The 57,671-nt window shown below is 69.3% G+C and carries 45 protein-coding genes (2 of these 45 cut by a window edge); 16 read left to right on the plus strand and 29 right to left on the minus strand.

The features are described 5' to 3' along the window. The 5 genes from K343_RS0119855 to K343_RS0119875 all read right to left on the minus strand — a co-directional run. Positions 1–232, minus strand: partial view of a UDP-2,3-diacylglucosamine diphosphatase gene (locus K343_RS0119855; protein ID WP_028009548.1) — the start only. The gene continues 614 nt to the left of window position 1, outside the view; the window shows 232 of its 846 coding nt (coding positions 1–232); it begins with the start codon at positions 230–232; its stop codon lies off the left edge, out of view. A gap of 130 nt (positions 233–362) precedes the next feature. Beyond that, positions 363–1,163 carry a hypothetical protein gene (locus K343_RS0119860; RefSeq protein ID WP_028009549.1) on the minus strand — a complete coding sequence of 267 codons (801 nt, stop codon included), beginning with the start codon at positions 1,161–1,163 and terminating at the stop codon, positions 363–365. 20 nt (positions 1,164–1,183) lie between these two features. Next, the gene (locus tag K343_RS25120) at positions 1,184–2,317 is read right to left on the minus strand and encodes an OmpA family protein (protein ID WP_161628931.1); all 1,134 of its coding nucleotides are present in this window, start codon (positions 2,315–2,317) and stop codon (positions 1,184–1,186) included. Positions 2,318–2,698: 381 nt separating this feature from the next. Beyond that, positions 2,699–5,215, minus strand: a complete 2,517-nt coding sequence (locus K343_RS0119870; RefSeq protein WP_028009550.1) for a DUF1302 domain-containing protein — start codon at positions 5,213–5,215, stop codon at positions 2,699–2,701. A 163-nt stretch (positions 5,216–5,378) separates the two neighbouring features. Next, entirely contained in the window at positions 5,379–6,266 is an 888-nt protein-coding gene (locus K343_RS0119875) for an alpha/beta fold hydrolase (protein ID WP_051278749.1), read from the minus strand. Between the two features lie 145 nt (positions 6,267–6,411). On the opposite strand from K343_RS0119875, the gene K343_RS0119880 reads away from it, so the two are divergent. Continuing rightward, positions 6,412–7,032, plus strand: a complete 621-nt coding sequence (locus K343_RS0119880) for a phosphoadenosine phosphosulfate reductase domain-containing protein (RefSeq protein ID WP_028009552.1) — start codon at positions 6,412–6,414, stop codon at positions 7,030–7,032. Between the two features lie 178 nt (positions 7,033–7,210). Here K343_RS0119880 and K343_RS0119885 read toward each other — a convergent pair whose 3' ends face one another. Continuing rightward, positions 7,211–8,074: an alpha/beta fold hydrolase gene (locus K343_RS0119885; protein WP_028009553.1), complete on the minus strand. Its 864-nt coding sequence runs from the start codon at positions 8,072–8,074 to the stop codon at positions 7,211–7,213. 104 nt (positions 8,075–8,178) lie between these two features. Between K343_RS0119885 and K343_RS0119890 the strand changes: the two genes are divergently transcribed. Further along, positions 8,179–11,496 (plus strand): transglutaminase family protein, encoded by a 3,318-nt coding sequence (locus K343_RS0119890; RefSeq protein WP_028009554.1) that lies wholly within the window; start codon positions 8,179–8,181, stop codon positions 11,494–11,496. Positions 11,497–11,529: 33 nt separating this feature from the next. Here K343_RS0119890 and K343_RS0119895 read toward each other — a convergent pair whose 3' ends face one another. After that, positions 11,530–12,039: a nuclear transport factor 2 family protein gene (locus K343_RS0119895; protein WP_028009555.1), complete on the minus strand. Its 510-nt coding sequence runs from the start codon at positions 12,037–12,039 to the stop codon at positions 11,530–11,532. 592 nt (positions 12,040–12,631) lie between these two features. On the opposite strand from K343_RS0119895, the gene K343_RS23025 reads away from it, so the two are divergent. The 4 genes from K343_RS23025 to K343_RS0119915 all read left to right on the plus strand — a co-directional run bounded on the left by K343_RS23025 (position 12,632) and on the right by K343_RS0119915 (position 16,361). Then, the gene (locus K343_RS23025) at positions 12,632–12,955 is read left to right on the plus strand and encodes a hypothetical protein (RefSeq protein WP_245585257.1); all 324 of its coding nucleotides are present in this window, start codon (positions 12,632–12,634) and stop codon (positions 12,953–12,955) included. Positions 12,956–12,958: 3 nt separating this feature from the next. Then, a complete protein-coding gene (locus tag K343_RS23030; protein ID WP_051278750.1) occupies positions 12,959–14,566 on the plus strand; it encodes a PepSY-associated TM helix domain-containing protein in 1,608 nt (535 codons plus the stop codon). Next, a complete protein-coding gene (locus K343_RS0119910) occupies positions 14,563–14,853 on the plus strand; it encodes a hypothetical protein (protein ID WP_028009556.1) in 291 nt (96 codons plus the stop codon). Before K343_RS23030 ends, K343_RS0119910 begins: the two co-directional genes overlap by 4 nt. Before the next feature lie 77 nt (positions 14,854–14,930). Then, entirely contained in the window at positions 14,931–16,361 is a 1,431-nt protein-coding gene (locus K343_RS0119915; RefSeq protein ID WP_028009557.1) for an aldehyde dehydrogenase family protein, read from the plus strand. Between the two features lie 36 nt (positions 16,362–16,397). Here K343_RS0119915 and K343_RS0119920 read toward each other — a convergent pair whose 3' ends face one another. The 5 genes from K343_RS0119920 to K343_RS0119940 all read right to left on the minus strand — a co-directional run bounded on the left by K343_RS0119920 (position 16,398) and on the right by K343_RS0119940 (position 22,966). Beyond that, the gene (locus tag K343_RS0119920) at positions 16,398–19,190 is read right to left on the minus strand and encodes an AAA family ATPase (RefSeq protein WP_028009558.1); all 2,793 of its coding nucleotides are present in this window, start codon (positions 19,188–19,190) and stop codon (positions 16,398–16,400) included. Positions 19,191–19,201: 11 nt separating this feature from the next. Continuing rightward, positions 19,202–20,020: a hypothetical protein gene (locus K343_RS0119925; protein WP_028009559.1), complete on the minus strand. Its 819-nt coding sequence runs from the start codon at positions 20,018–20,020 to the stop codon at positions 19,202–19,204. Next, positions 20,010–21,284, minus strand: a complete 1,275-nt coding sequence (locus K343_RS0119930) for a hypothetical protein (protein WP_028009560.1) — start codon at positions 21,282–21,284, stop codon at positions 20,010–20,012. Before K343_RS0119930 ends, K343_RS0119925 begins: the two co-directional genes overlap by 11 nt. An 87-nt stretch (positions 21,285–21,371) precedes the next feature. Continuing rightward, positions 21,372–22,511, minus strand: a complete 1,140-nt coding sequence (locus K343_RS0119935) for a zinc-dependent alcohol dehydrogenase family protein (RefSeq protein WP_028009561.1) — start codon at positions 22,509–22,511, stop codon at positions 21,372–21,374. Continuing rightward, entirely contained in the window at positions 22,508–22,966 is a 459-nt protein-coding gene (locus tag K343_RS0119940) for an acyl-CoA thioesterase (RefSeq protein WP_028009562.1), read from the minus strand. Before K343_RS0119940 ends, K343_RS0119935 begins: the two co-directional genes overlap by 4 nt. Positions 22,967–23,098: 132 nt before the next feature. Here K343_RS0119940 and K343_RS0119945 point away from each other — a divergent pair, with 132 nt between their 5' ends. The 3 genes from K343_RS0119945 (at position 23,099) to K343_RS0119960 (ending at position 27,386) form a co-directional block, all read left to right on the plus strand. After that, entirely contained in the window at positions 23,099–24,763 is a 1,665-nt protein-coding gene (locus tag K343_RS0119945; RefSeq protein WP_084616020.1) for a 3-(methylthio)propionyl-CoA ligase, read from the plus strand. 93 nt (positions 24,764–24,856) lie between these two features. Beyond that, entirely contained in the window at positions 24,857–26,383 is a 1,527-nt protein-coding gene (locus K343_RS0119950) for a M28 family metallopeptidase (RefSeq protein WP_028009564.1), read from the plus strand. A 205-nt stretch (positions 26,384–26,588) separates the two neighbouring features. After that, entirely contained in the window at positions 26,589–27,386 is a 798-nt protein-coding gene (locus K343_RS0119960; RefSeq protein ID WP_051278751.1) for a sterol desaturase family protein, read from the plus strand. Here K343_RS0119960 and K343_RS0119965 read toward each other — a convergent pair whose 3' ends face one another. Together K343_RS0119965 and K343_RS0119970 are read right to left on the minus strand one after the other, a co-directional pair. Beyond that, positions 27,387–28,001: a 2-hydroxychromene-2-carboxylate isomerase gene (locus tag K343_RS0119965; RefSeq protein WP_028009566.1), complete on the minus strand. Its 615-nt coding sequence runs from the start codon at positions 27,999–28,001 to the stop codon at positions 27,387–27,389. Next, a complete protein-coding gene (locus K343_RS0119970) occupies positions 27,998–28,843 on the minus strand; it encodes a D-hexose-6-phosphate mutarotase (protein WP_028009567.1) in 846 nt (281 codons plus the stop codon). Before K343_RS0119970 ends, K343_RS0119965 begins: the two co-directional genes overlap by 4 nt. Positions 28,844–29,247: 404 nt before the next feature. Here K343_RS0119970 and K343_RS0119975 point away from each other — a divergent pair, with 404 nt between their 5' ends. Then, positions 29,248–30,990 (plus strand): astroprincin family protein, encoded by a 1,743-nt coding sequence (locus tag K343_RS0119975; protein ID WP_161628932.1) that lies wholly within the window; start codon positions 29,248–29,250, stop codon positions 30,988–30,990. A gap of 118 nt (positions 30,991–31,108) precedes the next feature. Next, positions 31,109–33,280: a YjbH domain-containing protein gene (locus K343_RS0119980; protein WP_161628933.1), complete on the plus strand. Its 2,172-nt coding sequence runs from the start codon at positions 31,109–31,111 to the stop codon at positions 33,278–33,280. An 81-nt stretch (positions 33,281–33,361) separates the two neighbouring features. Here K343_RS0119980 and K343_RS0119985 read toward each other — a convergent pair whose 3' ends face one another. Beyond that, on the minus strand, positions 33,362–33,772 hold the full coding sequence (locus K343_RS0119985; protein WP_028009570.1) for a DUF488 domain-containing protein: 411 nt from the start codon (positions 33,770–33,772) through the stop codon (positions 33,362–33,364). A 199-nt stretch (positions 33,773–33,971) separates the two neighbouring features. Here K343_RS0119985 and K343_RS0119990 point away from each other — a divergent pair, with 199 nt between their 5' ends. Further along, positions 33,972–35,789: an acyl-CoA dehydrogenase C-terminal domain-containing protein gene (locus K343_RS0119990; RefSeq protein ID WP_028009571.1), complete on the plus strand. Its 1,818-nt coding sequence runs from the start codon at positions 33,972–33,974 to the stop codon at positions 35,787–35,789. A gap of 200 nt (positions 35,790–35,989) precedes the next feature. Here K343_RS0119990 and K343_RS0119995 read toward each other — a convergent pair whose 3' ends face one another. From K343_RS0119995 to K343_RS0120020, 6 genes are all read right to left on the minus strand, one after another. Beyond that, positions 35,990–37,090, minus strand: coding sequence for a hypothetical protein (locus K343_RS0119995; RefSeq protein ID WP_154662666.1), 1,101 nt, complete (start codon positions 37,088–37,090; stop codon positions 35,990–35,992). A gap of 217 nt (positions 37,091–37,307) precedes the next feature. Then, the gene (locus K343_RS23035) at positions 37,308–39,413 is read right to left on the minus strand and encodes an amidohydrolase family protein (protein ID WP_043113191.1); all 2,106 of its coding nucleotides are present in this window, start codon (positions 39,411–39,413) and stop codon (positions 37,308–37,310) included. Positions 39,414–39,607: 194 nt separating this feature from the next. Then, positions 39,608–41,560: a S9 family peptidase gene (locus K343_RS0120005; RefSeq protein ID WP_028009573.1), complete on the minus strand. Its 1,953-nt coding sequence runs from the start codon at positions 41,558–41,560 to the stop codon at positions 39,608–39,610. Positions 41,561–41,622: 62 nt separating this feature from the next. Beyond that, the gene (locus K343_RS0120010) at positions 41,623–42,474 is read right to left on the minus strand and encodes a class I SAM-dependent methyltransferase (RefSeq protein WP_028009574.1); all 852 of its coding nucleotides are present in this window, start codon (positions 42,472–42,474) and stop codon (positions 41,623–41,625) included. A 241-nt stretch (positions 42,475–42,715) separates the two neighbouring features. Next, complete coding sequence (locus K343_RS0120015; protein WP_028009575.1) at positions 42,716–44,764, minus strand: NADPH-dependent 2,4-dienoyl-CoA reductase; 2,049 nt, start codon at positions 44,762–44,764, stop codon at positions 42,716–42,718. Positions 44,765–44,842: 78 nt separating this feature from the next. Then, a complete protein-coding gene (locus K343_RS0120020) occupies positions 44,843–45,406 on the minus strand; it encodes a thioesterase family protein (RefSeq protein ID WP_028009576.1) in 564 nt (187 codons plus the stop codon). 193 nt (positions 45,407–45,599) lie between these two features. Here K343_RS0120020 and K343_RS23040 point away from each other — a divergent pair, with 193 nt between their 5' ends. Next, a complete protein-coding gene (locus K343_RS23040) occupies positions 45,600–46,658 on the plus strand; it encodes an alpha/beta fold hydrolase (protein WP_051278752.1) in 1,059 nt (352 codons plus the stop codon). 22 nt (positions 46,659–46,680) lie between these two features. Here the strand turns inward: K343_RS23040 and K343_RS0120030 are convergent, their stop codons facing one another. The 5 genes from K343_RS0120030 to K343_RS23760 all read right to left on the minus strand — a co-directional run bounded on the left by K343_RS0120030 (position 46,681) and on the right by K343_RS23760 (position 49,622). Further along, a complete protein-coding gene (locus K343_RS0120030; RefSeq protein ID WP_028009577.1) occupies positions 46,681–47,124 on the minus strand; it encodes a thioesterase family protein in 444 nt (147 codons plus the stop codon). A gap of 203 nt (positions 47,125–47,327) precedes the next feature. Then, entirely contained in the window at positions 47,328–48,074 is a 747-nt protein-coding gene (map, locus tag K343_RS0120035) for a type I methionyl aminopeptidase (protein ID WP_028009578.1), read from the minus strand. A gap of 128 nt (positions 48,075–48,202) precedes the next feature. Next, positions 48,203–48,532 carry a YnfA family protein gene (locus K343_RS0120040; protein ID WP_028009579.1) on the minus strand — a complete coding sequence of 110 codons (330 nt, stop codon included), beginning with the start codon at positions 48,530–48,532 and terminating at the stop codon, positions 48,203–48,205. Continuing rightward, complete coding sequence (locus tag K343_RS0120045) at positions 48,529–48,987, minus strand: DUF4442 domain-containing protein (RefSeq protein ID WP_028009580.1); 459 nt, start codon at positions 48,985–48,987, stop codon at positions 48,529–48,531. Before K343_RS0120045 ends, K343_RS0120040 begins: the two co-directional genes overlap by 4 nt. Beyond that, entirely contained in the window at positions 48,984–49,622 is a 639-nt protein-coding gene (locus tag K343_RS23760; protein ID WP_028009581.1) for a TetR/AcrR family transcriptional regulator, read from the minus strand. Before K343_RS23760 ends, K343_RS0120045 begins: the two co-directional genes overlap by 4 nt. Positions 49,623–49,858: 236 nt before the next feature. On the opposite strand from K343_RS23760, the gene K343_RS0120055 reads away from it, so the two are divergent. After that, a complete protein-coding gene (locus K343_RS0120055) occupies positions 49,859–51,655 on the plus strand; it encodes an N-acyl-D-amino-acid deacylase family protein (RefSeq protein ID WP_028009582.1) in 1,797 nt (598 codons plus the stop codon). Here K343_RS0120055 and K343_RS0120060 read toward each other — a convergent pair. Next, entirely contained in the window at positions 51,633–52,289 is a 657-nt protein-coding gene (locus K343_RS0120060; protein ID WP_051278753.1) for a hypothetical protein, read from the minus strand. The genes K343_RS0120055 and K343_RS0120060 overlap by 23 nt on opposite strands. A gap of 48 nt (positions 52,290–52,337) precedes the next feature. Between K343_RS0120060 and K343_RS0120065 the strand changes: the two genes are divergently transcribed. After that, entirely contained in the window at positions 52,338–54,383 is a 2,046-nt protein-coding gene (locus K343_RS0120065; RefSeq protein ID WP_028009584.1) for a S46 family peptidase, read from the plus strand. A gap of 108 nt (positions 54,384–54,491) precedes the next feature. On the opposite strand, the gene K343_RS0120070 is transcribed toward K343_RS0120065, so the two are convergent. Then, the gene (locus K343_RS0120070; RefSeq protein WP_028009585.1) at positions 54,492–55,490 is read right to left on the minus strand and encodes an SMP-30/gluconolactonase/LRE family protein; all 999 of its coding nucleotides are present in this window, start codon (positions 55,488–55,490) and stop codon (positions 54,492–54,494) included. Positions 55,491–55,538: 48 nt separating this feature from the next. Beyond that, positions 55,539–56,729, minus strand: coding sequence for an acetyl-CoA C-acyltransferase (locus K343_RS0120075; protein WP_028009586.1), 1,191 nt, complete (start codon positions 56,727–56,729; stop codon positions 55,539–55,541). Between the two features lie 167 nt (positions 56,730–56,896). Between K343_RS0120075 and K343_RS0120080 the strand changes: the two genes are divergently transcribed. Beyond that, positions 56,897–57,671, plus strand: the 5' end (the start) of a protein-coding gene (locus K343_RS0120080) for an N-acyl-D-amino-acid deacylase family protein (RefSeq protein ID WP_028009587.1). The gene runs 935 nt beyond the window's last position; the window shows 775 of its 1,710 coding nt (coding positions 1–775); its start codon is at positions 56,897–56,899; the stop codon falls past the right edge of the window.

The following is a 57,671-nucleotide window of genomic DNA, read 5'->3' on the forward strand; positions in this document are numbered from 1 at the left end:
CGTTGGTGTGCTCCTGCGGCCAGAACCAGCCGGAACGCAGCTTCCAGCCGTCGATGATGTCGCCGACCAGATACAGCTTCTCGCAGCTGTTGTGCTTGAGGAAGTCGGCGAGATGCTCGGCCTTGCAGCCCGGCGTGCCGAGGTGGACGTCGGAGATCCAGAGCGTGCGGTAGCGGTGCTTGCCGTCGTCGGCAGGCTTGCGGGACTTGGCTTTGCGCGGAGCGTCTTTCATGGCGCGTGCGACTGTCGCGCCGCGCAATGATCCGCAGATTACGACGCGATGAAGCTTTGGTGACGCGGCCGGATGACGGACAAAAAAAGGGCGCGGCGTCGCCGCCGCGCCCCAGGGGAAAAGCGCTGCCTCAGGTGCTCGGCGCCGTCACGAACTTGCCGCCCGTGCACAGCTCGTGCACGTGCATGGCATCGCCGACGTCGACGCTGAGCAGTCCCGGCGTCAGGCCGATCGTGACGCGATCGAAAGCCTTGTGCGACTTCAGGCCGATGAACGCCGGCTGGTCGGCGGTCAGGCCGAGCAGGTCGAGATCGGACTGCGAGTAGGTCGTCGTTTCCTGCTCGGTGTCGCCGAGGTAGGTCGTCACCGAGATCTGGTTGAACAGGCTCAGATCGACGGTCGCGGTCGGGAACGAGACGCCGAACACGGCGAAGGTTCCGGCCGGCACCTGCGACGGGAACACCACCGATTCGTCGACCGAACTGAGCAGGCCGCCGAGCAGGCCGAGCGTGAGGCTGAACGTCGAATAGGTGGCCAGATGGCCGTCGACCGCGTAATCCTTCTCGGTGACGCTGTTCAGCAGCGTCGTCACCGTGTTGCCGCCGAGCAGGTTCAGCAGCGTGCTGAGCAGGCCGCCGACCAGACCGTTCGCGCCGACTTCGGTCGTGACATCGCCGTAGGCCTTGGCGCCCTGCAGGCAGACGAAGTTGCCGCTGATGGTGGTGTCGGTCTGGCCGTCGCCGTCGGTGTCCTCGCCGACCGTGGTCGGCGTGGAACCGTCGTTGGAGCCGAAGCCGCCGTTGTCGCCGCCGTCGTCGACGATGCCGCCGCTCTCGACGCCATCGCCGTCGGCCGAGCAGGCGGCCAGGCCGAAGCTCGTCGCGACCATCGCGGCAAGCAGGGTTTTCTTCAGAAGATCAAACGTGTTCATTACGGGGGACTCCATCGTCCTTAGTTCAGGATGCGCAGTTCGACGCGGCGGTTGAGTTCACGGCCTTCGTCGGTCTTGTTATCGGCGATCGGCTGCGACTCTCCATAGCCCTTGGCCGTCAGCTGCGATTCCGGCACGCCGTGCTCGACGAAGTACTGCATCACGGACTGCGCGCGGCCTTCCGAGAGCTTCTGGTTGTACTCGTCCGAGCCGATGCTGTCGGTGTGGCCGGCGATCTCGACCTGCATGTCCGGATACTTCTTCAGCACGCCGACCGCCCAGTCGAGGATGGTCTGCGCGTCCGGACGCAGGCGCGTCTTGTTGAACTCGAAGGTCACGCCCTTGAGATTGATGACCTTCTCGAACGGGCAGCCGTCGCCGTCGACGCGCGAACCGGCCGGGGTATCCGGGCACTTGTCCTTCTCGTCGACCACGCCGTCGCCGTCGCTGTCGGTCAGGCCGGTCGGCACTTCGACGATCTTGGTCGTCTCGGTCGCCGCCGCCATCTCGATCGCTTTTTCCTTGAACAGCGGGATTTCGATGCCGAGCGCGTAGCGGATGTCGCCGTAGCCGTCGGCGAAGCCGTCGTACACGTAGCGGACTTCACCGCGCAGACGCAGCTGGCCGACCTTGGTGAACGGTCCGGTCACGAAACCGACGCCGCCGTTGGCGAACCAGTCGTAACCGTCGTCTTCGGCGCCGTTCGGGTAGATGTCGTTATAGGTCGCGCCGCCGCCGATCAGGATGAACGGCGTGAAGTGCGAGCGGTCGCCGAAGGCGTAGAACAGGTCCGCGCCGAGGCCGTAGTGGTAGAAATCGGTGCGCAGGGTGTCGCCGGTCTCGAAGGTCTGCGCCCAGCCGTGCAGTTCGTAGCCCCAGCGCTTCTGGCTCTGCCAGCCATAGAGCAGGTCGATGCCGACGCCGCGGTTGATGTCGGCGAGGCCGAAGCTGCGGTCGCTGTCCGGATCGGTGTACAGACCCTGGATGCCGATGTAGCTCGGCGCGACCAGCTCGGTCGTTTCGACCGTCGTCGTGCTGGTGTCGGTGCTTTCGGCGCCGCTTTCCGCGAGCGGGTCGGTGGCGGCGTCCTGCGCGTAAGCCGACGCGGCCGCCAGAACCGCCGCCGCACCCAACAAGCCATATGCAGTCTTCATGAGAACTCCACTGTTCCTTGGGGGATTCCCCCGTTTGCCGGCGGACATCACTGTCCCCGGGCGAACCCGATGCCGGCGTGTGACTTCGTTTGTTGCAACTCCCTGAGCCGAGGGCGTCCCGAATGTTCAGCTGCAAAGAACTCGATGCGCTTCACCGCGGGGCGCTAAAGAAATTCGCACCAATGAGGAGCAAATCTCCCTGGCTTTCGGCCCATTTATGGCCGCTATGTAAATTTTAGATGAAAAGAAGAGCGGCTCAGGTAGGAAAAAGCTGACATTAATGCTGGGAATGCGCCGATAAACATGTTGCAGTGCGATACGGCGCACAAAAGAAAAACCCGCCGCGCGTATCGCGCGGCGGGTTGCTCTCGAACCGCTGGTCTAGAACTGGACGCGGAAGAAAGCTTGGGCGAAATCGCGGTCGCGCAGCAGGTTGTTGTCGCCGCCGCCGAAGAACCAGGTGTAGCCGAGCGTCAGCGACAGGAAGTCCTTGTAGCGGGTTTCGACGTTGGCGATCATCGACTTGCGGCCTTCGACGAAGTTCTCCGCCGGGCCGGGCGAGGTGCCCTTGACGTCCTGCGACCAGACCAGGAACGGCTGCAGGCTGATGCCCGGCAGCACGCTCTCGTACTTGATGATGTTGATCAGGCGATAACCCCACGAGAACTTGTCGACGAAGGCGTCGAGATCGGCCTGGTGCGGGTTGAAGCGCAGGCCGTCGCCGCCGATCGCGCAATACTGGTTGGTCGAGCAGGCCTGGCGCGAGCCGTCGGCGCCGCTGCCGTCGGCGCCGGCCGAGGCATGCAGGTAGACGCCCGGCGCGTCGATCTGCAGGCGATCGAGGCTCGGCAGACCCGGAATCCAGGTCGCGCCGAATTCGCCGACCATCTGGATCTGGTCGGCACCGATGAAGTTGTCGGTGGCGCCGAGCACGCGCGTGAAGCCGAGGTTGAACTGGTAGACCTCGAACTCCTCGAAGCCGCGGATATAGCCCGGGTTCTTGCGGTTCAGCGGCTTGCTGTAGTCGGTGCCCGGATTCTCGCCGACCGTGCCGCCACGGTAAGGGATGATGAAGCTCGGGTACGAGCGAGCCGAGCCGGGCAAATGGCCGACCAGCAGGTTGATCGTATCCGGATGGGACGGATCGACGTCGCTGCTGCCGTAGTACGTGCGCGTTCCGTCCTCCGCCCAGCCGTAGCCGGCGGTCGTGCCGCGGCAGTTGCCCGTGTTGCCGCAGCTGTTGAGCGTCGGGGCGAGCGCCGCGAAGCCGAGGTCGGCGATCGACACCTGCAGCGGCAGGTTCGGGCGATAGGCGACTTCACCCTGGATCGAGTAGTCGCCGATCGAGGTATTGAAGCTCAGGCCGAACAGGTGGATGTTTTCCGGATACTCGAAAAAGACGCGCGGATTGTCGAGTTCGGCGCTGTCCGAGAACGTGGCATTGGGATCGCCGCCGAGCAGCAGGCCCTTGAGCGTTTCGAGGCCGGCGATCGGGTTGCTCAGGGCGCCGAGGTCGCCGAGCACGCCGGGGCGGTTGGCGATCAGCGTCAGGGTGTCGACCGTCAGCTGCTGGCGGGCGTTGGCGTCGGCGACCGCCGGGATATTGCCGCAGGACTGGAAGAAGGTGACGGTGTTCCTGACGCCCGCCTGGTGACTGCACGAGGTCGGCGCCGAGAAGAAGCTGACGTACGGCAGCTTCGAGTGGTAATTCATGAAGTACGCGCCGAACTCGGTGCCGCTGCCGAGGTTCTCCGCGTAGTACTTGAACGCAGCGCCCCACTGGCCCTGATTGCTGGCATCCATGTCGCGCTCGCGCAGCAGCGTGCCGGTGGTCGGCGTGATCAGCGTCAGCGGGTTGTCGAGATAGCCCTTGCGGCTGTTCGCGGTATCGCCGTCGAACGCGCGATACGGATCGTCGGCGGTGGCGCCGAAGCTGAAGTTCACCGAGCGGCCGGCGTTCTTGGTGCCGAGGTCGTTGGTCGCGAAATAGCTGCCCGGCGGCGGCGCGTCGAGCGGCTGCCATTCGAACTGGTAGAAGGCTTCGATCGTCGCGTTGCTGAACGGCTCGATGCTCGCGAAGGCCATGCCGACCGGCGTGAACACTTCCTCGACCTGCGTGCCGACGCGGTACAGGTTGTTGGCGTTGACCGGATTGGCCTGGTTGATGCTGTTGATCGCCAGCAGCGTCGACTCGCCCCAGTTCACCGTCTGGCGGCCGATCTTGAAGCTCAGCTCGTGGTCTTCCCAGCCCGGGATCGGCACGCGGCCGAAGACGTTGATGTCGAGCAGCTGGAAGTCGGTGCCGATCTGGCGCAGCGTCTCGCCGTCGTTGCGCTTGATGCGCTCGCGGGCGCCGGGCCCGTAGACGTGCGTGAAGTAGCGGTTGGCGATCGGATCGCCGGTGCGGCCGACGCGGTCGACGTTTTCCGGCGTGATGATATTCGGATGCGTCTCGGTGAAATCGTTGTTGACGAAGTCATAGAAGTACAGCCACTTCGCGAAGAAGCCGTAGTCCTGCCAGTTCAGCGTGAGGTCCTGGGTGACCTTGGCGACGGCCTGCGTGAGGTCGTGCTTGTCGTAGTTCAGGTTGCCGTCGTCGGCTCGCATCGAGTACTGGCCGCGCATGCGTGCCAGCTGTTCCGCCGGATAGGTCTGCTCGGCGAACAGACCCTGACAGGTCTGGAACTGGCGGCCGCAACCGTTGGGGTCGAGGCTTGCCTTGCCGATGAGATCCTTCGACTGCTTCTCCATGCGCATCGCGGCGCCGAAGCTGGCCGTGGTGTTCAAGGTGCCGGTAACGTCACCGTCGAACAGGTCGAAGCCGAGTGCGAACGCCGGCGCGCTGGCACAGGCCAGGATCAGGCCCGAGCAGCGGACGGTCGCTTTCCATGCGTCCATCAAGTTTTCTCCCCAATTTTGTCCCAGGATTCTGCGCGCCGCGGGCGAGGGACTGCACCGCGGTAATGTTCTGAACGTAGCATGGACGACGGTCAAAAAAAATGGCCGTACGCGTGCGTGCGCGTGGCGCCGCGGCAGTCGCGACGCCACGCGCCGTGTCTGCCTACAGTCCGTGCCGGCGCAGGAAACGCAGGACGGTGTCGGCGGTGCTGCGCGGGTCTTCCTGCATGAAGCAGTGGCCGCCGGGCTGTGTGTGCACTTCGATCGACGGCAGTCGGCGACGCGCGAGACGGGCCGCTCCGGCGACGAACGGATAGGTCTGCTCGCCGTGCAGGAACAGCACCGGGCAGCGCAGTTCGCGCAGGCCGGACCACGGATAGGCCGGGTGATCGAAGATTTCGGCCTCGAGCCATTTCGGGCACGACAGCGCGCGCTCGCCGCCTTCGTCGTGCGTCGCATAGTCAATGAAGCAGTCGAACGCGGCGTCGAGCCAGTCGTGATAGATGCCGCGATCGTGCAAGCGGTCCCAGGCGGCCTGGCGCGACGGCCAGCGGTCGCGCCGGCGGCGCGCGCCGCGCGACAGCGGATTGCGCCGCGTCAGCGCGAGCAGGCGCGTCAGCGCGTACATCGGCCCCGGCATCAGGATCGGGTCGAGCAACACCAGCGCGCGGAACAGGTCCGGCCGGGCGATCGCGGCCAGCACCGTCAGGGCCGCGCCGTAGCTGTGGCCGACGCCGATCAGCGCGCCCGACGGCAGACGCTGTTCGGCGATCACCTGCGGGATGCGCGCGGCCAGCGCCGCAGGGCCGGCGAAACGCTCGGGCGCGGCGCTGTTGCCGTGACCTTCGAAATCGTGGCAGAACAGCCCGTACTCGGCGGCGAGCGGGCGCAGCAGCGGCCAGTAGACGCCGCCGCAGAAGCCGTTGCCGTGCACGAAGTGCAGGGTCGTCGGCGGGCCGTCGTGGCGGCGGCCGCGCAGGATCGGGCCTGCGCCGGCCGATGATTGCCAGGCGCTCAGTTCGTGGAAATGCTCGGGAACGGGGTGGTTCATGGCGGGCCATCGACAGGGGCGCGCAGCCTAGCAAATCGCTGCCGGCTTATGCCGCCCGGCGCTATGCTTAGAGCGCTTATGGCGAGAACGGGAAAATGCCCGGTTCGTCCCCATACTGCAGAGGTCGTTTTCGCCGGAGCTTACGATGTCGTCCGATCTCTTCGCCCTGAATACACAGCGTCCTGCCGAGGCCCTGGCGCTGATCGGCGACTGCCTGCGTAGCGGCGAGCCGGCGATCGTGACCAGCAACTTCCGGCCGTTTGCCGCCGTCATGCTGCATCTGGTGACGCGGGTTGCCCCGGACATTCCGGTGGTCTGGATGGACAGCGGCTACAACAGCGCCGAGACCTACCGGCATGCCGAGGCGCTGCGCCGGCAACTGGGCCTCAAGCTGCACGTCTATACGCCGCGCCGTACGCGTGCGCGGCGCGAAGCGCTCGAAGGGCCGCCGCCGGGCGCCGACGATCCGCGCTTCGACGCGTTCGTGCACGAGGTCAAGCTGGAGCCGTTCGAGCGTGCGCTCGCCGAGTTCAGGCCGAAGATCTGGTTCAACGGCGTGCGGGCCTCGGATACCGCGCAGCGCGCGGCGATGGAGCAGGTCGCGCGCAATGCCGACGGCATTCTCAAGGTGGCGCCGCTGCTGCACTGGACCTCGCGCGAGCTGCACCATTATCTGCAGCAGAACGGCTTGCCGAACAACTGGGACTACGTCGACCCGACCAAGCCCGATCCGGCGCAGGAGTGCGGGCTGCACGTCGCCCATTAGGGAAGGCCTGCATCCCGACGTTATCGCGAGGCCGCGCAACGGCCGTGGCGATCCGGAGGCGCCATCCGGCGTCGTGCGCCGCCGGATGGCTTCGTCGCCCGCGGCGCCTCGCCCTGACGATGGATGCGCTTTTGCAGGGGCTTCCCCGGCGGCGGGGGCGGTGCGCCGCCGCGGCGCTTCAGCGGCGCAGGAAGTCCGCCATCAGCTCACCGGTGCGTTGCGGCGCGTCGAAGTGCAGCATGTGGCCGGCGCCATCGACGAACACCTCCTCGCGTTGCGCGAAGCAGGCACGGCGGGCCTGGCGCTCCTCGGCGCTGATCAAGGCGTGCAGGTTCGAGGCGCCGCCGTCGATGAACAGCGTCGGGGCGCGAATCTGGCGCCAGATCGACATCGACTCGGCGGCGCGGTACAGCGTCGGCATATTGAGGCGATGCCGCGGGTCGGCGAGCAGGCGTACGCGGCCACGGCCGTCGGCGGCGGCCCAGCCGCGGGCGACGAACAGGGCCTGGGGCGGGCTGAGCTGTGGATGCTGGATGCGGATGCGCTCGGCGAGCGCTTCGAAGGAGGCGTAGGTCTTGGCGCGCATCGGCAGGCGCAGCTGCCGCAGCCAGCGGCGATAGCGGTCGGCGGCCAGCGCCGGCGGCATGTCCGGCGTGAACAGGCCGTCGAGCAGGATCAGCCGGTCGACGCGTTCCGGGCGCAGTCCGGCATAGAGGCTGGCCACTTGCGCGCCCATGCTGTGTCCGGCCAGCCAGATCGCTGCCGATTCGCCGGCGTAGTGCTCGACCAGCGCGTCGAGGTCGGCGACGTAATCGGCGAACCAGTAGCCGTCGGCGGGCCACTGCGTGTAGCCGAGGCCGCGCCAGTCGGGCATCAGTACCTGGCAGACCTCGAGCAGCGGCGGCACCAGCGGCGCGAACGTCGCCGAGGCGTCGAGGAAGCCGTGGCCGAGGATCAGCAGCGGACGGTGCGGCTCGCCCCAGCGGCGGACGTGGTAACGGAGGCCGCGGATGCGGATGAACTCGGAGCGACTGGCGGGCACGGCGCGGTGGTCATGGTCATCGGCGAGGCGACAGTATAGAAGGCGTGCGGTGCCGGACCATGGCATCGCTTTTGCCAGCAGATTCGCCGAAACCGAAGAGAGCCATGTCGATCCACGCCGCGTTGCACCACAAGACGATCTATCGCTATGACCGGCGGGTCTCGCTCTCGCCGCAGCTGATCCGTCTGCGCCCGGCGCCGCATACGCGCACCGAGGTGCTGAGCTACTCGCTGAAGGTGCAGCCCGATCCGCACTTCCTGAACTGGCAGCAGGACCCGTTCGGCAACTGGCAGGCGCGCGTCGTCTTCCCCGAGCAGGTGACCGAATTCGAGGTCACGGTCGATCTGGTCGCCAATCTCGCCGTCATCAATCCGTTCGATTTCTTCGTCGAGAAATACGCCGAGACGTATCCGTTCGAGTACGAGCCCGGCCTGAAGACGGAGCTCAAGCCCTACCTGCGTCCGGACCCGGCTGGTCCGCTGCTGGCGCAGTACATGGCCGCGGTGCCGCGCGAGGCGACGTCGATCGTCGACTTCATCGTCGAGCTCAACCGCAAGCTGCAGCAGCACATCGGCTACCTGATCCGCATGGAGCCCGGCGTGCAGACGCCGGAGGAAACGCTGGAAAAGCAGTCCGGTTCGTGTCGCGACTCGTCGTGGCTGCTCGTGCAGATACTGCGCCAGCTCGGCCTGGCGGCGCGCTTCGTGTCCGGCTATCTCATCCAGCTCAAGCCCGACGTCAAGCCGCTCGAAGGCCCGGCCGGTGCCGAGGAGGATTTCACCGATCTGCACGCCTGGGCCGAGGTCTACATCCCGGGCGCCGGCTGGCTCGGGCTCGATCCGACCTCCGGCCTGTTCGCCGGCGAGGGGCACATTCCGCTGTCGGCGACGCCGGAGCCGTCGTCGGCCGCGCCGATCACCGGCCTCGTCGACGAGTGCGAGGTCGAGTTCGGCCACGAGATGGGCGTGACGCGCATCTTCGAGACGCCGCGTGTCACCAAGCCGTACAGCGATGGCCAGTGGCAGGCGATCGATGCGCTCGGCGATCGCGTCGACCATCAGCTGCGTGTCGACGACGTGCGCCTGACGATGGGTGGCGAGCCGACCTTCGTCGCGGCCGACGACCCGCAGGGCGAGGAGTGGAACACCTCGGCCGTCGGTCCGACCAAGTCGAACCGCGCGCTCGATCTGGCCTTGCGCCTGCGCAATCATTACGCGCCGCAGGGCCTGCTGACCTATGGCCAGGGCAAGTGGTATCCGGGCGAGTCGCTGCCGCGCTGGGTCTACACGCTGTACTGGCGACGCGACGGCCAGCCGCTGTGGCGCGCACCGGTCGTCCGGCCCGACGCGGCGCACCCGCCGACCTTGCTGCAGGCCAACCAGTTCACGCTGAGCCTCGCCGAACGTCTCGAAGTCGATCCGCGCAACGTGGTCGAGGCCTACGAGGACGCGCTGCATTACATGGTCCGGGAGCGCAAGCTGCCGATCAATCTCGATCCGACCGACAGCCGCCTGAAGGACCCCGAGGAGCGTGCGCGCCTGACGCAGGTTTTCGAACGCGGTCTCGGCACGCCGCGCGGCTACGCGCTGCCGGTCCAGCGCTGGCAGGCGGCCGCGCGCTGGATGAGCGAGCGCTGGCTGCTGCGCACCGGCAAGCTGTTCCTGATTCCGGGCGACTCGCCGATCGGCCTGCGCCTGCCGCTCGAATCGCTGCCGGCCACGTCGAGCGGCGGCGTGCCGGTGACGTACCCGGCCGATCCGTACTCGGTGCCGGAGTTGCTGCCGGCAACCGATCCGCGCCGCCAGCCGTTCCTGCAGCTGCAGGGTCGCGAGGAGCCGCCAGCGCTGGCCGGCGGCCAGCGCTGGCGGCCGGAGCAGCCGCCGCAGCGCGCGAGCGGCATGTTCCTCAACGGCACCAATGTGCGCACCGCGCTCGCGGTCGAGCCGCGCGAGGGCTGGATCAACGTCTTCCTGCCGCCGGTTTCGCGCACCGAGGATTTCCTCGATCTGGTCGCGGCGATCGAGGACGTCGCCGCCGAGACGCGGCTGCCGGTGCGCATCGAAGGGTATGCGCCACCGCACGATCCGCGCCTCGAGATCCTCAAGATCACGCCCGACCCTGGCGTCATCGAGGTCAACGTGCAGCCGGCCCGCTCGTGGCCGGAACTGCGCGACAACACCATCACGCTGTACGAGGCCGCGTTCCAGGCACGGCTGTCGACCGAGAAATTCCTGATCGACGGTCGTGCGGTCGGCACCGGCGGCGGCAATCACGTCGTCGTCGGCGGCGCGCGCACCGAGGATTCGCCGTTCCTGCGCCGGCCAGACGTGCTCGGCAGCATGATCCGCTACTGGCAGAACCATCCGTCGCTGTCGTATCTGTTCTCCGGCCTGTTCATCGGCCCGACCTCGCAGCACCCGCGCGTCGACGAGGCGCGCGATACGCAGCTCTACGAACTGGAGATCGCGCTGTCGCAGCTGCCGGCCAAGGGTTGGCAGGTGCCGCAGTGGATCGTCGACCGCACGCTGCGCAACCTGCTGGTCGACTTGACCGGCAACACGCACCGCGCCGAGCTCTGCATCGACAAGCTGTACTCGCCGGACAGCCCGACCGGCCGCCTCGGTCTGGTCGAGCTGCGCGGCTTCGAAATGCCACCGCATGCGCGCATGAGCCTCGTCCAGCAGCTGTTGGTGCGTGCGCTGATCGCCTGGTTCTGGCGCGAGCCGTACACGAAGCCGCTGATCCGCTGGGGTACCGCGCTACACGACCGCTGGATGCTGCCGTACGACAACTGGCGCGATCTCGGCGAGGTCGTCGCCGACCTGGGCCGTGCCGGTTTTGCCTTCGAGCACGACTGGTTCGCGCCGCACTTCGAGTTCCGTTTCCCGCGCCACGGCGTGTTCCGCTACGAGGACGTCGAGGTCGAGCTGCGCCACGCGCTCGAGCCCTGGCCGGTGCTCGGCGAGGAGCCGGGCGGCGGCGGCACGACACGCTTCGTCGATTCCTCGGTCGAGCGCCTGCAGATTCGTGCCAAGAACCTGATTCCGGGCCGCTACGTCGTGGCCTGCAACGGTCGGCCGCTGCCGATGCGCGAGACCGGCGTGCGCGGCGAGACCGTTGCCGGGCTGCGCTACCGTGCCTGGCGGCCGTATGCCTGCCTGCATCCGACGATCGGCGTGCACACGCCGCTGGTATTCGATCTGTACGATCGCTGGAGCGGCCGCGCGCTCGCCGGCTGTACCTACCACGTCGCGCATCCGGCCGGCCGCAACTACGACACCTTCCCGGTCAATGCGTTCGAGGCCGAGGCGCGCCGCATCGCGCGCTTCGAGGCGATCGGCCATACGCCGGGCCGTTACGCGCTCGGCGTCGAGAGTCCCAATCCGGACTTCCCGTGCACGCTCGACCTGCGCCGGCCGTAGGGCCGCGCGCGGGCGCGGCGTCGGGCACTGCGCTCAGCGCACCGGGATCGAGGCGACGAACGCGCCCTCCGGCAGCGGGAAGCTGAGCGTCGACATCGGCGTGACGTGGGATTTGGCGATCTTCCAGCGCCCGTCCTCGATCACGTAGGTGTCGCGGTACTCCATCGACAGCTGCGTGACGGTCTTGTCCTGGTTGTTGACCTGCATGAACCACAGTGTCCACTCGCCGGTGGCGCTGCGCTCGTCGATCAGCTCGACCGTCGGATGCTTGCCGTGATGGATGTCGTGCACCAGCCAGGTCCCCTGCGCGGTCCGGGCGGTCGCGATCTGGGCGAAGACCTGCACCAGCGGCTCGCGGTCGCTGAACTTGCCGATGACGCCGTAGTCGATGTCGGCGCCCTCGCGGACGAAGCACTCGCGGAAGGCATCCGGATCCTTGCGGTCGCAGGCACGCCAGTAGCGATACTTCAGTTGCTCGATCTCGTGGATCGCCTCGAGGCGCTGGATGCGGCGCAGCAGGTCGGCGGTTTCAGTGGCGGTCATGCGGTCTCCTCGTGTTCTGGCGCCCGATGTCCGTCCCGGACGCGGCTCGCAAGGACCTTAGCGGGCGTGCCGGATGCCGGCACAGTCCAAACGGATGACGGGGCGAGCGCGGCGATCTTGTTGTTTAGTTTTTCTAAGCATCGAGGCAAGAAAAAATCAATTGTTGCGACGCAGCAAGCGCGCTTTAATACTCCCACGCCAGCCGGATGGCACTTCGAAACGAAGCCTCCCGCTGCCAACGGTCTCCTCCAGATCCCACAAGGGGTCTCTTTAAAGCCACCTGACTCAGGTGGCTTTTTTTTATTCTCCGTCCGGATCACTCTGGATCTTCCTCCGAAGAATCAATGCTCTGCCGAAGTTCAGGCACGGGCGTCGACGGGCGTTGACGGACATCGATGCGGGCTCCGGAGCCGGTGCGCAGCGCTTTGTCCGCGAAGGAAGCCGTAGCCGCGATGGGGCCCTCCGCGCAGCGACACATGCCGGTTTGCATGCACGTTCCTGCGCACAGCTGAGGTTCAACCCAGCTAAACCTCGCTTTCATCGTTTTGTTGATATTGATAATTACTCTCAATAAACTGCGGCGCACGACTCCTTGAGCGTTTACGCCGTGACTGCCGCCGAGACCGTCCTTCCTGCCGCTTCCTTCGCGCGTCGCCGCTTCTGGCTGCGTACGCTGCTCGCCGGTCCGCTGGCTTTCGCGGCTGCGGCGCTGCTGATGCTCGGCGGCACGGCATGGCTGCCGGCCGGGCGTGCGCAGATCGACAACCTCGTGCTGCCGGTCGTGCTGTTCCCGCTGATCTGGACGGCGCTGTTCCTTTACGCCCTGCTCGATGCACGTCTGCTGCGCGCCTACGGCGTCATCGTCGCGCTGCTCGCTCTGCACGGCGCGCTGATCGCCACCCGGCTCTGGAAATAGCCCATGGTCAAGCTGCCGCAAAGCGAAACGAAGAAGCTGCTGGCGATCCACGGCTGGTCGGGCGTATTGCTCGGCCTGCTGCTGTACGCGGTGATCTGCACCGGCGTCGCGGCCGTGTTCGAAGACGAGATCAAGGATTGGTCGAGCGCCTTGCCGACCCGCGCCGCGGCCGAGTTTCCGGCCGGGCTCGACGCCGCGATGCGCCGCGTCGCCGCCGAAACCGATCCGCATTTCCTGCACGATCTGTCGATCTGGCCGGCTGGCGGCGGGCGTCTCAACCTGCTGTTCCACACGCACGAGACCGACGCGAAGGGCAGGCCGGTCGAGCGCGGCGTCGAGTACGAGCTGGACGGCAATACGATGCAGACCGTCGCGCGCCGCGAAGGTCGGCTCGACGATCTCGGCAGCGCTCGCCGTTCGAGCGCGCTCGCCGATTTTCTCGTCGAGCTGCATGTGCGTCTGCATCTGCCGAACCCGTATGGTCTGTTTCTCACCGGCGTGCTCGGGCTGGTGATGATGATCGCCGCTGTCACCGGCTTCCTGATCCACCGGCACCTGATCAAGGAGCTGTTCACGCTGCGCCGCCGGCGCGACAGGTTGCTGACGGCGCGCGACGCGCATGTCGTCGCCGGCACCTGGAACCTGCCGTTCGCGTTCATCCTGGCGTTCACCGGCAGCTTCTTCAGCTTCGCCAGCGCGTTCGCGCTGCCGGCGATGGCGATGGTCGCGTTCGGCGGCGATCGGGACCGGATGTTCGAAACCCTCATCGGCCGGACCGTCGCCGAGGATTCGCGCGCCGCCGCGCCGGCGGATCTCGACGCCGTACTGCGCGACGTGCGGCAGCGCGCCGGCGAGGAGCCGACCTTCATCAGCATCGAGCATTACGGCCGCGTCGACGCCGCGATCACGCTGTTCATGGAGCCGAAGCGCGGCGAGCTGACGCCGATCAGCTACGTCTATTCCGGCGCCAGCGGCGCGTTCCTGCAGGACAAGCCGCTGCTCGGCCTGCAGCCTTCGTTCGGCGGGCAGCTCTACGCGCTGATCGGGCCGCTGCACTTCGGCAACTTCGCCGGGCCGCTGTCGAAGGCCGTGTGGTTTGCGCTCGGCTTCGCCGGAGCGTACGTGACGCTGACCGGGCTGCTCCTGTGGACCCAGCGTCGTGCCGGGCAGCCGGCGTGGCGGCGCATGGGCATCGTCGTGCACTGGGTCGGCTACGGCCTGCCGCTGGCGCTGCTGGCCTGTCCTTACGGTTACTTCATCGCCGTGGCGAGCGGCGCCGACGCCATCACTGCGCAGGCCATCGCTTTCCTCGGCGTGGCGGCGCTGACGTTCGCCGCCGTGCTGCTGCTGCGCCGGCATGACGCGATCCAGCGCGCCGCGCTGCTGGCCAGCGGCGCGGCGATGCTCGGCATGCCGCTGCTGCGTCTGGTCTGCGGCGGGCTCGGCTGGTCCTCGGCGCTACGCGCCGGCATCGTCGTGGTGCCGGCGGTTGATCTCGCGCTGCTGAGTGCGGCGCTGATCTGTCTGCTGCTGGCTGCGCGCTCGATCCGATCCGCACGCGCGCTGCCGGTGCGCGAAGTGCGTGCCGCCGGCTGGGCCCCGGGCGCATGAGCGGCGTCACCTTGCTGGCGATCGCCTGCAGCGCGGCGGTGCTGCTGCTGATCGGGCGCCGCGATCCGAAGCGGCTGCGTGCGGCCGGCCGCTGCGATCTGGCGCCGTACAGCGCCGCGCAGCGCCGCGGACTCGCTGCCGCGGCGCTGCTGCCGGGCCTGCTGCTGGCACTGGCCGGGCAATCGGCCGGCGTCGTGATCTGGCTCGGCGCGAGCGTTGCGCTCGGCTGGCTGCTGACGCAGATGCTGGCCGCCGGCGTCGCCGGGCGCGGCAAGGTCCGGCGCTGAGGCGCCGTGGTGCGGCCATGCGCCGCGCGATTCGCTGCGCTAAGGTCGCGGTCCCCGACGTCGGCTGGAGAACGCGCGTGCTCAAGTCCCACTATCCGCTCTATCTCGCCAATCGCCCGCGTGAAAGCGGGCGGACGCTGGACGTCAGCGACAAGTACTCCGGCGCGCTGGCGACCCGCGTCGCGCTCGCCGACGCGGCGCTGCTCGACGAGGCGATCGCCGCGGCCACCGCCGCTGCGCGGCCGATGGCCGAATGGCCGGCCTACGAGCGCCAGGCGGTGCTCGAACACTGCGCGCGGCGCTTCGAGGCGCGCGCCGAGGAATTCGCGCAGGCGCTGTGCGTCGAAGCCGGCAAGCCGATCCGCGATGCGCGCGGCGAAGTCACGCGCCTGATCGAGACCTTCCGCTATGCCGCCGGCGAAGCGGTGCGCCAGCATGGCGACTATCGGCCGCTCGACATCGGGCCGCGCGCGAAAGGCTACTGGTCGCTGCTCAAGCGGGTGCCGATCGGCCCGGTTTCGTTCATCAGTCCGTTCAACTTTCCGCTGAACCTCGCCGCGCACAAGATCGCGCCGGCGATCGCCGCCGGGTGCCCGTTCGTGCTCAAGCCGGCGAGCGCGACGCCGGTCGGCGCGCTGCTGATCGGCGAGGTGCTCGCCGAAACCGCGCTGCCGGCCGGCGCGTTCTCGATCCTGCCGTGCCGGGCGGCGGACGCCGACGCGCTGGTCCGCGACGAGCGCCTCAAGCTGCTGTCGTTCACCGGCTCGCCGGCGGTCGGCTGGGACATGAAGGCGCGCGCCGGACGCAAGCCGGTGATCCTCGAACTCGGCGGCAACGCCGGCTGCATCGTCGACGAGGGCAGCGATCTCGATTTCGTCGTGTCGCGCCTCGTGTTCGGCGCCTACTACCAGTCCGGACAGTCGTGCATCAGCGTGCAGCGCATCTACGCGCACGCCTCGCTGTACACGGCGCTGCGCGAGAAGCTGACGGCCGCGGTGCGCGCGCTCAAGTGCGGCGATCCGAAGCAGGAGGACACTTTCATCGGGCCGATGATCGCCGAGTCCGAGGCGCAGCGGCTCGAGCGCTGGATCGGCGCGGCGCTGCAGCGCGGCGCGCGGCTGCTGTGCGGCGGCGAGCGGCGCGGGGCGATGCTGTCGCCGGCGCTGCTCGAAAACGTGCCGGCCGATTGCGAGCTGTCGGCGAAGGAGGCGTTCGGCCCGGTCGCGATGCTCGCCGCGTTCGACGATTTCGACGCCGCGCTCGATGCCGTCAACGCCAGCGACTACGGCCTGCAGGCCGGCGTGTTCACGCGCGACCTGGGCCGCATCGAGAAGGCCTGGAACCGCCTCGAAGTCGGCGGCGTCGTGATCGGCGACGTGCCGAGCTTCCGCGTCGATCACATGCCCTACGGCGGCGTGAAGCAGTCCGGGCTCGGTCGCGAAGGCGTGGCCTACGCGATCGAGCACCTGACCGAGCCGCGCCTGCTGGTCGTGCGCTCGCCGGACTGAGCGGCGCGCGGCCGGCTGCCCGGCGGCGCGGCTGGCTCAGTGCGCCGGCGCGGTGTCGCGGCGCAGGAAGGCGATCGGCGGTGCGTACTTCGTCGTGCCGCGCTTCTTCTGCGTGACCAGCGTCAGGCCGGACGGCTTGAAGACGTTGACGTTGTGCGTATTCGGCGTCGTCACGATGTACTGCGCGCGCGTCGCCTGCAGGAAGGCGCCGACCTTGTCGATGTTGAAGATGTCGAGGTGCGCGAACGGTTCGTCGATGAACACGAAGCCGCCGCTCTGGTCCTCGTCCATCAGCAGGCCGACGAGCAGGATCATCGACTTCATCACCTGCTGGCCGCCGGACGCCTCGCCGTCGTTGAGGCCGATCATGCCCTTCTGGTCGAAGTTGAACTGCACTTCGAGGCGTGCCTGCGACAGCGTGAGGTCGTCATTGGTCAGCTGCGGCGGCTCGACTTCGACGTCAATGCCGGCCAGCGCGCCGAGGTGGCGCAGGTTCTGCGCATAGCGGCGCACCGTCGCGCGCAGCACGCCGATGTACTGGCTGCGCGCGCGGTCGGTGCTGCTGCGCGCGCGTTCGAGATGCACGTCCTGGTCGCTGATGCGCGATTCGAGCTGGCGATGCTCGGCATCGAGCTTGTCGCGGATCGCGACGCAGTTGGCGTCGGTGTTCCAGCGGCCGTCGTCGCGGCGCCGGTGCAGGCGCTCCATCTCGCGTTCGACCGCGCCGCTGGAGTCGTAGCGGGCGCGGGCCTCCGCCATCGCCGCCGCGCTGCGCCAGTCGGCCGGCTTGCCGCGCCGCAGGCGCCGCCATTCGAGCACGTGCGCGGCGTAGGCGCGGCGCGACTGCTCGAACTCGGCCTGCAGCTGCTGCTGGCGGACGCGCGTCTTCTGCAAGGCCTCTTCGGTGCGGTCGTGGCGCGAGGTGAGGCGGTGCAAGGCCTGCGACATCTCGTAGTAGCGCGCCGCCGCTGCGGCGCGCGCCGCGCTGATGTCCTCGAGTTCCTGCGCGAGGCGCGCGGCCTCGGCTTCGGCGGCCTCGAATTCCGGCGCGCGCGCCGCGATCTCGCGCGTGGCGTCGACGCCGGCCAGCGCCGACTGCACGTCGGCGAGCTTGCGCGTGGCGAGCGCCAGCGCCTCGCGCAGGCCTTCGCGCTGGTCCTTCAGCTCTTCGAGGCGGCGGCGCGCATCGGCGACCGCATTGCGACCGAAGTGCACGTCGACGACGCTGATGTCGCGGCCGCCGCGGCGCTCGCGCTGATAGGCGCGCGGCGTGATCCACGACTGGCTCTCCGGCAGGCGCGCGCCGTCCTCGGTGCTGTCGACGCGCTGGATGCCGTCGAGCAGCTTGGCCAGCCACACCGGCGGATCGGCGTGAAAACGCACGCATTCGAGCAGCGAGCCGCGCTGCGGCAGCGGTGCCGGCGCGCGATCGGGCACGACGTAATGGCGATAGCGGTGCTGCTCGCCGAGACGCCAGGCCGCGGCGCGGTCGCCGGGCTTTTCGAGCAGCACCAGATGGCGCACGCCGGCGAGCACCGATTCGACCGCGAGCTGCCAGGTGTCGTCGGTGATCTCGACGATGTCGCCGAGCATGCAGTGCGCGATGCCGGCGTCGCGCAGCGCCTGCGAGAACGCGCTGACTTCGCGCGGCTCCGGGCGCCGGCCGCTGTCGAGCGCGGCGATGCGCGCCTGCAGCTCGCCGATCTCGCGGTCGACGCCGTCGATCTGGCCTTGCAGCTCGTAGCGGCGCCGGCCGAGCTTTTCCTGTTCGCGCAGCGCGGCTTCGGTGTCGAGGCCCTCGGCCTGTTCGGCGAGCTGGTCGAGCAGGCGCTTGCGCTGTTCGAGCACGGCCTGCGCCTTGCCGAGCGGGCGTTCGATCTGGCGCTCCTGCTTCTGCAGGCTTTCCATTTGCGCCTTGCTGTCGGCTTCGGCGGCCTCGGTGTCTTCGCGCTCGCGGACCAGCGCGCCATGCTCGTCGGCGAGGCGTGCGAGCTGGGCGCCGAGTTCGGCGACTTCGCGGCGCTTGCCGAGCAGCTGGGCGCGGCCGCCGCGCAGGCTGTCGAGCAGCTCGGCGAGCTGCAGGCGCGGCAGCCACTGGCCGGTGAGATCGGCGAGTTCGCCGAGCAGGCGCTCGTACTCGCGGTACGAGTTGACGTCGGCCTCGGCGGCCTGCAGCTGGGTGTGCAGGCGCGCGAGCTGGGTCTTGAGCTCGTCGAGTTCGCGTGCGCAGGCCAGCTGGTCCTCGCGCGCCTTCTGATAGTTGTCGAGCACTTCCTGATCGCCGAACACGTCGAACACGAGGTCGAGCAGCTGGCGCGGCGAGTATTCGCAGAGCTTGTCGGTGTGGCCCTGGTCGAGCGCCAGCACGCGCTTGATCGCGCGCGTCAGGCCGGCGTTTTCGAGCTGCGATTCATACTGGCGCACGCCGATCCAGGTCACCGCCTCGCTGCTCTCGGCGACCTCGACCGGCACGTCGCCGGCGCCGATGCCGTAGCTGCGTTCCCAGTCGCCGCCCTTCTTGCGGATGCGGCAGAACAGCGTGACGGTCTCGTCGGTGATCGGCCAGAACGCCAGCTGGCCGTTGCTGCGGCGCGGGTTCGAGACCGTCGCGCGCAGCCACGCCGACGGACGATCGGCGCGGCGCACGTAGCGCTTGTAGTCGCGACCCTGCGAGCAGTTGATCGCCAGCAGCGTGCGCAGCGCGTCGAGCAGCGTCGTCTTGCCCGAGCCGTTCGGCCCGACGACGGTGACGATGTTGGCGTCGAGCGGCAGCGTGAAGCGTTCCCACCAGTCCCAGTGGACGATTTCGATCTTGTGGAAGCTGAACATCGGGTTCTGGTCTAGTCGTCGTGGCGCGGCGCGTCGGCCGCGGCAGGGGCCGTGCCACCGGCGTCGTCGGCGCCGGGTTCGCCGGCGCTGAATTCGTCGGCGATGTCGGCGTCGGCGTCGGCGTCGAGTTCGACGCCGGGCGGCGTGTCCGCGACGTCGTCGTTGGCGGGCGGCGGTAGCTCGTCGTCGCCGTCGTTGGCGGCGCCGCCGAACAGCTCGGACAGCGTGCCGTTGAGGATGCGCTCGGCCATGCGCTTGTAGTCGAGCACGAGGTCGAGCAGCGGGCCTTCGTAGATGCGGCCGTCGCGGCGCTCGATGAAGCCGAGGCGCGACAGCACCGGCAGGCCGAAATTCTTGATGCGCGTGCGGCCGCCGAGGCGCTCGCCGAAATCGGCGAGCAGCGTCGCTTCGGCGACGTTGATGCCGAGCTCGGCGGCGGTCGGGATCGGCTTGGCCTCGGCGAACATTTCCGACTGGCGCAGCCGTTCGAGTTCGGTCTGCCGCTCGATCTGGCGCTGCCGCTTGGGCAGGATCAGCAGCGCCCACAGCACGACCAGCAGCGCGATCTGGTCGCGCTTGAGTTCGAGGTTGTTCGACAGCCAGGCGTCGTCGCTGCCGAATACCGGCTGCTCGAACTCGCGGCGGATGCGCAGGGTGACGTGGTCGGCGTACGGATGCTCGACGAATTCGAGGCCGCAGGCCGCCAGACGCTCGCTGAGCGCGTTGTAGAAGAGATCGTCGGTCAGCGCTTTGCGGACCATCGGGTCCTTGCGCGACAGCACGCGGTGCGCGGACAGGCGCGCGACCAGGGTTTGCAGCTCACGTTCCACGCGGGGAAGCCTCCAGGTGTCCGGCGCTCATTTCGGCGACGCCGTCACGTCCCACTTTGATGATGTCGTCGCGCACCTTCAGGCGCCGATCGATACGCGCCAGGTCTGCGACCGGCCCGGCCAGCGACGCCGACTCGCGGTCGCCGAGCAGCGCCAGCAGCGACAGGCGATAGCTCGACAGTTCGTAGTCGCGCAGCGGCACGGCCTCGTGCAGCGGCCAGCCGTCCGGTGCGACGCGCAGATCGCCGAGCCAGCGCTCCAGTTCGGCGTAGTCCGGCGGCTCCAGGTGCACGTCGCCCTGCGGCGCCTCGCTGGCCGGCGGCAGCGTGGCGTCGAGCTTCTCCGGGCGCAGCTTGTCGACCAGCTCGAACTCGGCGACGTCGAGCGCGATGTCGCCGAGCGCGAACGCGAAGTCCGGCACCGGGCTGATCGCGCCGTGCAGCAGGCCGGCGAGGCGTTCCTGGCCGAGGCCGCGCAGCCAGGCGTTGACGTCCGAGGACGACAGGCCGCTGGCGCCGAGATGCACCTTCTGCTTTTCCAGCTGGTTGAGCGCGCGCTGGAAGGCGCCGCTCATGCGCAGCAGCTCGCTCTGCACCTGGCCGATGCGCTGCGCGAGGCGGTGCGTCGGCCCGTCGAGCGCGTCGCCGTCGGTGATGTCGCGCAGCACGTCGCTGCCCTTGTCGACCCAGGTCCAGGCCGCGGCGAGCTTGCTTTCGGCGGCGCGGATGCGCGATTCCGACCCGGACAGGATCGCGCGCTCGAACTCGTCCTTCAGCTCCAGCAGACGCGCCAGCAGGTGCTGCAGCTCCGGTTTGGCGAGCGTGCCGAGCGCGCCGCTGCCGGCGACCTGCGCGGCCAGGTAGCCGAGATCCTCGCCCTCCTCGCCGAACTTGAGCAGCGCGGCGAGCGCGGCGACCGCCATGCGGCCGAGCGGACTGACGCCGTAGCGCGAGGTTTCCGAGTCCCAGGCCAGCAGGCCATGCACGCGCAGGCGGCCGATCAGGTGTTCGAGCTTGCCTTCGTCGAGGTACGGGAACTGCTGGCGCAGCTCGCCGGCGCTGACGAACGGCTCGGCGCGCGCCGCCAGCTCGTGCAGCACGAGCAGGCGGATCATCACGGCGGCTTCGGTGCCGGTGAACAGCGCGATCAGTGCCTGCAGGGTCGGACGGGCGCCGCCCAGCGCATGCAGGGCAGGGACGTCGGCCGGCTCGACGCCGGACTGGAACCAGTCGGCGAGGCGGTCTTCGGTAAGGTCGGGACGCATCCGGACAAGTGTAGCGATGGCTTGCCGCGACAACAGTCTTGACGCGGCGCGCGCTTCCGGGTCCGGGCGGCTCCGGCTAGCGCTGCGTCACGGAAATTCGATGACCTGGCGCACCGCCGCGCCGCGCGCCAGGCGGTCGAAGGCGGCGTTGATGTCGTCCAGCCCGAGCCGATGGGTCAGCAGGCGCTCGATCGGCAGGCGCCCGGCGCGGTGCAGCGCGAGGTAGCGCGGCAGGTCGCGGGCCGGCACTGCCGAGCCCATGTACGAGCCTTTCACCGTGCGCTCCTCGGCGACCAGGCTGACCGCCGGCACGCGGAATTCGCGCGACGGGTCCGGCAGGCCGGCAGTGATGGTGGTGCCGCCGCGCCGCGTCGCCGCGTAGGCGGCGGCCAGTGCCACCTCGCTGCCGGCGGTTTCGATCGCGTAGCGCACGCCGCCGCGCGTCAGCTCGCGCAGGCGGGCGATGGCGTCCGGCTCGGTTGCCAGGATCGTGTGCGTGGCGCCGAGGCTGCGCGCCAGTTCGAGCTTGGCCGGCAGCACGTCGACGGCGATCAGCGGCTCGGCGCCGGCGGCGACCGCGCCGAGCAGCGCCGCCAGGCCGACGCCGCCGAGCCCGAAGATCGCGACGCTGTCGCCCGGCGCGACGCGCGCGGTGTTGACGACGGCGCCGACGCCGGTCATCACCGCGCAGCCGAACAGCGCGGCGATCGCCCAGTCCGGCCGCGGCTCGCCCGGCGTGCCGATCTTCACCGCCGAGCGCGCCGAGACGACCGTCGCCTCGGCGAAGGCCGAGACGCCGAGATGATGGTGCAGCGGCGCGCCGTCGGCATGCCAGCGCTGCGCGCCGGACAGCAGCGTGCCGGCGGTATTGGCGCGCGCCCCCGGCTCGCACAGCGCGGCGCGGCCCTCGGCACAGTAGGCGCAATGGCCGCAGACCGGCACGAACGAGAAGACCACGGCGTCGCCCGGGGCGAAGTCGCGCACATCGGCGCCGATCGCCAGCACCTCGCCGGCCGCCTCGTGGCCGAGCACCATCGGCAGCACGCGCGGCCGCGAGCCGTCGATCACGGACAGGTCGGAATGGCAGAGGCCGGCGGCGCGGATCTTCACCAGCAGTTCGCCGGGGCCCGGCGGGTCGAGCTCCAGCGTCTCGATCGTCAGCGGCCGCGAGTCGGCGTACGGCGCGGCGCGGCCCATCTCGCGCAGCACCGCCGCGCGCACTTTCACGCGTGCGCCCCGTAGGCGGTGACGAGGCGCGCCAGCGCCTCGCGCAGCTGGCCGCCGGGCGCCGACGGGCGGCGCGTCACGCGGTCGACGAACACGTGCACGAACCAGCCTTCGGCGGCCGGCGCCTTGCTGCCTTCGCGGAACAGGCCGATCTCGTAGCGCACGCTCGAACTGCCGAGATGGGTGACGCGCAGGCCGGCGTCGATGGCGTCCGGGAACACCAGCGAGTCGTAGTAGCGGCAGCTCGATTCGGCGCACAGGCCCATCAGCGCGCCGCGCTGGATGTCGAGCCCGCCGGAGGTGATCAGATAGTGGTTGATGACGGTGTCGAAGTAGCTGTAATACTCGACGTTGTTGACGTGACCGTAGACGTCGTTGTCCTTCCAGCGCGTGGTGATGCGCAGGAAGTGCGGATAGGCGCTGCGCGGCGCACGACTGCTCGACGGGCTGCTCATGGCGGACTCCTTCCCCGGATTTTTGCTGCGCAGTGTACGCGCTCGGCCGCGCCGGACGGACGATTCCCATCGCCGCGGCGATCGGGAAGAATCGCGGCTGCGGCACCCAGAACAAAACGACGAGGAGAAACCATGTCCCTGACCGCCGGTCTGCCGGGGCAACTGCCCGGACAGATGATGGACCAGCCGCTGCTGGTGTCGGCGCTGCTGGCGCACGCCGAGCGCTACCACGCCGACACCGAGATCGTCTCGCGCACGATCGAGGACGGCCGCCTGCATCGCTATACCTACGCCGACGCGGCGCGCCGTGCGCGGCGCATGGCCAAGGCGCTGGCCCGGCTCGGCGTGCGGCCCGGCGAGCGGGTCGCGACGCTGGCCTGGAACGGCTATCGCCACTTCGAGCTGTACTACGCGATCTCCGGCAGCGGCGCGGTGCTGCACACCGTCAACCCGCGGCTGTTTCCCGAGCAGATCGCCTGGATCATCAACGACGCCGAGGACGGTGTCGTGTTCTTCGACCTGACGTTCGCGCCGCTGATCGAGAAGCTGGCGCCGCAGTGCCCGGCGGTGCGGCACTGGGTGGCGATGAGCGACGCCGCGCACCGCCCGCAGGCGGCGATTCCGCGGCTTGGCTGCTACGAGGATCTGCTCGCCGCCGAGGACGACGACTACGCCTGGCCGCAGTTCGACGAACGCGCGGCGAGCGCGCTGTGCTACACCTCCGGCACCACCGGCCATCCGAAGGGCGTGCTCTACTCGCACCGCTCGATGCTGCTGCACTGCTACGCGAGCTGCCTGCCGGACGTGTTCGGCTTCTCGGCGCGCGACTGCATCCTGCCGGTGGTGCCGATGTTTCACGTCAACGCCTGGACGATTCCGTACTCGGCGCCGATGGTCGGCGCCAAGCTGGTGCTGCCCGGCGCCGCGCTCGACGGGCCGAGCCTGTGTGAGCTGTTCGAGGCCGAGGGCGTGACGTTCACCGGCGGCGTGCCGACCGTCTGGCAGGGCATCCTGCAGCATCTGCAGAAGACCGGCCGCAAGCCGACGACGCTCAAGCGCGGCGTGATGGGCGGCTCGGCGGCGCCGCCGGCGCTGATGGAAACCTTCGCGCGCGACTACGGCGTCCAGATCGACCACGCCTGGGGCATGACCGAGCTGTCGCCGCTCGGCGTCTACAACCGCGAGAAGCTCAAGCACGGCGGCCTCGGCGACGAGGCCCGGCGCGCGCTCGCCGCCAAGCAGGGCCGGCCGCCGTTCGGCGTCGAGATGAAGATCGTCGACGCGGAAGGCCGCACGCTGCCGAACGACGGCGAGGCGGTCGGCGAACTGCTGGTGCGCGGCCACTGGGTGGTCGGCCAGTACTTCAACGTCGGCGCGCCGACGCTGCGCGACGGCTGGTTCCCGACCGGCGACGTCGGCAGCATCGACGCCGACGGCTATCTGTGGATCACCGACCGCGCCAAGGACGTCATCAAGTCCGGCGGCGAGTGGATCGGCTCGATCGAACTCGAAAACCTGGCCTGCGCGCATCCGGCCGTCGCGCAGGCGGCGGTGATCGGCGTCGCCCATCCGAAATGGGATGAGCGGCCGCTGCTGGTGATCGTGCCGAAGACCGGCCAGCAGCCGAGCCGCGAGGAACTGCTGGCCTGGTACGAGGGCAAGATCGCCAAGTGGTGGACGCCGGACGACGTGGTCTTCGTCGAGCAGCTGCCGCTGACCGCGACCGGCAAGATCTCCAAGCTGCAGCTGCGCGAACAGTTCCGCGACCATCGCCTGCCGGGCGCAGCGGGCGGCTGAGGCCGGGCAGGGCCGTCGTTACCATCGTGCTGTCACGCGCCGCGTGCTAGCGTGCGGACGGGCCGCGGCAGCGCGGCGCAACAGGGGGAAGACATGAGGGCGAAGCAGCGGCGCGCGGTGCGCAATCTGGTCGGCGGCGTGGTGCTGGCGATCCTGGCCGGCTGCGGCGGCAGTTCGTCGTCGCCGGACGGCACGGTGGTCGACGGGCCGGTCGGCACGCCGGATGCCGAGGCCTGGGCGGCTGCGCGCGCTTACCTGGATGTCGTCGAGCACTCGCCGAAGTTCGACGAGTGCCTGACGTCCGACGCCGCGGCCGAACCGTGGAAGTGCCTGCGCGGGCCGCGTTCGGGTTCGACGCTCGGCAAGGCCGTTGCCGAATGGCTGCGTGCGCAGCTTGCGGCGACCGACGGGCTCAGCGGCGTGCGCCTGCAGACCTTCGCGATTCCCGGCTTCCGGCCGCGCGCCTACGATCTGCGCGTCGACACCGACGCCGGCGCCGTATCGGTTCCGGCATTCCCCTGGTACTACCGTGGCACCACGCCGGTGGGCGGCGTTTCCGGCGCGATCGTCGATCTCGGCGACGGCAGCCTGCTGTCGCAGCTGCTCGCCGGCAGCCTGCAGGGCAAGGTCGCGTACCTGAAGATCTCGCTGACGCTGAACGCCGAGGCCGGGCAGTCCGACGATCGCCTGCAGCAGATCCAGGACAAGGGCGCGATCGCCGCGATCGTCGCCACCGACGCGCCGGCCAATCTGATCGCCGCGCAGAACTACGACATCCGCAACGGCTCGCGCGCGCTGCCGACGCTGATCGTCGGCAAGCAGGACGGCGAGCGCATCGCCGGCTGGGCCGGCCGCACGGCGCGCGTCACGGTCGTCGCCGACCCCGCCGACGGCAGCAGTCAGAACGTCGTCGCGCGCCTGCCGGGCGCCGATCCCTCGCATGTCATCGTCGTCGGCACACCGATCAACGGCTGGCTCAACGTCGGCGGCGAGCGCGCGCCGGGCGTCGGCATCCTCGTCTACATGGCGCGCTACTTCGCCGAGCTGGCCCGCAACAATGGCCCGCTGCCGTACACGATCGACTTCGTCGGCACCGGCGGCCACGAGATCTACGCGGTCGGCGTCGACCGCTACCTGTCGTGCCTGCCGGCCGAGCAGATCATGGCCTACATCCATCTCGGTTCGGGGCTCGTCTATCCCGGCTATCGCGACGGCCTCGACGGCGAACCGCAGGCGACCGGCAAGCTGTCGGTCGCGCGCACGCTGGCGATCTCCGAGAACAGGCTCCTGCACGACGCCGCTGACCCCGCGTTCGCCGATCCGGTGCTCAAGCCCTACTACGCGTTCCCGCCGTCACTGTTCATTCCCGGCGAGAACCGCGCGCCGTACGCCAAGGGTATTCCGACGGTCGGCATGAACGGCACCAATCCGTACTTCCACACCGCGGCCGACGACGACACGCAGATCGCGCGCGAGGCGCTCGGGCCGATGGCGGTGGCGTTCCGCGACACGGTCGCCGCGCTGCTGCAGACCGATCCGGACGCGCTGCGGCGCGCCAACGCGCTGGCCGCGGCGCTCGGCGCCGGCGGCGAGGCGCCGTTCTGGGAGTGCGCCGAGTAAGTTCCCCGCTGGGGCCGGCGGCGCAGCATGCTCTTCCCGCCGATCCCGGCGGGCGGGCGCTGGTTCCTGACCGGCGCTGCGATGCGCCGCTCCGGCCGCGACGCCTGCAGCCGGAGCTGCGCGCGCGAATGAAACCTTCTTCATCGGCGGTCCGGCGCGCCGCCGATTCACCGGCCGTTCACGCCGCCGCGCCTAGAACGGCGCGATGGCGCTGCCGCATACCCCGTTCGCCGATCCGCAGCTCGTCCGCCTGGGCGCGACGGCGCTCGCGCTCGGCGCGCTGCTGACGGCGGAATCGCTGTGGCCGCGGCGGCGGCCGCGGCGCGGGCGGCGCTGGCTGCGGAACGTCGCGCTGCTGGCCTGCGCGGGGCTGGTGCTCGCGGCGCTGCCGGTCGCCTCGATCAGCGTTGCGGCCTGGGCGCGCGCGCAGGGCCTCGGCCTGTTCGCGCTGCTGCCGCTGCCGGCGGTGCTGCAGATCGGACTCAGCGTCGTCGCGCTCGATCTGGCGATGTACTGGCAGCACCGCGCGATGCACGGTCCGGCCTGGCTCTGGCGCCTGCACCGTGTCCACCACAGCGACATCGAATTCGACGCCACCACCGCGCTGCGCTTTCATCCGGCCGAACTGCTGGTCGCGACGCTGTGGAAATGGGCGGCGATCGTGCTGCTCGGCGCGCCGCCGTCCGGCGTGCTCGCGTTCGAGGCGGTGACCGGTGCCGCGGCGCTGCTGGTGCACGCCAACCTGCGCCTGCCGCTGCGAGTCGACCGTGCGCTGCGCGTGCTGTTCGTGACGCCCGATTTGCACCGCGTGCACCACTCGGTCGAGTTCGACGAGGGCAACCGCAACTTCGGGACGATCTTCTCGGGCTGGGACCGCCTGTTCGGCAGCCATTGCGCGCAGCCGCGCGGCGGGCACGAATGGATGCCGATCGGCCTGCCGGAGTTTCGCGAGCCGGACGCGCAAGGTCTGCGCGCGCTGCTGCTGCAACCGCTGCGGCGTTAGCTAGCGTCGCGCCCAGTCGAGCGCGTCCTCGAGCCGGTCGTTGCCCCAGAACAGTTCTGCGCCGACGACGAAGCTCGGCGCGCCGAAGATGCCGCGCGCCTGCGCCGCTTCGGTGTTGCGGCGCAGCTTCGGCTTTTCGTCGTCGCGCTGCGCGAACGCGAGCGCCGCGTCCGGATCGGCGACGCCGGCGCGGACCAGCGCGTCGCGCACCGCGGCCGGTGTACCGATGTCGCAATCCTCGGCGAAGTTGGCGGTGTAGATCGCACGCACGAAATCCGGCAGCCACGGCGCGTCGACGTGGCTGCAGGCGACGCGCGCGGCGAGCACGCCGGTGCGCGGAAACGCACTCGGCATCCGCCAGGCGAGGCCGTGCTTGGCGCACAGGCGCTCGACGTCGCGCCACATGTAGCGGCCCTTGTCGGCGTGGGCGAGGAACGGCGAGCTCTCGTAGCCCTGGCGCTGGAAGATCGGGCCGAGCAGGAACGGCTTCCAGTCGAGCGCGACGCCGGCGGCCCGCGCCGCCGCCCCGACGCGCATCGCCGCCGGATAGGAGTAAGTGCTGGCGAACTCGAACCAGAATTCGACGCGCGCGGTGCCGCTGTGCGTCGCGCTCATGCGGCCACCAGCCGCTGCGCGGCCTGCCAGCGTGCGCCCGGTGCCAGGTGCAGCGGCTGGCCGATCGCCGCCGCCTCCAGGCACAGCATCCGGCGCCAGCCGTCCGGATCGAGATCGGCGAGCGCGGCGGCTTTGGCCGGCCCCGGGTTCCAGACCACGAGGTCGGGGAAATTGCGGTTCTGCACGAGCAGGCGCGCGTCGCCGTCGCGCAGCTCGATCTGCGTCGGCGCGTGGAAGTAGATGCGGTCGACCTCGCCGTCGATCGCCAGCGCCGCGCGTGCCTCGACGCGGCCCGGCTCGCCATGGCCGCGCTCGCCGCGGGCCGCGTCGCGGTAATGCAGGCCCTGCAGGCCGAGCACGCGCGCCGCGGCGATGTCGGCGACGCGCAGATAGGTATGCAGCGCCGCGGTGAACGTGAACGCCGCACCGCCGAGGTTGACGACTGCCAGCGCCATCTCGATTTCGTCGCCTTGCAGCTCGACCGTCAGCTCGGTCTGGAACGCATGCGGCCAGAGCGCGCGGGTCGCGGCGTCGTCGCGCAGCGTGAACGCGCAATATGCGCGGCCATCGTCGCGCCGGCCGTGCGCGGCGAGGCGCCATTCGCGATCGCGTGCGAAACCGTGCTTCGGCAGCGGCCCCTCGGCGGCGAACTGCGGAAAGATCAGCGGCACGCCGCCGCGGATCGCCCGGCCGGGACCGGCCTGCGTGCGGCCGCTCAGGTACAGGCGCTCGCCGCCGCGCGCCGGTTGCCACGCGCAGAGCTGCGCGCCATGCGGCGAGATCAGCGCACGCGCGCCGTCGGCGGCGCGCAGTTCAAGAGTGGGGACGACGGGCGCGCTCATGGCGTCAGCGTGCCGGGTGCGCGAGCAGTTTCATGCGGCGCATTGTGCCTGTCTGGCTGCCACAGCGGAACGCGGTCGACGGGCATCGGGCACGCGATCGGAGTTCCGCCTGATCAGGGGCTTTTCGATGAATGCGATGAATTCCCATCTTCGGTCATCGCCATCGTTCTTGCAGACGTACCATATTTGAGCAAATTCGTGATAATCGAAATAGAAAGCATCCGGATGTGACATTTTTTTGAAAAAGTACCGCCCTGAATAGAGAAAGTTCTCAGTTTGTTTTCAGATCTAACCAGTTCGGGGGATGTGCGCGCATGGGGCCTTGCCCGAATAGTCGGGCCACGCCTGCTCGAATGCCGGTGGTGGGCACCGGCGGCAGGTGTATGCAGTTCAGGGGGATTCTCATGAACCGAGTTCTTGATCGCTTGCTGTCTCAGCAAGGCTCCATCGGGTCGGCTGTCATCGCCGCGTTCGCCATCGGCATCGTCGTCACCGCCTGCGGTGGCGGCGGAGGATCGAAACCGCCAACCGTCGTGGAGCCGGTCGATCCGCCGGCAGCGGCGGCCAATACGCCGCTGACTTTCGAGATCGTCGACAGCAACGGTCTGGTCGAAGCCCCCATGAGCATCAGTTTCTCGGGCGCCGACGCCGATGAGCTGCTGACCCAGGTCGGCGCAGCCGTTTCCAGTCCGCAGAGCACGAGCAGCGGCCTGCTGCCGCTTTCGCTCAAAGCAGGAGCGATGCCGAGCGAGGACGCGCCGATCGAATTCAACGCCGTCGTTTCCGGCGCCGGTTATCTGACCACGGGCCTGGTGGTACGGATCGCGTCGACCGAGACGCGCCAAATCCGCGTGGTGATGGTCAAGCTGGAGACGGATGGCACCGGCGCCGTGGCGCATGCACCCTCGGGCGTCAGCGGTGCGGTGCGCGACGATGTTTCCGCCACCGGCGGCAAGCTGAACACAGCGCTGACGCTCGAAACGCCGACCAAGGACGACACCGGCAAGGTCGTCGGCGGCGCGACGCTGCAGATTCCGACGACGGTCACGCTGAAGCGCGCCGACGGCACGCCCGCCGCGGATGGCCCGATCACGGCTTCGGTGGTCAGTTTCTCCGCCGCTTCTCCCGAGGCGCTGGAGGCGTTTCCCGGCGGTTTTGCCGTCAATGTCGAAGGCGCGGGCGAGGGATTCTTCGTTTCCGGCGGCTTTGTGGCCTTCAACCTCACCGACTCGGCAGGTCAACCGATCAAGCAGTTCAGTGCGCCGGTCACGGCGACGATCACGCTGCCGGCTGGCATCGTCAACGAGGACACCGGTGAGGCGGTCAAGGTCGGTGACACGCTGCCGATCTGGAGCTACGAGGAGGATGCCGGCATGTGGGCTGGCGAGGGGACGGGCACGGTCACGGCGCAGAACGCCGATGGCAGCTTCGTGCTGTCGTTCCAGACCACGCATCTGTCGTACTGGAACATGGACTGGAAAGGCTCGGACACGTGCACGGCCAGCATTCGCGTGAATGGTCTCAAGAGCGGGATGACGGTCTATCTCTCGGCGCAGTTCGATCCGGCCAATGGCTATCTCTCCAGCGGCTACGCGACCTTCGACCAGCCGGTGTTTCCGATCTACCTCGCGCCGCGCAACAAGCGTATGACCATCACCGCGCGGAGTGCGGACGGCACCGTTCTCGGCTCGACGACCGTCAACAATCTCTGCGCCGCGCAAGTCGTGCTGAATCTCACGCCGCCGAACCAGACCGCGCTCGCTTTCTCGACGGCCGAAGCCTGCGTCGACAAGCAGGGAAACATCATCGCGTCGACCAAGCGGGCGCTGCCGTCGTGGATCTACGTGCGGGGGCAGCCGCAAATCGGCACCTACACGTACACCTACGGTGGGCGGACCTATACCTACACCTACACGAGCTACGGCTACGGCGGTTCGCTGTACACGACCGGCAGCGGGGCCAGCGCGACTGGGACGCTCGCAGTGCTGTCTTCACCGTCCACCTACGAGGCTTACGTTTATTCGCCGCGCGGTGACATGAAGACGGTGAGCGGGATCACGACCGTGCAGGGCCAGACGACCACGGTGCCGGAAGTCGTCTTCCCGATGAGCTGCCGCCCCGTCACCGGGACCGGCGGTGGCGGCTGAGGCCGACGGGAAGACTTCAGCCTCGGGCATGGACCTGCGCTGATTCCTGCCGTTCGCCCCGGTGCATAGCGGTCAGCACCGGGGTGAACGGCGCGCTTTCCGGAGCGCCGGCTGGCCGGTGTCTACGCAGGAACTCGGGCTTGGCGCGTCTTTTCATCGAAAAGTGCCGGGACAACAGGTGATCAACCGACGCTTCGCGCGCACGCGGCGACTGGCGCATGCCATGTCTTTCCTTCTGCTGCTGCTTGGCGGCGGGGCGCGGGCGGCGGACGGGGAGGACTCGGATAGTCTGCCGAATCTGGCGGGCGTCACCGGCCTGCTCAATGTGCCGACCGCTTCGACGCTGCCGGAAGGCGCGATCGCCGCCGGTCTGGTGCGCTATACGGATCCTGCCGTCAGCGACGACAGCTGGCATATGCAGCGGTACTACGCCGATATCGGCCTGTTCGAAGGGCTGGAGGTCAGCGGCCAGTACAACCTCGCGGATCGCCTCGGCACCTCGCAGTGGTCGCTGCGCGATCTGTCCTTCGGCGCCAAGCTGCGGGTGCCGGGCATTCCCGCCTCGTGGCCGCAGCTGGCGATCGGTGCGGACGATTTCGGCGGCTCCGTGCCGTTCTTTCGCAGCCGTTACGCACTGGCCAGTTACCGGCTGGGGCCGCTGTCGCTGACCGCCGGCTATGGCAACGGGCCGGAACGGCTCGACGGAGTCTTCGGCGGAGTGGGCCTGCGCCTGCCCTGGGGGTTCTCGACGAGCGCCGAATACGACACCGAGCACGTGCAGGGCGGACTGCGCTGGGCCTCGCCGGTATGGCGCGACGCCCTGCAGGTTCACGGCGGCGTGCTCTACACCGACCGCAGCGACGCGTCGCGCTGGTCAACCCACTTTGGTGTTCTCGTCTATCTGCCGGGCTCCCGTCCTCCGCCGTCGGTGTCGCACCGCGATGTCGCGCCGCCGGTCGCCGCCGCCATGCCGCCGCCTGCGCCTGCGCCTGTGCTTGCGCCGGTGCCCGCAGCGCCGGTTCCTGCGCCGGACGCCGCGGACCTGAACCGGCAGGCGGCCGCACGACTGCAGGCGGCGCTGCGCCGGGCGGGCTTTTCGCGCGTGTCGGTGCGGGCCAGTGGGGCGGATCTGCAGGCGGACATCGAGAACAGCGTCTTCCGCAACAACGAAGTCGATGCGCTCGGCGTCGCGCTGGGGCTCATGGCCCGCGAGGCCGGATGCGCCGCCACGCGCCTGACGCTGGTGCTCCGGCGCGACGGCGTTCCGCTCGGCACGTTCGGCAGTCGCGCAGTCGACTTTCGCCGCTTCCTGAATGCCAAGGACTGTTCGCAGCGCCTGCCCTATGACCAACTGCCGTGGCCGGTGCTGACCGTGGATCTGTATCGGGCTGTCGAGAGCCAGGCGACGCCGGCGGACGCCGCCTACGTGAGCGGCGGCAGGCGCGCCGTCGATCTGCTCGTGTATCCGCGCTATGCCTATTTCCTCGGCACCGAAGTCACGTCCTTCGGCTATTCGGCTGCGCTTGCGGGAGACCTGCGCCTGCCGCTGTGGCGCGGCGCGACGGCCAACGTCGTCGGCTTCACCTCGCCGATCGAAGACAAGACCTTCGACGACGGCGGCGTGTTCGACCCCTACGGCCTGCAGGGCGGTCTGCAGAGCGCCATGCTGTATCAGGCGTTCGTGCCGCACGCGCAGGGCATCGCCCTGGTCGGAGCGGGGCGCATCGCGCGCCATTTCGACGGCGGCGTGGCGGAGTGGCGGTGGATGCCCGATGAAGAGTTCGGCACGCTGTCCTTGCGCGCGGCTTACGGGCGCGACCATGCGGATCGTGAAACCCGCTCGCTGGCGGTCGGCACCTACGACCTGCAGTTGCCGGACTGGCGGACCGGTCTGCGTGTCAGCTACGGCCGTTACCTGCACGACGATTACGGCCCGAGCGCCGAGCTGTATCGGGACTTCGGCGACGTGCGCGTGTCCCTGTTCGTGCAGCACACGGCGCAGGACTTCGTCGGCTTGCGTATCCGCCTGCCGCTGTCGCCGCGTCGCGCGGGAAGCTGGGGACGTCTGACGCTGCGCGGCAACGAGGCCTGGAACAATCAGATCCGCACGACGATCAATGTCGAAGGCGGCAATCCCCTGTTTCCCGACCTGGTGTCGGAGCCGCGCGGCGACTTCGCGCTGGAAAAGGTCTACGCCAACAACGGCCGCTGGTCGCAGGCCTATGTGCTCTCGCAGTTGCCGCGCCTGCGCGAGGCCGACCGGCGCTGGAACGGCGAGGTGGCGCAATAGCGGGCTGCTTCGAGGGGGCGTCGCGCAGCGGCGCACGGCGATCTGAACCGCGAGGCGCTCCGGAAGCCGCGCCGGCCTCGGTCAGGGACGAGGGTCGTCCGGGGCAGCTGCGATCCTGGCGCCGCGCGCGGCGAGCAGTTCGCGCAGCACGCTGCGGTGGCAGTGGTTTTCGTCTTCGCAATAGCAGCCGACCGCCAGATCGGTGTGCTGCGACAGCGCCGCCAGCAGGTCGAGCGTGCGTGCGGCGTCGGGGGCCGCCATCTCGCGCCGGTACTGGCGCATGAAGCGTGCCCAGGCGGCGGCGTCCGCGGCGGCGCGCGCCTGCTTCACCAGGGCCTCGCTCGGCGCCAGGATCGGCAGCCAGACGTCGTACCAGTCGAGCCGGGCGAAATCGGCCTTGGCGACGCCGCGCGGCGGGCGGCGCACGGTGCCGATGCGCAGGCCCTCGCCGGCGCGGCGCGGCGTGCCGAGGCGGACGATGCTGAGGCTCATGGCGCGGTTACCGAGGCTGGGAGGGGCGCCAGCATGCCGCGCGCGGGCAGCGGAATCCAGGCGGACGGCGGGCGCCGGCCGACTGCCGGTCGTGGTGCCGGCGGCTGTGCGCAACTGCCTGCAGCCGCAGTCATTCAGGCCAATGGCGGGTCGATGTTGCACCGCCACAATCCGCGCCGTTCCTTATCGGTAATCCCCAATGCCTGCCTATAAAGCTCCACTGCGCGACATGCGCTTCCTGATCAACGAAGTCTTCGACTACCCGGCGCACTACGCGTCGCTGTCGAACGGCAAGGACGCCGATCCCGAGACGGTGGCGGCGATCCTCGAAGAAGGCGCCAAGTTCTGCGAGGAAGTGCTGGCGCCGCTGAACCTGCCGGGCGACGAGGAAGGTTGCCGCCTGCAGGACGGCAAGGTCACGACGCCGAAGGGCTTCAAGGAAGCGTACGAGCAGTACGTCGCCGGCGGCTGGCAGGGCCTGTCGCACCCGACCGAGTACGGCGGCCAGGGCATGCCGATGTCGATGGGCCTGTTCAAGACCGAGATGATGGGCACCGCCAACTGGTCGTTCAACATGTATCCGGGCCTGTCGCTCGGCGCCATGAACACGATCATGCAGCACGCCTCGGACGAGCTGAAGGCGCTCTACATGCCGCCGCTGACCGAAGGCCGCTGGACCGGCACCATGTGCCTGACCGAGCCGCAGTGCGGTACGGACCTCGGCCAGGTCAAGACCAAGGCCGAGCCGCAGGCCGACGGCAGCTACAAGATCAGCGGCACCAAGATCTTCATCTCCGCCGGCGAGCACGATCTGGCCGAGAACATCATTCACGTCGTGCTCGCGCGCCTGCCGGACGCGCCGGCCGGCACGCGCGGCATTTCGCTGTTCATCGTGCCCAAGTTCCGCCCGACGGCGGACGGCGCGGTCGGCGAGTTCAACCAGGTCGTCTGCAGCGCGATCGAGCACAAGATGGGCATCAAGGCCTCGGCGACCGCCGTGCTCAACTTCGAGGAATCGACCGGCTGGATGATCGCCGAGCCGAACAAGGGCCTCGAGGCGATGTTCACGTTCATGAACACCGCGCGCATCGGTACCGCGATCCAGGGCGTCTGCCACGCCGAGCTGTCGTTCCAGGGCGCGCTGGCCTACGCCAAGGAACGCCGCTCGATGCGCGCGCTGTCGGGCAAGAAGGAGCCGGACAAGGTCGCCGACGCGATCATCCATCATGCCGACGTGCGCCGCATGCTGCTGACGCAGAAGGCCTTCGCCGAAGGCGGCCGGGCGATGATCTACTTCGCCGCCCAGTATGCCGACCACATGACCAACGGTATCATCGAAGGCGACCAGAAGAAGTACAAGCACTGGGACGACAAGCTCGGCTTCTTCACGCCGATCATGAAGGGCTTCCTTACCGAGATGGGCCTCGAAGCCGCGAACCAGGGCATCCAGGTGTTCGGCGGCCACGGCTACATCAAGGAACACGGCATGGAGCAGATCGCGCGCGACGCGCGCATTTCGACGCTCTATGAAGGCACGACCGGCATCCAGGCGCTCGACCTGCTCGGCCGCAAGGTGCTGATCATGACCCGCGGCGGCGCGGTCCGCGAGTTTACGTCGATGATCGCCAAGTTCGCCGTCGAGCACATGCGCGATGCCAAGATGCGCCGCTACGCGACGGCACTGGCCAAGTACGCCGCCGAGTGGAACCTGCTGACGATGCGCATCATGCTCACGGCGCGCAAGGATCGCGACGTCGTCAGCGCCGCCAGCCATCACTTCCTGATGTACTCGGGCTACGTGACGATGGCGTACTTCTGGGCGCTGCAGGCGGCGGTCGCCAGCAAGAAGCTCGCGGAAGGCGGCGACGAGAAGCCGGAGTTCTACAAGGCCAAGATCGCCACCGCGCGCTTCTACTTCGACCATCTGCTGCCGCGCGCCAAGGGCCACGCCAGCTCGATGATCAAGCCGAGCAAGTCGCTGACCAAGCTGCCGGTCGAGCACTTCGTCTTCGAGTGAAGCGAACGCCGGTGCGGCCGCTACGGCCGCGACCGCATCTGTTGGGGAGTGCTGGGGGAGAACCGACAGGGCGCCGCGAGGCGCCCTGTTTTTTTATGCCGGCCGCTCGCCAGTGCGAGCGGCAACGCCGGCGCCGGATGCCGTGCGGCGTTCGTAGCGCCCGCCGAGCACGTCGCCGCCTCTCCGCCGACGCAGCCGGCTCAGCGGTAGCGGGCGCAGTCGCCGAGTGCCGCCTCGAACGCGGCCGGCGTCGCGTACGTCGTGCTGTGGTTGCGGCTGTCGATCACCGTCACCGAGCGGTCGGCATTGATCGTCAGCCGCGCGGTCTTGCCGTCCTGGCCGATGTCGATGACACCGCCGCTGGCGTCGATCACTTCGCCGGTTTCCGGGTCGGTGGTGTAGCGCATGGGCTGCACGGTCTGCACGCTGTAGGTGCCGAGCTCGCAGCCGTCGCCATTCATCGTCTCGCGGCCGAGGAAGGTGAACTGCGTCGCGCCGTTCTGTTCGGTGACCCACTCGTAGCTGTATGGAGTATCGCTTTCGCCGGCCGACATTTCCGCGGACGCGTCCGTGCCGTCGGCCAGCCGCTGGCGGCTCAGCGTGTGCCGGTAGCCCAGGGCCTGATATCGCGAACGGCCGGCGACCCCATCGGCGTCGACGACGCTGTAGCCGTGCTGCACGGCCGTCAGGCTGCGGATTTCCTTGATGAAGGCTCCGGTGCCGGCATCTTCGTAGGTCATCACGAAGGGAACGGCCGGCGAGCCGCGGCTGCTGTACGACGCAGCATGAGCCGAGCCGTCGATGTCATTGACGTATGCGCAGCTCAGACCGTCGTCGGTCGTGCTTTGCGGGCAGGCACGCAGCAGGTCGCCGTTGATGACGACGACGGTGCCGTCGTCCGCCGTCTGCATGCAGTCGTGATAATGCTGTTCGGTCCCGCGCAGGGCTTCGGTGGTGAACGGCGAGGCGACGTCCAGGGTGCGCGGCGCATCCTGCGTGTAGTTGCCGCCCAGCGTGCAGTCGAACGAGCCGGCCGCCTTGCCGGTGAGATGCGGGGCCAGGTTTGCCTGCACGCCCTTCGCGCGTGCCGCGCCGGCACTGGCGAGATACTGCAGGTAGTAGCCCGGCACGCTGAGCGCCGCGGCGCGTGCGACGGCTTCGGGCGTATCGAGTGCCGCGTCCTGCGGCGGCGTGTCGCTGCCACCACCGCTGCCGCCGCCGCCGCAGGCGCCGAGCAGGCCGAGCAGGGCCGCGGTCAATATCGTCCGGGCGCCCGGACGGGCCAGATGTTGGATCTTCATGTTTCCCCCTGAGGAGGTTCCAGCCTAGCACCGGCCTCCGGTCGCCAGATCTGGACGCAGGCCCCATCTGTGACGGATATCGCGACGGGCGACGGGCGACGGGCGACGGGCGACGGGCGACGGGCATGCCGCCGCGCGCACGTCATTCCGCCGCTCCGACCGCCTCGCGCCGAGCCGGCGGGCGGCGCGGCGCGAGGCTCCTGAGCGCGGGCGGCGCTCAGCGGTTCTCGGCCCGCTCCCACATCTGCAGATAGGCTTCGGCGCTGTTGTAGAGCGCGTCGAGCGCCGGCTTGCCGCCTTCGATGCGCACTTCCTCGACGAAGTCGGCCATCATGCCGTAGTGCGCGAAGCCGTCGACGTCGGTGTCGTAGACGCGCTCACCGCTCTGCTGGTGATCGAAACTGACCGGCTTGAAGCCGTTGAACTGCGGGCCCCAGTCCGGTCCCTGGAACAGCGTGAACGGATACTGCACCGGCGCCTTCTTCTGTTCGTTGCGCGGACGCGCCTGGGTGCCCATGCCGTTGGTGTCGGCGCCGAAGCCGAAGCCGAAGAAATAGCGCGGATCGTGCAGCGGCTCGGTCTTCTGCAGGGCTTCGACGTAGCCCTGGCCGTTGCCCTTGTAGTCGAAGATCAGGCCGCCGGTGCGGAAGATGCGCTGCGCCTGCTCGATGCTGACGCCGCCGTGGCCGCCGTGGCTCGACATCACCGGATAGCTCGGCGTCTGCGCTTCGGCGATGTCGAGCACCTCGCTCTTCATCTTCAGCTCCATGTGGTCGACTTCGATCATCACCTTCTTGTCGATCAGGCGCTGGATCAGGTAGCGGCCGAGATCGGTCAGCGTGCGCGTGTTGCACTGATTGGTGCTGGGGTCGTACACCGGCAGGCCGACCGGCGAGCCGTTCAGCACGTTCTGCACGAACAGCGACAGCGGATCGCTGCCGTTGAGCAGCACCAGCGGCACGCCGGTCATCTTCGTGCCGCCCTGATAGAGATAGGGCTGGTCCGGGCAGTCGTAGGTCTGCCAGAAGCTGCCGGTGTCGATGAAGTTGCCGACGTTGAGGATCAAGCCGTTGAACAGGCCGTTGCCGCCGAGCGCGTTGTTGAACTCGTGCATCGGGAACACCGTGCGCACGCCGAGCGCGTAGAACTCGTCGAGTTCGCGGTCGATCGTCTCCTTGTCGCACTGCGGGATGCCGACCTTCAGCGCGCAGTCGAACAGGTGCGAGTTCTCGATGCCGAGCACGACCGCCATCTTGCCTTCATTGATGACGCGCCGCGCCGCGGCCGGCGAATCGACCAGGCGGAACCAGCCCTTGCCGGGGCCGCCCTCCTGTGCGTCGATGTAATCCTGCAGATCGTGGATCTGCTGCACCTGCAGGCGCGCGGCGTCCATCTCGTTGCAGTTCTCGCCGGGCGACAGGCCGACGGTGTTCGCCTCGATGTTGCACAGCGTCTCGTTCTGCACGAGGAAGTTGATGGTCAGGCGCTGGCCGGCGAGCCAGGCACGCTCCAGCCACTTGTAGTAGGTCTGCTCGTGGGTCAGCGACTTCCAGCTCGGCCAGTCGTGGAAGCTCGGCCAGCCCTGCGTCTCGTGCGTCGCCAGCGGGTTGGTGTAGACGTACAGGTTGCCGACCAGGTCGAGCGTGCCGGCGGGGCCGTGCTGCACAACGCAGTCCTTCAGCGCCTCGGTGACGCCGTAGCGGTGGAACGGCCGGCCGTAGTGCGTGCCGCCGAGGAAATCCGTCGCGGTGATGTGCAGGTGCGAGTCGGCGAAGCCGACCACCGGCTGCCCGACGCCGCGGCCGCGGTAGGTCGTGCCGCTGGCATTGGTGCCGATCTCGGGGAAGCTCGCGCAATCCTGCGCCGCCTCGAAGCGGAAATCGCTGCCGGCGTCGGCGAGCTGCAGGCCGGCCTCGCCGGCGACGAGGCTGGCGTCGACTTCGTCGGAGCGCAGCGTGTAAAGCGGTGCCTCGCCGTCGATCGTCCAGTCGGCCGACTCGTCGGCGCTCGCCGCTGCGGTGACGCCGCGCGCGCGCGGCAGCGCCGCGACGAAGTGCGCGTCGCGGCCGTAGAGCAGGTAGCGGCCGAGCGCGGTCGGCTTGAAGAAGAACGGCTCGGCGCGCGCGACATCCGGCGTCAGCGCGTAGGTATCGCCGCTGCGCTGCACGTAGCGGCCGCTGCCGTCGTCGCGGAGCACGAAGCAGCCGTTGGCGAGTGCGTAGCGGTCCTTGGCGACCGGCGCCTCGCTGGTGGAACTGGAGTGGCCGCAGGCGGCGAGCAGGACCGCGGACGCACAGCAGGCGTAGAGAACCGGGTGTTTCACGAAGCATCTCCCCCGGAGAGCTTCGTTGTCGGATGCGATGCGTCCGCTATGCCGGATCGTCGCTGGCGTCGTCTGCGCCGTGTCCGCGGCGGCTCCCCGAAGCGCCGTCGGACGCCTGCGACCTTAGGCGCCGGTGCCGCTCCGGTCGAGTAGTAAATCCGGCCAGGGTCGCCGGCGGCGCGTTGCGGCGCGCTTCAGCGCGCGCCGAACAGCTGCTGCAGGAACAGCGTTTCAGCCTCGCGCTGCGCGTCGATGTTCTGCTTCTTGCGGAAGCCGTGGCCTTCGTCGCGGGCCAGCAGATACCAGACGCGGTCGGCCGGCACGATGCCCTGCGCGCGGACCTTGGCGACGATCTGTTCGGCCTCGGTGTAGGGCACGCGCGGATCGTTGTAGCCCTGGATCACGAACAGCGGCCTCTTCATCTGCGCGCTGAGGTTCAGCGGCGAGATCTGCGCGAAGATCTTCCGCATCTTCGGATCGCGCTCGTCGCCGTACTCGACGCGGCGCAGGTCGCGGCGATAGCCCTCGGTGTTCTGCAGGAAGGTCGTGAAGCTGGAGATGCCGACGATGTCGATCGCGCCGGCGAGGCGGTCGCTGTACGCGGCCAGCGAGGCCAGCACCATGAAGCCGCCGTACGAGCCGCCGTAGACGACGACGCGGCCGGCGTCGAGGTCCGGCTGCGTCGCGATCCAGTCGAGCAGCGCGCCGATGTCCCTGACGCTGTCCTGGCGCTTCTCGGCGTTGTCGAGCTTGAGGTAGGCCTTGCCGTAGCCGTCGGAGCCGCGCACGTTGGGTGCGATCACCGCGGCGCCGAGCTCGTTGGCCCAGAACTGCCGGCGCGTGTTGAAGCCCGGGCGATCCTGGCTCTCCGGTCCGCCGTGGATGTCGATGATCACCGGTGCGCGGCCGTCGCGGCGCGGCCGCGTGATCCAGGCCGGGATCTCGCGGCCGTCGAAGGAGCGGAACGCGATCAGCGACGGCGCGACCATCGCCGCCGGATCGAGGCCGCCCATCTCGCTCGTGGTCCAGCGCGTCAGCTGCGCCGCGGCGAGGTCCCAGACCCAGATGTCGGCGGGCGAGGTCGCGCTGTTGATGCCGATCGCCAGGCGCCGGCCGTCCGGCGCGAACTTGAGCGCGGTCAGCACGCCGACCGGCAGCGCCGGTTGCGGCAGCGCCTGCCGCGTGCGCAGATCCTCGACGACGACGCGCGAGCGGCCGCCTTCGTTGACCGAATAGGCGAGCGTCTGGCCGTCGCGCGACAGCTCGAAGGCCTCGACGTTCCAGCGCAGGTCCGCGGGCGACACCGCGCTGCGCCGCTGGCTGGCCAGATCGATGCGCACCAGCCGCTGGTAGTCGCTGTCCTCGTCGGACAGCGTCAGGATGCTGCGGCCGCCGTCGACGTAGCGGCCGCCGTCGTAGGCGATCTCGCGCTTCGACGGCCGGATCTCGCGCACGGCCTGCGACGCGAGTTCGAGCTCGTAGAGCTTGCTGGAGGTGATCGAGAGATAGCGCGTGAACAGCACGCGCCGGCCGTCCGGCGAGACATCGAGCGCCGCGATCGCGCCGCGGCCGGCGTGGACGATGCGGCGGCTCGCCGGATCGGCGGGGTTCATCGCTTCGAGGCTGTAATCGCCCGAGCCCGGCGTGACGCGGCTCCACAGCAGCAGCTTGCCGTCCGCCGTGACGAGGAAGCTCTCGTTGCGCGTCTTCGCTTCGGTGATCGCCGTTTCGGCGCCGGTGAGGCCGCTCAGATAGGCCTGGTAGTACTCGTCGCCGCCGCTGTCGCGTTCGAAGATGAAGCGGTTGCCGGAACCGGGAATCGCCAGCGCGCCGGCGACCGGCTCGTCGAAGAACGTCAGCTGCGTGCGCGCGCCGCCCGGCACCGTCACGCGATGCAGCTGCGCGGTCTGGCCGAAGCGCGTGGTGATCAGCATCGAGCCGTCGTCGAGCCAGTCCTGGAACACCGCCGATCGCGTGTTCTGGTAGCGGCGCAGCGTCTCGCGCAGCGCCGGCGGCGTCTCCGGCACGTTCTCGAACACCAGCTTGCCGGCTTCGCGGCGCTCGACGCCGGCGTCGGCGGCCGCCAGCGTGGCGCAAGTGCACAGGCCGAGGCCGGCGAGGAGCGTGAGGAGCGGGATCGCTTTCATGGCGAATGGCGGCAGGGTGAGCGGCGGAGACGGGCGAGGCGGCGGCTTGCGCAGCCGCGTGCCTACGGCGCGGCGGCGGCGAGCGGTTTGACGAACTTCAGCGTCATGCGGTCCGACTCGCCGATCGCGAGATAGCGCTCGCGGTCCTGGTCCTTCAGGCGCAGCGTCGGCGGCAGCGTCCAGACGCCGGCCGGGTAGTCCTTGCGGTCCTTCGCGTTGGCGTTGATCTCGGCGCGCGCAGCCAGCTCGAAGCCGGCGTTGCGGGCGAGCGCGATCACGTAATCCTCGTTGACGTAGCCGCTGTCCTTCATCTGCTGCAGCGTGCTGCCGGGCCGGGCGCGATGCTCGACGACGCCGAGCACGCCGCCGGGCTTGAGCGCCGCGAAGAACGCGTCGAAGGCCTGCTGCTCGAAGCCGCCGGAAATCCAGTTGTGCACGTTGCGGAAGGTCAGCACCGCGTCGGCGCTGCCGGGCGGCGCGATCGCGGTGCGCTGCGGCGGACCGAATTCGGTGACGACCACCTCGCCGAAACGCGCCGGGTCGGCTTCGAGCTTGGCCCGGTAGGCGGCGACGCTGCGCTTGCTGTAGTCGGAGGCCGTCGGCAGGCTCGCCGCCGGCGTCGCGGCGATGTAGCGGCCGTGCTCGTGCAGATAGGCGGCGAGGATGTCGGTGTAGCCGGTGGTGCCGGGCCAGATCTCGACGACCGTCATCTGCGGCGCGATGCCGAAGAACGTCAGCGTCTGCTGCGGATGACGGTAGCGGTCGCGCGCCCTCTGCTCCGCCGGACGCGCCGGATCGTCGATCGCCGCTTTCAGCGCGTGCGCGTCGACGCCGGCGGCGCTCGCGGCGCCGGTGAGCAGGATCGCGGCAAAGCCGCCGGTGAGGGTCGCGCACAGCCGCTTGCCGATGTTCATGCCGTGGGTCCGGATTCGATCAGGGAAGCCGCGACCATAGCCGCTGCGGCACGGGCTGGCGAGAGGGAATCTGCCTCTTCCGCATGACGGCCCTGTCAGCGAGCCGACCGTGCCGCGGCCGCTGCTCTCCGCTGCGGATTGGCAGTGCCGTCGCGCCGCCGTGCCGATGCGTGCGCGGAGCGTGGCCGGCGCGATCTCTGGCGGCGGCACGCCCGGCCGCCGCCAGAGACCGCGCCGCGGCTCAGAACGTTGCGGCCAGGCGCGAGCCCTGGTCGATCGCACGCTTGGCGTCGAGCTCGGCGGCGACGTCAGCGCCGCCGACCAGATGCACGCGCGCGCCGCCGGCCTGCAGCGGTTCGTACAGCTCGCGCAGCGGCTCCTGGCCGGCGCACAGCACGATGGTGTCGACCTCCAGCAGCGTCGGCTTCTCGCGCTTCTCGCCGTAGCTGATCAGCAGGCCACGGGCGTCGATCGCCTCGTAGTTGACGCCGCCGATCATCTCGACCTTTTTCATCTTCAGCGACGCGCGATGGATCCAGCCGGTGGTCTTGCCGAGACGCTTGCCGAGCGCTTCGGCCTTGCGCTGCAGCAGCGTGACCTGGCGCGCCGGCGGCGCGATCTCGGGCTTGGCGAGGCCGCCGCGCGCCGCGGCCGGATCGGCGACGCCCCATTCGTGCATCCACTCGGCGAGGTCGAGCGTCGGCGAATGGCCGTCGAGCACCAGATACTCGGCGACGTCGAAGCCGATGCCGCCGGCGCCGATCACGGCGACGCGCGGCCCGACCGCCTTGCCGTCGCGCAGCACGTCGATGTAGCTCAGCACCTTGCCGCTCGCTTCCTGTTCCGCCTGGCCCGGAATCTTCGGATTGCGCGGCGCCACGCCGGTGGCGAGCACGATCTCGTCGTAGCCGCCGGCGAGCAGCGCCGGCGCCGAGACGCGGCTGCCGAGCTTCACCGTCACGCCGGTCGTCTCCAGCTTGCGGCGGAAATAGCGCAGCGTCTCGTGGAACTCTTCCTTGCCGGGAATGCGCTTGGCCATGTTGAACTGGCCGCCGATCTCGGTCGCGGCGTCGAACAGCTCGACGGCGTGGCCGCGCTCGGCGGCGACGGTCGCCGCGGCGAGGCCGGCCGGACCGGCGCCGATCACGGCGATGCGCTTCTTCTGCGCCGCCGGCGTGTAGACCAGCTCGGTCTCGTGGCAGGCACGCGGATTGACGAGGCAGCTCGCCGTCTTCAGCTGGAAGGCGTGATCGAGGCAGGCCTGATTGCAGGCGATGCAGGTGTTGATCTCGTCGGCGCGGTTTTGCGCGGCCTTTTTGACGAACTGCGGATCGGCGAGCAGCGGACGGGCCATCGACACCATGTCGGCCTGGCCGCTGGCGAGGATCTGCTCGGCGACCGCCGGATCGTTGATACGGTTGGTGGTGCAGACCGGAATGCCGACCTCGGGCTTGAGCTTCTGCGTCACCCACGCGAAGGCGCCGCGCGGCACCGACGTGGCGATCGTCGGCACGCGTGCCTCGTGCCAGCCGATGCCGGTGTTGATGATCGTCGCGCCGGCTTTCTCGATCGCCTTGGCGAGCTGCACGATCTCGTCCCAGGTCTGGCCGTCCGGAATCAGATCCAGCATCGACAGGCGGTAGACGATGATGAAGTCGCGGCCGACCGCCTCGCGCATGCGCGAGACGATCTCGACCGGCAGGCGCATGCGGTTTTCGAACGAGCCGCCCCACTGGTCCTGGCGCTTGTTGACGTGCGTGACCAGGAACTGGTTGATGAAGTAGCCCTCGGAGCCCATCACCTCGACGCCGTCGTAGCCGCCCTCGCGAGCCAGCACGCCGGCGCGCACGAAGGCGCGGATCTGGCGCTCGACGCCGCGCGCCGACAGCTCGCGCGGCGCGAACGGCGTGATCGGCGATTTGACGCGCGAGGCGGAAACCGACAGCGGCGAGTAGCCGTAGCGGCCGGCGTGCAGGATCTGCATCGCGATCTTGCCGCCCTCGGCGTGCACGGCGTCGGTGATCTCGCGATGCGCGCGCGCGCCGGCGTGCGTCGACAGCTTCGACGCGAACGGCGTCAGCCAGCCCTCGATGTTCGGCGCGAAGCCGCCGGTGACGATCAGGCCGACGTCGCCGCGCGCGCGCTCGGCGAAGTACGCGGCGAGCCGCGGAAAGTTCTTGCGGCGGTCTTCGAGGCCGGTGTGCATCGAGCCCATCAGCACGCGGTTCTTCAGCGTCGTGAAGCCGAGATCGAGCGTCTGCAGCAGATGCGGATAAGGGGAGCTGGCCAAGGGAATGTCTCCTGCGAAAGAGGCCTTGCGGCTGGCAAAGGGAAAAGGGAAAAGGGAAAAAAGTGGGCGAGAGCGACTTTACCGCGCGTCGCTGCGCGCGGCGGCGGCGTGCTCGGCCTTGAGCATGGCGCTGATGCGGTCCTGGTTCTCGCTCCAGCGCAGCACCCATTCCGGCAGCGTCGGCGTCTGTTCGCCGCCGCCGCAGACTTCCATGATCTTGGCCGGCGGCACCGGGCCCTTGCTGCTGACGAACAGATAGCGCACCAGCACCAGCGCGCAGACGCGGCCGTCGCGCACGAAGCGGTGCTCGCCGTAGGTCCACTTCTGGTCCCAGCCGAGCAGGCGCGACTGCAGCTCGTAGGTCTGGAACGGCTGCAGCGAGCTTGAGAAGCGCGCGTCGGAATCGCCGGCCACCGGCCGCCAGCCGCGGCGCAGCGCCTTCCACCACACGCCGCTGCGCAGGCCGAGATCGAGGCGGCCGAGATCGGCCACCGAGAAGTAGCGGCCGTTGTTCATGTGCAGGTTCATGTCGAGATCGCCCGGCCACACGCGCAGCGCGAGGCGACTCGTGTCGAGCACGGCCAGCCGGCCGCGCCAGCGGAAGCTCAGCCAGATCCAGAGGCTGCGCCAGAGCATCATCATCGAACGGTTCCCCTTGAGTGGTGGGCGACGCTAGCGCAGGCGCCGGCCGGCTGCCATTGGCCGCCGCGCCGGCCGCGGCGCCGGCACGGGGCGCGCATTCGCCGGTGCGACAGGATGGCGAGGTCTGCGGCCATAACGGGCCGGATCGCCGACGCTATGCTGGCGGCCATTTCAAGATCCGGGGAGAGCCGGCATGTCGACGCCGATCGAAGTCCGCAGCGGCCAGTTCCACTACCAGCAATACACGCTCGCCTACGAGCTTTACGGCGCGGACGGCGGCACGCCTTGCGTGCTCGTGCACGGCATCCTGCTTGATTCGCTGCTCAACCGCGCGCTGGCGCGCCGCTTCGCCGCGCTCGGCTATCAGGTCGCGCTGATCGATCTGCTCGGCCACGGCAAGAGCGACCGCAGCCGCGATCCCAAGGAGCATCGCGTCGATTTCTACGCCGATCAGGTGCTCGCGCTGCTCGACCATCTCGGCTGGGCGCGCGCCGTCGTCGGCGGCGTCTCGCTCGGCTGCATCACCGCGCTGACGGTCGCCGTCAAGGCGCCGCAGCGCTGCGCGGCCCTGTTCCTCGAAATGCCGGTGATGGAATGGTCGGCGCCGTGGGCGGCGCTGATCCTCTCGCCGCTGCTCGTCGCCTCGCGCTACAACCAGCCGGTGCAGGCGCGCATCGCGCGTCTGATCGGCCGCCTGCCGCGGCCGCCGGTCGACTGGCTCGCCAGCGCGATGAACGCCATTTCCAACGACCCGCGCGTCGTCGCCGCGATCCTGCATGGCGTGCTGGTCGGTCCCATCGTGCCGACGCTGGCCGAACGCCGCCGGCTGACGATGCCGGTGCTCATCATCGGCCACAGCGGCGACAAGCTGCACGAGCACCGCGACGCCCGCTCGCTCGCCACGCAACTGCCCAATGCCCGGCTGCTGATGGCCAGGTCCATCCTCGAATTGCGGACCCGGCCCGCGCGCCTCTGGCCGCAGATCGAAGCCTTCATGCGCGCCGCGCTGGACGCCGAGACGGCGCCGGCTGCCGTGACGGCGGACGCGCCGCGCGCGGTGCCGCGCAAACCGGCTGTGCGCAAGCCGGCGGTCGCCGCCAAACGCGCCGCCGTGCGCAAGGCGCGTCCCGAGGCCAAGACCACAGCCAAGACCGCAACCAAAGCCAAAGCCGCAGTGGCGGCGCGCAAGCCGGCGGCGGGCAAGGCCGGGAACAAGCGCGTCGCCAAGCGGCCGCGCGCCGCCAAGCGCTAACCCGGCGCGCGCCGGCCGGTGCTCAAGCGGCCGTATTCACCTTCGGGAACAGCGCGCGGAAGGTCTCCGGCATCGCCTCGACCTTTTTCGCCGTGTAGTTGAAGAACACGAAGCCGGACTTCGCCATCGCGATCAGCGTGCCGTCCGCCGGCCGCGTGATGCGGAACACGATGTCGCCGCCGTAGCGGTTGAAGTCCATCACCCCGACCTCGAACAGCAGCTGGTCGCGTGCATAGGCCTCGGCGCGGTACATCGTCGCCAGATCGGTGACGATGATGCCCAGCTGCGCATCCATCGGTTCTGTGATGCCGAACTCGAACAGGAAGCGGGCGCGCGCTTCCGAGATCATCGAGATCATCGCGTCGTTGCTCAGATGGTTCGCGCCGTTGATGTCGGTGATGCGCACGGTCAGCGTCGTGCGGTAGACGTAGGCATCCTCGGGAAACTGCAGGTTCAGGCGCGCCATCGGGGCATCCGTCGTGATCGAAGGCGGCGATTGTAGGGGAGGGCGGACGCCGGCGGGCGTCGGTTCCGTGCCCGGCTAGCGGAAGCGCTCGGGCGCTTCCCGCTGCCGCTGTCGCGAGCCTTGCCGCTGCGGCAAGGCCCGGGCGTGCCCGCGTGGCCGGGGCCGGCCTTTCGATCGAAGGCCGGGCTCCCGCCCGAAGGAGCTCAGTGCTGAGTGACCACGATCGGATCGCCCTTGGTGATGATCATCGTGTGCTCGTACTGCGCCGACAGGTTGCCGTGCGCGCCAACCAGGGTCCAGCCATCGTCGGTTTCGGTCACGATGCGGCTCTTCGTCGAGAGGAAGGGCTCGATGGTGATGACCATGCCTTCCTGGAGGATGCGCCGGTCCGCCGGATCGAAGTACCCGGCAATGCTCTCGGGTTCTTCATGGAGCGCACGCCCCACGCCGTGGCTGCCGAGGTTCTCGATGATCTTGAAGCCGTAGGTCTTCGCGGTCCGCTGGATGGCGGCGCCGATGCCGTTGACGGGCTGGCCGGCGCGGGCCTGCTTCATCGCGTACTCGAGGGCGGTGCGGGTGGCATGGCACAGGCGCGTCTTCTGCGGATTGGTCGGCGGCACGACTTTCGTTCCGCCGGTATCGGCGAAGTAGCCGTCCAGCTCGGCGGAAACGTCGACGTTCAATACGTCGCCGGCCCGGATCACGCGGTCGCCCGGAATGCCGTGCGCCGCCTGCTCGTTGATGCTGATGCAGGTCGCGCCCGGGAAGTCATACGTCAGCTGCGGCGCCGAGCGTGCGCCGTGCTTTGCCAGCAACTGCTCGCCGATCGCGTCCAGCTCGCGCGTCGTCATGCCGGGCTCGGCAGCGTCGAGCATTTCCTGCAGCACGTATGAAACGATCTTGCCGATGCGCTTGAGTGCTACGACGTCGTCTTCTGTTTCGATGGTCATGCGATGTCCTGTCTGAATGCGGCGAGGAAGCCGAAATGTGCGATTGCACCCGCCTCCGAATTCGCAATCAGCGTCCTGTGGGTGCACGGAGTGTTGGTAATATCGCCGTTTGGATGGCACCGGATCAATCAGCGCCGCGCGCCGAGCACGATGACGGCGGCGCCGGCGAGGCACAGCGCGGCGCCGAGCAGGTCGGTCGCCGTCGGGCGAACGCCTTCGACGCGCCACAGCCAGAGCAGCGCCACGGCGATGTAGATGCCGCCGTAGGCGGCATAGACGCGGCCGGCGGCGGTCGGGTGCAGCGTCAGCAGCCAGGCGAACAGCGCGAGGCTGGCGGCAGCGGGCAGCAGCAGCCACGGCGTGCGCTGTTCGCGCAGGACCAGATACGGCAGGTAGCAGCCGACGATCTCGGCGAGCGCGGTGGCGACGAACAGCGGCAGCGCCTGCAGGATGTTCATGCCGCGGCGCGCTCCTTCTTGCGACGCACGTACAGCGTCTTCAGCACGCGTGCGACGAGCTTGCCGTCGCCGTCGGTGATGTCGACGCGATACTCCGGCAGCACGGCCTGGCCGCGTGCGGCCTCGCGACGCAGGCGTTCGATCTCGGCGGGCGGCATGCGAAAGCGCGCGTAGACGGTGCCGCGCCCCGGCGCGATGAAGTCGATCTGCGCGGACTTGTCCCAGACGATGTGGTCCGGGCCGATCTGGCGCATCGTCATCAGCATCAGGAACGGATCGGCCATCGCGTAGAGACTGCCGCCGAACTGCGTGCCGACCGCGTTCCGGTTGTACCAGCGCAGCGTCATGCTGACGTTGATCTCCGAATAGTCGGCGCTGACGCGGTCGACCCGGATGCCGGTGAAGAGATAGGGCGGGTAGAGGTTCAACAGCAGGCGGAACAGGCGCGAGTTCATGGCGCGGCTCCGGGGTCGGGGCTGCCGATGAAGTCGGCGAGCAGGGCGGTGAGCTGGGCCAGCATCTCGCGCTCGCGCAGCTTGAGGTCGCGCAGCTCGCCCTGGGCGATGGCATCGAATACGCGCTCGACGGTCAGCAGCATCACGGCATCGCTCTCGCGCGCGGTGCGGCCACGGCCGAGCCGCTGGCGCAGCGCGGCGATGATGGCGAGCTGGCGGCGTTGCAGGTTGCGGTAGAAGTCCTTCACGCCTTCGTCGGCCGGCACCAGGCCCAGCAGCGAGGCGCGCAGACCGTACCAGCGCACGTGCAGCTTGAGCGCGGACTTCAGCACGCGCCGGGCGACCTCGGTCGGCGAGCCGGGGGCCTGTGCTTCGGCGCTGATCACGTCCCACTCGCCGGTGATCCAGAAATCCCAGGCTGCCAGCAGGATTTCGCGCTTGTCCTTGAAGTGCTTGTAGAACGTGCCGGTCGCGTAGCCGGCGTGCCGGGCGATCTCGCCGGCATCGACGCCGTAATAGCCGTGAGCGTTGAAGCACTCGGCGGCGGCGGCGACGAGGCGCGCGCGCGTTTCGGCCGGCGCGCCGCGGCGCGGGCGCGTTTCCGGAGACGGCGGGGGGCGAGAGCGGGTGGACATGCGCCGGATGGTAGCGGATCGCCTGCGTGGCGCGTCTTAGTGAGGAGTCTTTCACTTCCGGCGGCGGATGTGCCACTATCGGCCGCAAGGCAGGTGGAGAAGCGCGGGCAACGCGACGGCCACGGTGACCGGTTCGAAGCAGGATCGGCACGGGCGCCATCTGCAGACGGCGGTGTCGTCGGCCTTGGGCCCGCGTCGCCGCCGAAACGGCAAAGAACGAGAGGAGGAGAGAGGCCATGCCTCAGGCTTACGACATCATCGTCCGCGACGGACTTTACTTCGACGGTCTCGGCTCGCCGGGCGTGCCGCGGCACATCGGCGTGCGCGACGGCCGCGTCGTCGCGGTCTCGGAGACGCCGCTGGCCGAAGCCGGCTGCGCGACGGTGATCGACGCGCGCGGCCGCTGGGTGATGCCCGGCTTTCTCGACACGCACACGCATTACGACGCGGAGCTGATCGCCGCGCCCTCGCTCAAGGAAAGCGTGCGCCACGGCGTGACGACGGTGACGATCGGCTCGTGCTCGATCAGCATGATCCTGTCCGAGCCGGAGGACTGCTCGGATCTGTTCACGCGCGTCGAGTCGGTGCCGCGCACCCAGGTGCTGCCGCTGCTGCGCCAGAAAAAACGCTGGAACACGGTCGGCGGCTATGTGGATTTTCTCCGGCGCCATCCGCTCGGGCCGAACGTGTGCTCGTTCCTCGGCCACTCCGACCTGCGCGTGCACGTGCTGGGCCTGGATCGCGCGGTCGACGCCAAGGCGCAGCCGACGGAGCCCGAGCTGCGCAAGATGGAAGCGCTGCTCGACGAAGCCGTCGACGCCGGCCTGCTCGGCCTGTCGACGATGACGACGACCTGGGACAAGCTCGACGGCGAGCGCCAGTGGTCGAAGTCGCTGCCGTCGACCTACGCGCGCTGGCGCGAGTTCCGGCGCCTCAACCGCGTGCTGCGCCGCCGCGGCGCGATCCACCAGGGCGCGCCGAACATCGTCACCAAGGTCAATGTCGTCGGCTTCCTGCTGGAGAGCGCCGGCTTCTGGCTGCGCCGCAAGCTGAAGACGACGCTGATCACGCTGATGGACGTCAAGGCCAATCCGCTGCTGCACCGCACGGTCGGGCCGCTGGCGACCTGGTGGAACCGGCTCGCCAATGCGGACTTCCGCTGGCAGGCGCTGCCGGTGCCGTTCGAGGTCTACGCCGACGGCATCGACCTGGTGATCTTCGAGGAATTCGGCGCCGGCGAGGCCGCGCTGCACCTGAAGACCGAGGTCGAGCGCAACGCGCTGTTCAAGGACGAGGCCTACCGGCGCTGGTTCCGCCGCAATTACGAGAACCGCCTGCAGCCGCGCGTCTGGCATCGCAACTTTCACGACGCGACCATCGTCGGCTGCCCGGACGCGAGCCTCGTCGGCCAGACCTTCGGCGCGATCGCCGATGCGCGCGGCCTGCATCCGGTCGACGCGTTTCTCGATCTCGTCGTCGAGCACGGGCGCAAACTGCGCTGGAAGACGGTGATCGCCAACCATCGTCCGGAAGGCATCAAGCGCATCCTGCGCGAGCCGGCGACGCTGGTCACCTTCGCCGATTCCGGCGCGCACATCCGCAACATGGCCTTCTACAACTTCCCGCTGCGCATGCTCAAGCTGGTGCGCGATGCCGAGCGCGAAGGCCGCCCGTTCATGAGCATCGAGCATGCGGTCTGGCGGCTGACCGGCGAACTGGGCCAGTGGTTCGGCGTCGATGCCGGCACCCTGCGCGTCGGCGATCGCGCCGATCTGGTCGTCGTCGATCCGCTGGCGCTGGACGCGCGGCTCGAGGCCTACCACGAGGCGCCGATGGAAGCGCTCGACGGCCTGCGGCGCATGGTCAACCGCAGCGACGGCGCGGTCGAGGCCGTGCTGATCGGTGGCCGCGTCGCCTACCGCAACGGCGAGTTCGCGCCGACGCTCGGCGTCGAGCGCGGCTACGGCGTGTTTCTGCCGTATGGACGCAAGGCCGCGCCGGAACCGCCGCTCAGCGTCGCGGCGGCGGCATAGCGGCGGCGATCGCCACGTAACCGGCCCCCATCAGCAGCGCGTACCACCATTCGACGATGTTGATCAGGCTGCCGTCGTCGTCGAAGGCGCGCAGCGGAATGCTGGCCAGGCCGAGGCCGAGCAGGGCCGCGCACAGCGTCGCGAGCAGCGCGCGCTGGCGCCGCGTCACGGCGGGCGCTTTCTCGATCAGCACGGCGGTCAGCATTTCCGCCAGCACCGTGCCGGCGAAGTAGACCGTGATGCCGTAGCGGCGCAGCCACTGGTAGACGTGGCCCTCGGCGCCGAGGAAGCTGGCGTACAGCGCCAGGAACGCCGCCGCCAGCAGGCCGAGCGCGAGCACCGCCGCGACGCGCCGCGGCGCGTCCGGGCGCAGCGCGCGCAGGCGCTCGGCGATGCGCCGCCAGAACAGCGCGAGCATCAGCACGTTCACCAGCATCAGCGGCTTGAACAGCAGATTCGCGCTGCCGTGCCGCGCGGCGCGGCTGATCGAGGTGCAGCCATCGACGTACGGCATGCAGGCCGGCGCGTAGCCTTCGCGGATCGACAGCAGATAGGCCAGATGCACGGCGAGGAACGGCAGGCCGGCGACCAGCCAGGCGTAGCGCCGTAGGGGAATTCGCTCTGGAGCGCGCATGCCGCGGAGTTTACCCTTGCCGGATTCGCCGCCCGACAAGGAGCAGACATGATCTTCCGCCATCCGCAGGCCTGGCTCGCCGCCGCGCTGAGCCTGTGCACCGTTTCCGCGACCGCCGCCGAAGGCATGTGGACGCTCGACAATCTGCCGCGCGCCCAGCTCAAGGAGCGCTACGGCTTCGAGCCGGACGCGAAATGGGTCGATCATGTGATGAAGGCGTCGGTGCGTCTCGCCGGCGGCTGCTCGGGCTCGTTCGTGTCGAAGGACGGGCTGGTGCTCACCAACGCGCACTGCGTGCTCGACTGCGTGCAGGATCTGTCCGGGGAGAAGGACTGGGTCAACGAGGGCTTCGTCGCCCGCAAACGCGAAGACGAGCTGGCCTGTCCGTCGGTCGAGTTGAACCGCCTCGAACAGATCACCGACGTCAGCGCGCGCATCGCCAAGGCGACGGCCGGCAAGACCGGTCAGGCCTATGTCGAAGCCAAGCAGGCGACGCAGGCGGCGATCGAGTCCGAGTGCAGCGGCCAGGACGCCGCGCACACGCGCTGCGATATCGTCGAGCTCTACAACGGCGGCCGGTACGATCTGTATCGCTACCACCGCTTCCAGGATGTGCGCCTGGTGTTCTCGCCGGAGTATCAGGCGGCGTTCTTCGGCGGCGATCCGGACAATTTCAACTTCCCGCGCTACAACCTCGACATGGGCCTGCTGCGCGCCTACGAGAACGGCAAGCCGGCGAAGATCAAGGACTACTTCCCGCTGAACGCGGCGGGTGCGAAGACTGGCGAACTGACGATGGTCACCGGCCATCCGGGCTCGACCGAGCGCCAGCTGACCGTCGCCCAGCTCGAAGCGCTGCGCGACTACCGCCTGATCAACACGGCGCTGTATTACGCGGAACGCCGTGCGATGCTTGCGCAGTACGGGCGCATCGGCGCCGAGGCAGCGCGCCAGTCGCAGACCGATCTGACGTATACCGAGAACAGCCTCAAGGTCTACAAGGGCGAGATCGAGGCGCTGCACGATCCGGCCGTGTTCGAGCGCAAGCGCGACGAGGAAGCGACCCTGCGCGCGGCGGCGACGTCGACCGCGCCCTGGGACGAGATCGCCCGCGCCGAGACGGTGCTGCGCAATCACTACGTGCGCTACCAGATGCTGGAGCGCAGCCGGGCCTTCTACTCCGAGCATTTCCGCATCGCCCGCGCGCTGGTGCGCCACGCCGAGGAAATGCGCAAGCCGAACGAGGTGCGTCTGCCGGAGTTCCAGGACGCCGCGCTGCCGACGCTCGAACAGCGCGTGATGTCGAAGGCGCCGATCTATCCGGAGTACGAAAAGGCCAAGCTGACGTGGTCGCTGACCAAGCTGCGCGAGGCGGTCGGCCCGGATGACGCGCTCGTCAAGCTGGTGCTCGGCAAGCAGTCGCCGGACGAACTGGCGCGCGATCTTGTCGACGGCAGCAAGCTCGCCGATCCGGCCGTGCGCCGGCAGCTGTGGGACGGCGGCGCCGCAGCGATCGCGGCCTCGAACGATCCGTTCATCAAGCTGGCCCGCGCGATCGACGCACCGGCCCGCGCCGTGCGCAAGACGATCGAGGCCGATGTCGAAGGGCCGGAGTCGCGCGCCGCCGAGGAGATCGCCAAGGTCCGCTTCGCCAGGTTCGGCACTGCCGTCTATCCGGATGCGACCTTCACGCTGCGCCTGTCGTACGGCGAGGTGCAGGGCTGGGACGAGAACGGCACGCCGGTGCCGCCGTTCACCGATCTGGGCGGCGCCTTCGCGCGCCAGACCGGCCGCGATCCGTTCGAGCTGCCGAAGGCGTGGAACGCCGCCAAGGACAAGCTGGATCTGGCCACGCCGTACAACTTCGTGACCACCAACGACATCATCGGCGGCAACTCGGGCAGCCCGGTCATCAACCGCAAGGCGGAGATCGTCGGTCTGGCCTTCGACGGCAACGCGCATTCGCACGGCGGTGCGTTCTGGTTCGACGACAAGCTCAACCGCTGCGTCGCCGTGCATCCGGCGGCGATCGCCGAAGCGCTCGACAAGATCTACGGCGTCCCCGGCCTGCTCAAGGAAATGCAGGGCCGCTAAGCCGCCGCGCTCGTTCGTCGGCGGCAAGGGAAAATGGGCGCGCCGGATGGCGCGCCCATTTTCTTGTGTCCGCCTTTTTCGAGAGGGCGCGCCGCGCGCGGCGCCGGCCTACGGCTTGCGCCGGAACACCGACAGGCGGTTGCCGATTGGGCTCGTGGTGTCGCCGAGGATGCCTTTTTCGGTGACGAGCAGTTCGTCGGGCGCGAACAGCGGCGCGCGGCCGGCGCGGACCTGCGAGGGGAAGCTGAAGCCGAGCGCTGCGGTCTTCGACTGCACGGTGCCGTCGGCGCCGATCAGCGCGATCTGGCCGCTGCTGTAGAAGGCCGCGAGCAGCGCGTCGCCGACGAAGCTGAAATCGTCCGGGACGGCGCCGAAGCGCGCGAACGGCGTCACCGCGCCGGCGCTGCCGTCGGCGGCGATCGCGATCGCGCGTATCACGCCGAGGCTGCTGCCGCGGCTGCTCAGGCCCAGATCGCTGACGTACAGCGTGCGATCGCGCCGCTGCAGGCCGTTCGGTGCGATCAGGCCGCTCGCGAGCCAGTCGCTCTGCTCGCTCACCTTCAGCGGATCGGCGGGGTCCAGACGCAGGCGCACGATCTTCGGGTCGGGCAGCGCATTCGTCGCCAGCGGACCGTTGGCGACGTACAGCTCGCCGTCCGGTCCCTCGGCGAGCCCGTTCGGCGCGTGCAGGCCGAGCGCGTGGATCGGCTGCAGGGCCGGATGCGCGTCGAGCGGCGCCGCATAGAGGCGGCCGTCGAAGCAGTTCGCGTACAGCGTGCCGCGGACGATGGCCAGCCCGGTGAAGTTGCAGCTGCCGGCGTAGAGCGGTGTCGCCGCGTAGCCGTCGCCGTCGCGCGTCACCTCGTAGACGTTGCTGCCGCCGGACACGAACAGACGGCCGTCGTCGCTGAAGCGCAGGTTCTCGGCGTCCGCGATCGTCAGCAGCAGGGTCTTCTCGCCGCAGTCGCTGGCGACGCACAGCGTCGCCGGATCGACCGCCGCGTCGCCGCCGCCGGCCGGGTCGCCCTGCGAGGAGCAGGCCGCCGCAAAAAGAAATCCGCAGGCGGTGAGCCTGCGGATTGCAGTTTTCCCCTTTGTCGTGTTCATCAGAGATCCCCCGATCTCCGGCGCCGCTGCGGCGCCACGACAGCTTTCTTACAGCATCTCGATCGCCAGCGCGACGGCTTCGCCGCCGCCGATGCACAGCGAGGCGACGCCCTTCTTGCCGCCGCTCTTCTTCAGCGCGCCGATCAGCGTGGTGACGATGCGCGTGCCCGACGCGCCGATCGGGTGGCCGAGCGCGCAGGCGCCGCCGTGCACGTTGACCTTGTCGTGCGGCAGCTGGTGCTCCTTCATCGCCGCCATCGTTACGATCGCGAAGGCTTCGTTGATCTCCCAGAGGTCGACGTCACCGACGCTCCAGCCGGCCTTGGCCAGCACTTTTTCGATGGCCTGCACCGGCGCGATCGTGAACTCGGCCGGCAGGCGCGAGTGCGTGGCGTGCGCGACGATGCGGGCGAGCGGCTGGATGCTGCGGCGGGCGGCTTCCGACTGGCGCATCAGCACCACCGCGGCGGCGCCGTCGGAGATCGAGCTGGCGTTGGCGGCGGTGACGGTGCCGTCCTTCTTGAACGCCGGCTTGAGCGTCGGGATCTTTTCGGGCATCGCCTTGAACGGGCCTTCGTCGCGGCTGATGCGCTCGACACCCTTCTTGCCGGCGACTTCGACCGGCACGACTTCGAAGTCGAAGCTGCCGTCCTCGTTGGCCTTCTTGGCGCGCGCCAGCGACTCGATCGCGAACGCGTCCTGCATCTCGCGGGTGAAGCCGTACTGCTCGGCGGTGCGCTCGGCGAAGACGCCCATCGGCGTGCGCTTCTCGTAGGCGTCCTCGAGGCCGTCGAGCGCCATGTGGTCGAGCAGTTCGCCGTGGCCGAAGCGGTAGCCGCCGCGCGCCTTGGCGAGCAGGTACGGCGCGTTGCTCATGCTCTCCATGCCGCCGGCGACGACGACATCGTTGCTGCCGGCCCGGATCAGGTCGTGCGCCAGCATGATGGTCTTCATGCCCGAGCCGCAGACCTTGTTGACCGTGGTCGCGCCGCAGGCGTCCGGCAGGCCGGCGCCGCGCGAGGCCTGGCGCGCCGGCGCCTGACCCTGGCCGGCCGGCAGCACGCAGCCCATCAGCACTTCCTGCACGTCGGCCGGGGCCAGGCCCGAGCGCTCGACCGCCGCCTTGATCGCCAGCGCGCCGAGCTGGTTGCCCGAGAAGCCCGACAGCATGCCGAGCATGCCGCCCATCGGCGTGCGGGCGATGCCGGTGATGACGATCGGATCGGAAGACGATGACATGGCGGAAAGCTCCTCTGCTGGGCGGGGCGCCCGTGGATGGAAAAGTCCCGCATTTTAGCGCGCGACGGCCGGCGCCCGCGGCGCGGCCGCCCTGCGTTCGGACGAGACGGCGTGCCGCGGCGCGCTCCTAAGATGATCGCGGACCTGCCGGGGAGTAGGGAGGCGCCATGCACGAGCTGGTGATTCGCGGCGGCCGCATCGTCGACGGCAGCGGCGGCGCGATCTTCGAGGGCGACGTCGCCGTCGACGCGGGGCGGCTCGTGCAGGTCGGCGGCCGCGCCGGCCGCGGCCGCGAGGAGATCGACGCGCGCGGCCGGCTGGTCACACCCGGCTGGGTCGACATCCACAGCCATTACGACGGCCAGGCGACCTGGGACCCGTACCTGACGCCGTCCGGCGGCCATGGCGTGACGACCGTGGTGATGGGCAACTGCGGCATCGGCTTCGCGCCGGCGCGCCCGCAGCGGCGCGACTGGCTGATCAACGTCATGGAAGGCGTCGAGGACATCCCGGGCACGGCGCTGCACGAAGGCATCCGCTGGCGCTGGGAGAGCTTCCCCGAATATCTCGATGCGCTCGCCGACACGCCGCGCGCGCTCGACGTCGCCGCGCAGGTGCCGCACAGCGCGCTGCGCGATTACGTGATGGGCGAGCGCGGCGCGACGCGCGCGGCGGCCGGCGACGACGAGATCGCGCGCATGGGCGCGCTGCTCGGCGACGCGCTGCGCGCCGGTGCGGTCGGCTTTTCGACGTCGCGCACCCGGCTGCACCTTGCCGCCGACGGCAGCGCGGTCGCCGGCAGCTTCGCCGACGAGCGCGAGCTGGGCGGTCTGGCCGAAGCGCTGCGCGCGGCCGGGCACGGCGTGTTCCAGCTGGTGTCCGATTTCCGCGACGCCGGCGCCGAGTTCGCCACGCTGCGCCGTCTGGCGCTGCGCAGCGGCG

This window comes from Solimonas flava DSM 18980, from assembly GCF_000426685.1.
In the GTDB taxonomy this organism is placed as follows: domain Bacteria; phylum Pseudomonadota; class Gammaproteobacteria; order Nevskiales; family Nevskiaceae; genus Solimonas; species Solimonas flava.

Bases quoted from the DNA above. Each gene is read 5' to 3' on its own strand.
- K343_RS0119930 (WP_028009560.1), bottom strand. From the start codon at position 21,284: ATGCGTCCCGACCTTACCGAAGACCGCCTCGCCGACTGGTTCCAGTCC.
- K343_RS0120055 (WP_028009582.1), top strand. From the start codon at position 49,859: ATGCCTCAGGCTTACGACATCATCGTCCGCGACGGACTTTACTTCGAC.
- K343_RS0119970 (WP_028009567.1), bottom strand. From the start codon at position 28,843: ATGAGCGCGCCCGTCGTCCCCACTCTTGAACTGCGCGCCGCCGACGGC.
- K343_RS0119880 (WP_028009552.1), top strand. From the start codon at position 6,412: ATGTCGTCCGATCTCTTCGCCCTGAATACACAGCGTCCTGCCGAGGCC.
- K343_RS0119990 (WP_028009571.1), top strand. From the start codon at position 33,972: ATGCCTGCCTATAAAGCTCCACTGCGCGACATGCGCTTCCTGATCAAC.
- K343_RS25120 (WP_161628931.1), bottom strand. From the start codon at position 2,317: ATGAAGACTGCATATGGCTTGTTGGGTGCGGCGGCGGTTCTGGCGGCC.
- K343_RS0119870 (WP_028009550.1), bottom strand. From the start codon at position 5,215: ATGGACGCATGGAAAGCGACCGTCCGCTGCTCGGGCCTGATCCTGGCC.
- K343_RS0119920 (WP_028009558.1), bottom strand. From the start codon at position 19,190: ATGTTCAGCTTCCACAAGATCGAAATCGTCCACTGGGACTGGTGGGAA.
- K343_RS0119985 (WP_028009570.1), bottom strand. From the start codon at position 33,772: ATGAGCCTCAGCATCGTCCGCCTCGGCACGCCGCGCCGCGCCGGCGAG.
- K343_RS0119945 (WP_084616020.1), top strand. From the start codon at position 23,099: ATGTCCCTGACCGCCGGTCTGCCGGGGCAACTGCCCGGACAGATGATG.
- K343_RS0120030 (WP_028009577.1), bottom strand. From the start codon at position 47,124: ATGGCGCGCCTGAACCTGCAGTTTCCCGAGGATGCCTACGTCTACCGC.
- K343_RS0120005 (WP_028009573.1), bottom strand. From the start codon at position 41,560: ATGAAAGCGATCCCGCTCCTCACGCTCCTCGCCGGCCTCGGCCTGTGC.
- K343_RS0120045 (WP_028009580.1), bottom strand. From the start codon at position 48,987: ATGAACTCGCGCCTGTTCCGCCTGCTGTTGAACCTCTACCCGCCCTAT.
- K343_RS0119875 (WP_051278749.1), bottom strand. From the start codon at position 6,266: ATGAACCACCCCGTTCCCGAGCATTTCCACGAACTGAGCGCCTGGCAA.
- K343_RS0120020 (WP_028009576.1), bottom strand. From the start codon at position 45,406: ATGATGATGCTCTGGCGCAGCCTCTGGATCTGGCTGAGCTTCCGCTGG.
- K343_RS0119950 (WP_028009564.1), top strand. From the start codon at position 24,857: ATGAGGGCGAAGCAGCGGCGCGCGGTGCGCAATCTGGTCGGCGGCGTG.
- K343_RS0119910 (WP_028009556.1), top strand. From the start codon at position 14,563: ATGAGCGGCGTCACCTTGCTGGCGATCGCCTGCAGCGCGGCGGTGCTG.
- K343_RS23030 (WP_051278750.1), top strand. From the start codon at position 12,959: ATGGTCAAGCTGCCGCAAAGCGAAACGAAGAAGCTGCTGGCGATCCAC.
- K343_RS0119890 (WP_028009554.1), top strand. From the start codon at position 8,179: ATGTCGATCCACGCCGCGTTGCACCACAAGACGATCTATCGCTATGAC.
- K343_RS0120010 (WP_028009574.1), bottom strand. From the start codon at position 42,474: ATGAACATCGGCAAGCGGCTGTGCGCGACCCTCACCGGCGGCTTTGCC.
- K343_RS0119995 (WP_154662666.1), bottom strand. From the start codon at position 37,090: ATGAAGATCCAACATCTGGCCCGTCCGGGCGCCCGGACGATATTGACC.
- K343_RS0119940 (WP_028009562.1), bottom strand. From the start codon at position 22,966: ATGAGCAGCCCGTCGAGCAGTCGTGCGCCGCGCAGCGCCTATCCGCAC.
- K343_RS0120060 (WP_051278753.1), bottom strand. From the start codon at position 52,289: ATGCGCGCTCCAGAGCGAATTCCCCTACGGCGCTACGCCTGGCTGGTC.
- K343_RS23040 (WP_051278752.1), top strand. From the start codon at position 45,600: ATGTCGACGCCGATCGAAGTCCGCAGCGGCCAGTTCCACTACCAGCAA.
- K343_RS0119895 (WP_028009555.1), bottom strand. From the start codon at position 12,039: ATGACCGCCACTGAAACCGCCGACCTGCTGCGCCGCATCCAGCGCCTC.
- K343_RS0119975 (WP_161628932.1), top strand. From the start codon at position 29,248: ATGAACCGAGTTCTTGATCGCTTGCTGTCTCAGCAAGGCTCCATCGGG.
- K343_RS0120070 (WP_028009585.1), bottom strand. From the start codon at position 55,490: ATGAACACGACAAAGGGGAAAACTGCAATCCGCAGGCTCACCGCCTGC.
- K343_RS0119860 (WP_028009549.1), bottom strand. From the start codon at position 1,163: ATGAACACGTTTGATCTTCTGAAGAAAACCCTGCTTGCCGCGATGGTC.
- map (WP_028009578.1), bottom strand. From the start codon at position 48,074: ATGACCATCGAAACAGAAGACGACGTCGTAGCACTCAAGCGCATCGGC.
- K343_RS0119965 (WP_028009566.1), bottom strand. From the start codon at position 28,001: ATGAGCGCGACGCACAGCGGCACCGCGCGCGTCGAATTCTGGTTCGAG.
- K343_RS0120040 (WP_028009579.1), bottom strand. From the start codon at position 48,532: ATGAACATCCTGCAGGCGCTGCCGCTGTTCGTCGCCACCGCGCTCGCC.
- K343_RS0120065 (WP_028009584.1), top strand. From the start codon at position 52,338: ATGATCTTCCGCCATCCGCAGGCCTGGCTCGCCGCCGCGCTGAGCCTG.
- K343_RS0119960 (WP_051278751.1), top strand. From the start codon at position 26,589: ATGGCGCTGCCGCATACCCCGTTCGCCGATCCGCAGCTCGTCCGCCTG.
- K343_RS0120075 (WP_028009586.1), bottom strand. From the start codon at position 56,729: ATGTCATCGTCTTCCGATCCGATCGTCATCACCGGCATCGCCCGCACG.
- K343_RS23760 (WP_028009581.1), bottom strand. From the start codon at position 49,622: ATGTCCACCCGCTCTCGCCCCCCGCCGTCTCCGGAAACGCGCCCGCGC.